Consider the following 55,842-nt stretch of genomic DNA (forward strand, 5'->3'; position numbering starts at 1 on the left):
GCCTCCCCGTCCGCGGTCGCCGGCGGGAAGTCGCCCCGGCAGCCGAACGCGGTCGGCTCGCCGGCCACGTCCATGTCGTCCTTGACCGCCACCGGTACCCCGAGCAGCGGGCGGCGCGCTCCGGCGGCCAACTCCCGGTCGGCGGCCTCCGCTTCGGCGAGCGCGGCCTCGGCCCGCACGATCCGGAAGGCGTTCAGCGTCGGCTGGGTGGCGTCGATCCGGGCCAGCGCCTGCTCCACCAGCGCGCGCGAGGTCACCACCCCGTCGGCGAGGGCACGTCGGGTCTGCGCGAGACCTGCGGCACGGTCGGGTGTCATGGGGTGAGCACCTCCGGGAGGCTCCGGGCACGATGTCTACCGAACGGTAACGTCATGTCGGCGGCGCGCCTACGGTTTACGCGAGGGTGTCTCCGGTGGAGGAGCGGGGCGTGGAGGGCCGCCGTCACGTGGTCCCGCCGAGCAGCCGTCGCAGCCACGCCACGCGCGCGGTGCGGGCGGCCCGGGACAGGGCCGCCTCGGGGACCAGGCCGTCGAAGCCGTGGAAGCCGCCCGGCCAGACGTGCAGCTCCGCCGCGCCGCCGGCCTGCCAGATACCGGAGGCGTAGGCGACCACCTCGTCCCGGAAGGTCTCCGCGGAGCCGACGTCGAGGAAGGCCGGGGGCAGGCCGGACAGGTCGGCGGCGCGGGCGGGTGCCGCGTACGGGGAGACCTCGGGGCCGCCGCGGCGATCGCCGAGCAGCGCCGTCCAGCCGGTCTCGTTGGCGCCGCGGTCCCAGGTGCCGAGCCCCGCCATCTGGTGGCCGGAGGCGGTGTCGTTGCGGTCGTCCAGCATCGGGTACATCAGCACCTGGCCGAGCGGCCGCGGACCGCGCCGGTCCCGGGTGAGCAGGGCGAGCGCCGCGGTGAGGCCACCGCCGGCGCTGGCGCCCGCCACGACCATCCGGTCCGGGTCGCCGCCGATCTCCTCCGCGTGCCCGGCGGTCCACAGCCAGCCGGCGTACACGTCCTCCACGGGCGCGGGGTGGGGGTGTTCGGGGGCCAGCCGGTATTCCACCGACACCACGACCGCGCCCAGCTCGCGCGCCCAGCCGAGGGGTTCGGCCACCCCGGCCCGGTTGGTGCCGGTCATCATGCCGCCGCCGTGCACGTGGTAGATGACCGGCAGCGGGGGTGTGAACGCCGTTGAGGTGGGGCGGCAGACGAGGAGGGAGACGTCGGGGGCGCCCTCGGGACCGGGAACCGCGCGGTCCTCCACCTCGAAGGCGCCGTCCAGGGTGACGTCCAGCAGGCCGAGCAGCTCGGCGGCCTGTCGGGCGTCGGCCAGGTCGTCCAGGGTGAAGCCGGGGGTGGTCACGTCCTCGACCAGTTCCAGCGCGGCGGCGAGTTCCGCATCGAACGGCGGCGGGACCAAGGGCATGGCGTCTCCTCAGGGTGACTCCGAGTCCGCCGCGGCGAGTGCCGTGACGGATGTGAGCGGTCAGCAGTCGCCTACCCCGATGCGGGTGATCGCGGCGCCGTCCGGTGCGGCGGATGTGACGGACGCGCCTGTCCGGATCCATCGCGCCGAGTCGGCGGAGCGGACCCGCGCGGCCCGGCGTCCGGGGTGCCGCGGCGGAGGGCCGGCCGGTCCCCGGGGCCCGGGTGACCGACCGGTCCGGGAGACGCGGACGGGGCCGGAGCCGCGGACTGCGGCTCCGGCCCCGTGCGGGGGTGCTCCGGCTCAGGCGGCGACGATCTCGGACACGTTGCCGTGCAGACGGGTGACGACCTCCGTCAGCTGGGCGGCGACCTCGGCGTCGTCGACCGGGTGGGTCTCGGCGAAGCGGGTCACCGAGCCGGGGATGGACAGCTTGATCTCCTCGATCACCTTGCCGCCGGCGATGCCCACGGCCTTGCGGGCCTCGTCCTGCGCCCACACGCCGCCGTACTGGCCGAAGGCGGTGCCGACCACGGCCACCGGCTTCCCGCCGAAGGCGCCGGCACCGTACGGGCGGGACAGCCAGTCGATGGCGTTCTTCAGCACGGCCGGGATGGTGCCGTTGTACTCGGGGGAGAAGAGCAGGAACGCGTCGGCGGCCTGCGCGGCAGCGCGCAGCTTCGCGGCGGGGGCCGGGACGTCGCCCTCGAGGTCGATGTCCTCGTTGTAGAACGGGATGTCGGCAAGGCCCTCGAACAGCTCGACCTCGGCGCCCTCGGGCGCGAGCTTCACGGCCGCCTCGGCGAGCTGGCGGTTGTGCGAACCGGCGCGGAGGCTGCCGACGAGCGCGAGGATACGGACGGACATGGGAACTCCAAGGGGCTGAAACATCGCGGTTACGATCCGGACCAAGGTCCGTTTAAACGTGTACCACTCTAACCGGACCGGGGTCCAGTTTTCTTCCCCGTGCTTTACGCTGACTTCATGTCCAGCGCCCTGCCGCCCTTCCCGGAGTCCCAGGAGCCTGTCGAATCCTCTCGCTTGCTGGAGGTCGGGCCGGTTCCCGAAGAGCCGTGCCTGCGGGCGGACGCGGCCCGCAACCGGGCCCGGCTGCTGGAGGCCGCCGCCCGCCTGATCGCCGAGCACGGCGTGGGCGGGGTGACGATGGAGGCGGTGGCCGCGGCGGCCCAGGTCGGCAAGGGCACGGTCTTCCGCCGTTTCGGCGACCGCACGGGGCTGCTGATGGCCCTGCTCGATCACTCGGCCAGGCAGCTGCAGGCCGACTTCCTGAGCGGACCCCCGCCCCTCGGGCCCGGGGCGCCGCCGCTCGACCGGCTGCGGGCGTTCGGCGTGGCGGTGCTGTACCGCTCCGCGGAGCAGCTGGATCTGCAGCTGGCCGCCCAGCCGGAGCCGGACCGCAGGTTCACCCATCCCGCCTTCGGCGCCCTGCGCACACAGGTCACGATGCTGCTGCGGCAGATCGTGCCGGACGCCGACTGCGATCTGCTGGCCCAGACGCTGCTGGCGTCGCTCGACCCGGCCCTGATCCACCATCTGACCCGGCAGTGCGCCATGCCCATGGAACGCCTGGAGGCCGGCTGGATCGACCTGGTCGCCCGGGTGACCCGCACGGACCCGCCCCGCTGAGACCGCTCGTTCGGACGCCCCGTACCGGACCGCGTTCCGGTACGGCGTCCGTCGTGACGGCCCCTTCGCCGGGCCTCCTTCCCGGAACCGCTGTAACGAACGCATTCGTCCCTAATAAGTTTGTTACGAACATGCTCGCGACGGGATTCGCCGGACCCGCCAGTGTCGTCCAAAGGCGAACCACGTTCCCCCGGGTGCTCCCGGCCGCCGTACCTCTGCCAGGATGCGGTCTGTCATGGTGCAGATACCGAACACGCCCACGAGTGCCGACGTCGCCCGCCTGGCCGGCGTCTCCCGCGCGACCGTGTCCTACGTCCTCAACAACACCAGCGCCGTCCGGATCAGCGAACCGACGCGCCGGCGCGTCCACGAGGCCGCGCGGGAACTGGGATACGTGCCCCACGCCGCCGCCCGCAGCCTGCGCGCCGGGCACAGCCGGATGGTTCTGATGCCGGCCCCGGCCATCCCGGTGGGCCCGCTCTACAGCAGGTTCCTCAACGAACTCCAGTGGGCGCTCGGCCGGCTCGACTACACCGTCGTGCAGTACGGCAGCGTCGGCCTGGAGGGCGACGAAGCCGCGCGCGCCTGGGCCGAGTTGCGGCCGGTGGCGGTGCTGGTGCCGGGTGCGGAGCTCGGCCCCGAGGGGGTGCAGGTCCTCAAGCGGTCCGGCGCCCGGGCCGTCGTCACCCTCGGCCCCGGGCGGGTCGAGGGCGCGCACGCCCTGCTGATGGACCAGGCCACGGTGGGCCACTGCGCGGGCGCCCATCTGTACGAGCGCGGCCGGCGCCGGATCGGCGTCGTCGTCCCCGGGGAGGCGGGACTGGAGGCGTTCTCCCGGCCCCGGCTCGCGGGTGTACGCCAGGCCCTGCACGGTACGGACGCGACCGTGACGGAGCTGCCGCTCGACTACACGGAGGAGGCGGCCGCCCGGCTCGTCGCAGCCCGGCTCGTCGCAGCCCGGCTCGGCGCCGGCCGGCGGGAGTGGGACCTGGACGCGGTGTTCGCCTACAACGACGAGTACGCGATGCTGCTCCTGCGCGCCCTGCAGGACGAGGGCCTACGCGTCCCCGACGACGTGGCCCTCATCGGCGCCGACGACCTGATGCTCGGCCGGCTGCTGCGGCCCCGGCTCAGCACGGTCCACATCGAGCTGCCCTCGGGCCGCGACCTCGCCGAGCTGGTCGACCGCGTGGTGCGCGATCCGGGGGGCGAGCCGGAGGTGCACAAGGTGCTGGGCGCCTCGGTGGTCCGGCGCGAGTCGAGCTGACCCGTATCCACCGGGCAGCCGTGCCGCGCCGGACCACCGGCGGACGAAGCCGGATCTTCCGCCGCGCCTACTGGGGCGCGTCGCCCTCCTGGGCGGCGATGCTCTTGCGGACCTCGTCCATGTCGAGATTGCGGGCCTGGCCGATGAGGTCGGTGAGAGCGGCCTCGGGCAGGGCGCCAGGCTGGGCGAAGACGGCGACGTTCTCCCGCACGATCATCAGCGTCGGGATCGACTGGATGTCGAAGGCCGCGGCCAGTTCCGGCTGCGCCTCGGTGTCCACCTTGGCGAAGACCAGGTCGGGGTTCTCCGAGGCGGCCTTCTCGTACACCGGCGCGAACTGCCGGCAGGGCCCGCACCAGGACGCCCAGAAGTCGATGAGGACGAAGTCGTTCTCGCTGACCGTCTGGTCGAAGTTCTCCTTGGTCAGCTCCACGGTGCTGCTCATGGCGTGATTCCCTCTTCCTGGTGTGGGGGTGTGCCGACGGCAGGAACACGGCCGCCGGGCAGCCTATTCCACACGTGCACGCTCGTGTTCCGACCGCGTACCCATGCGCTCTCCGCCTGCCTACCCATGTGGCCACGGCGCACACCACCCACCAGACTGGCCCCATGACGGAAACGGAAACCATCGAGTACGACGTCGTGGTCATCGGGGGCGGACCGGTGGGGGAGAACATCGCCGACCGCACCCGTGCGGCCGGTCTGACCACCGCGGTCGTGGAGAGCGAACTGCTCGGCGGCGAGTGCTCGTACTGGGCGTGCATGCCCAGCAAGGCCCTGCTCAGGCCGGTCATCGTCCAGGCCGACGCACGCCGTCTGCCCGGCCTCGCCGCGGCCGTGCAGGGCCCCCTCGACACTCCGGCGGTCCTCGCCCGGCGCGACGAGTTCACCTCGCACTGGAAGGACGACGGCCAGGTCGCCTGGCTGGAGGGCATCGGCGCCCGCCTGTACCGCGGCCACGGCCGCCTCGCCGGACCGCGCACGGTCACCGTGACCGGCCCCGGCGGCAAGGTCACCACGCTCACCGCCCGGCACGCCGTCGCGGTCTCCACCGGCACCCGCGCCCATCTGCCCGACCTGCCCGGTCTCGCCGACGTGCGGCCCTGGACCAGCCGTGAGGCGACCAGCGCCAAGGCGGCCCCCGGCCGGCTGATCGTCGTCGGCGGCGGTGTCGTCGCCGCCGAGATGGCCACCGCCTGGCAGGCGCTCGGCTCGCGGGTCACGCTGCTGGTGCGCGGCAAGGGGCTGCTGAACCGCATGGAGCCGTTCGCCGGCGAACTGGTCGCGGAATCGCTCACCGAGGCGGGCGTCGACGTCCGCACCGGCACCTCCGTCGAGTCCGTCACCCGCGACAACGGCACCGTCGTCGCCGTCACCGGCACCGGCGACCGGATCGAGGGCGACGAGATCCTCTTCGCCACCGGCCGCGTGCCGCGCACCGACGACATCGGCCTGGACACCGTCGGCCTGGAACCCGGCTCCTGGCTGGACGTCGACGACACCCTGCGGGTCACCGGCACGGACTGGCTGTACGCGGTCGGCGACGTCAACCACCGTGCCCTGCTGACCCACCAGGGCAAGTACCAGGCCCGCATCGCCGGCGCCGTCATCGCCGCCCGCGCCGCCGGCAGCCCCCTGCTGGACGAGGAGTGGGGCCCGCACGTGGCCACCGCCGACCACCACGCCGTACCGCAGGTCGTCTTCACCGAACCCGAGGCCGCCGCGGTCGGTCTCTCCCTCGCGGAGGCGGAGCAGGCCGGGCACCGCGTCCGCGCCGTCGACGTCGAGTTCTCCTCGGTCGCCGGGGCGGGCCTGTACGGCGACGGCTACAAGGGCCGCGCCCGCATGGTCGTGGACCTGGAGGACGAGATCCTGCGCGGTGTCACCTTCGTCGGCCCGGGCGTCGGCGAGCTCATCCACTCGGCCACGATCGCCGTCGCCGGCCGCGTCCCCGTCAGCCGTCTGTGGCACGCGGTCCCGTCCTACCCGACGCTGAGTGAGATCTGGCTGCGGCTGCTGGAGTCCTACCGGGACAGCTGAGCGCCGTCCGGCGGCAGCGGGAAGCCGAGGGCCCGCGCCGCCGCATGGGGCGTCGGCTGGGCCCAGAGCGCCGCCACCGCCTCGTTCGTCGCCAGGGAGCGCGGCTCCGCGCGGTCCAGGTAGAGGGTGCCGTCGAGATGGTCCGTCTCGTGCTGGACGATGCGGGCCGGCCAGCCGGTGAACACCTCGTCCAGTGTGCGGCCCCGCTCGTCCGCGCCGCGCAGCCGTACCTCGGCGTGCCGGGCCACGACCGCCTGCCAGCCCGGCACGCTCAGGCAGCCCTCGAAGAACGCGGCACGGTCGCCGCCGACCGGTTCGTACACCGGGTTGACCAGGACGCGGAAGGGCTGCGGGACCCGGCCCCGGGCCACGGCGACCTGCTCGGGCACCGGCGCCGGGTCCTCGATGACCGCGATCCGCAGCGGCACGCCGACCTGCGGGGCGGCCAGGCCCACGCCCGGAGCGGCGTGCATGGTGGCGCGCAGGGCCTCGACGAAGCGGCTCAGCAGGGCGGGGCCGAGCTGACCGTCGTACGGCTCGGTGCCTTGGCGCAGCACCGGCTGTCCGGCGGCGACGATGGGCAGGGGGCCGCCGGCGGCGAGGAGTTCCTCGACCCGCTCGGCGAGCGGCGCGTGCTCAGGAGGAGATGCCATCGCGTCAGAATGCCACGCCGGCGCGCCTTCCCCGGTGACACCTTCACCAACGACCCGGGCGACCCGGTCCGTTCACGGCCCGAGGTCCGCCCCCCCCCGCCGCTCCGGCCGTCGGCTGTGACCGCGGGCCCGGGGCGGGGCCCGCGGTACGGCCCCCGCCCCGGGCCCCGCCCGGCTGGTGCGGGCGCGCGAGCGGAGACCGGGCGACGCCCCCACGGCCTACGGCTCACTTACGGCGCAGGGCACAGTCACCGCGTACGGCTCACCGACGACGTACGGCCACTGACGACGTACGGCCCACTCACGCTCACTCGCGGCCTACGGGTTCTCACCGTCTACGGGTTCTCACGGCCTACGGCTCACTCCTGCGGGAAGTCACCCGCGAGTGCCGAGGCGAGCCGCAGATGCCGTTCCGCCTCCTCGTGCCGGGCCTGCCGCTGGAGGGTGCGGCCCAGCATCAACCGGGCGTAGTGCTCCACCGGGTCACGCTCCACGATGATCCGCAACTGGGCCTCGGCACGGCGCAGTTGGGCCGAGTGGTAGTAGGCGCGGGTCAGCAGCAGCCGGGGACCGGTCTGGTCCGGCACCTCCTCGACCAGCCCGGCCAGCACGCGCGCCGCCGCCGCGTAGTCCTTCGCGTCGAAGAACATCCGCGCGCGCTCCCAGCGCTCGGCGGGTGTTCCGTGGTCGTAGTACGAGATCTGCCCTTGCGTCTCCACCTGTGACCTCCTTCGGCGGGCACAACGGAACGCAGTTGTTCAATATTCCACTACCTGGGTGCCGGTGACCGCTTAGGGTGTACGGCCCGGCCCACGAGCAAGCCGGCCGAGCGCGGCATCGAGGTCGGGCACGGCCACGGCGGCGCGTACGGCACCTCGCTCGGCATGGCCGTCACCCCCCGTGACGGGGGTGACGGCCGTGCGCGTCTCGGAGCGGTGCCGTCAGTAGACGTCGCGGACGTAGCGCTGGTCCGCGGCCAGCTGCCTGACGTAGGCGCCGGCCTCTTCGGCGCCCATGCCGCCGTGTGTGGCGGTGATGTCCCTCAGGGCCCGGTCGACGTCCTTGGCCATGCGGGCCGCGTCGCCGCAGACGTAGAGGTGGGCCCCGTCCTGGAGCCACCGCCACAGGCGGGAACCGTGTTCGCGCATGCGGTCCTGCACGTAGACCTTGTTGCGCTGGTCACGGGAGAAGGCGAGGTCGAGCCGGTCGAGGTGGCCCGCCGCCCGGTGCGCCTCCAGGTCCTCGCGGTGGTAGAAGTCGGTGGCCCTGCGCTGTTCGCCGAAGAAGAGCCAGTTGGGGCCGGTGTGGCCGCGGGCCAGGCGGTCCTCGAGGAACCCGATGAAGGGCGCGACACCGGTTCCGGGGCCGACCATGATCATGGGGGTGGCGGGGTCGGCGGGCGGGCGGAAGTGCGGTGAGCGCCGGACGAAGACCTGGACTGGGCCGTCGTCCGCGCAGTCGGCGAGATAGCTGGAGCACACGCCCTTGCGGTCCCGGCCGAGGCCATTGGTGTAGCGGACGACGGAGACCGTGAGGCGGACCTCGCCGGGGTGGGCGAGCGGGCTGGAGGATATGGAGTACAGGCGGGGCTGAAGGGGTTTGAGGACGCCCGCCCACTCCGCCGCCGGCGCACGGACCGGGAATTCGGCGATGACGTCGGCGGCCTGCCGGCCCCAGCTCCACTGCGCGAGCGCGTCCTTGTTGTCGGATTTGTCGGAGCGCAGCAGTCGCTTCAGGTCGTGGTCGCCCGTGCGATCCGCGAGGAACCTCAGCAGGCCGGTGGTGATGCGGGAGATGTCCAGGCGGGTGCGCAGCGCTTCCTCGAAGGGGAGGGGCGCGCCGTCGCCGAGGCGGACGGTGTCCTCGGGGTCGGCGCCGGTGAGGGCGAGCCATTCGGCGACGAGCGGGGCGCCGTTGGCCGGCCAGACGCCGAGCGCGTCCCCGGCGTCGTAGGAGAGTTCGCCGTCGCGCGTGTCGAAGGCGAACTGCCGTACCTCCTTCCGTGAGCCGGGCAGACTCAGCAGCCTGTTGCCGATGAGCAGGGTGGCGAAAGGGGATGCCCTGGTGTAGCCCACCGGCGCGGGCGCCGGCGGCGAGCTGACGGCCGGTGTGACCGCGGCGGCTGTGCCGGGGGCCGGGGCGCTCGGCCCGGCGGGCACCGGCTGCCGGTCGCCGGCGGTGGCCAGGGCGGTGACGACCCGGTCGAGCCACTGCTCCGCGGCCTCCTCGAAGTCGGGCTCGCAGTCGGTGCGGGGAAGGAGCCGGGTCGCGCCGAGCGCTTCGAGGCGTTCGTCGAGGCGGCGACCGTGGCCGCAGAAGTCGTCGTAGGCGGAGTCGCCGAACCCGAGGACCGCGTACCGGACCGTCTCCAGCCGGCCGGCGTCCGGGGCGGACAGCGCCTGCCAGAAACCGGCGCCGTTGTCGGGGGCGTCGCCGTCGCCGAACGTGCTCGTGACGAGCAGCACGTCGGTGTCCGGGGTGAGGTGCGCCGGGGAGACGTCGGCCATGGCCAGCAGCTCCGCGGGACGGCCGGACGCGGTGAGGCGCGCGGCGGCGGTGCCGGCGAACTCCTCGGCGCATCCTGTCTGGGAGGCCCACAGGACGACCAGGCGGCGGGCCGGTACCGGGGTGCCGGCCGCCGGCGGGCCGGTACGCGCGGGCTCGGCGGCGGGCGCGGCGGCGGGCGCGGCGGGGGTGCGGGAGTAGATGCCGGCGAGGACGCCGTCGACCCACAGGGCGGTGCCGGGGCTGAGGGGCGCGCCCGGCGGCAGGACGGGTACGCGTCCACCGGGCGGGGCGAGGGCGAGGCCGGAGAGGAAGCCGGACAGGTAGCGGCGTTCCGGCTCGGCCAGGGGCGCGGCGGCGGGGCCTGTGATGCCGAACAGCGTGGCGAGGGCGTGGACGGGGGAGTCGGCCGGGGCGGGGGCGGCGCCGGCCGGGGCCGGGTCGGCCACGAGTGGTCCGCGGGCTCGCGGCCGGCCGCCCGGCCGGTCCGCGGCGGCGGCCGTCCTGGTGAGGGCGACGGCGCAGGCCTTGAAACCGGGCTGGAAGGAGACCGGGTCGACGGCGTCGTGGGTGACGGCGTTGATGCTGAGGTGCTCTCCGAACAGGTCGTTCCAGTGGAACGGCGCGAAGCAGGTGCCCGGCCGCACCCGGTCGGTGACCACGGCGGGCAGTACGGCGCGCCCGCGCCGGGAGGCGATCTCCACCTGGTCGCCCTCCGTGATCCCGAGCGCGTCGGCGTCCTCGGGGTGGACCTCCACGAACGGGCCGGGGTCGAGCCTGGTGAGCCGCGCGACCTTGCCGGTCCGGGTCATCGTGTGCCACTGGTGCTGCACGCGGCCGGTGTTGAGGACGAAGGGGTGGTCGTCGTCGGGGAGTTCGGCCGGCGGCAGGTACGGCCGGGCGAAGAACCGTGCGCGTCCGCTCGGGGTGGGGAAGGCCAGGCGGGGGCGGGTGCCGTCCTCGCGTTCCAGGAGCCTCTGGCTCACGCCGTCGTTGAGGTAGCGGATCGGGTTGCGGTCCGGGCCGCCGGCGGTGGGCGCCGGCCACTGGACGGGCGTGGTGCGCAGGCGCTCGTAGGTGACGCCGCGCAGGTCCCAGCCCGTCGTGGGGTTCCACGCCTGCCTGAGCTCCTCGAACACCTCCTCGGCCGAGGCGTACGTGAACGCCTCGGCGAAGCCCATCTCGCAGGCGACCCGGGCGATCAACCGCCAGTCGGGCAGCGCCTGCCCGGGCGGATCGACGACTCCCCGGACCAGGGTGAGCGTGCGCTCGGAGTTGACCAGGACCCCGTCGGACTCCGCCCACAGCGTCGCGGGCAGCGAGACGTCGGCGTACGCGTTGGTCTCGGTCTCGGCGAACACGTCCTGCGTGACGACGAGTTCGGCGGCCCGCAGGCCGGCGACGACGTTCTCGCGGTTGGCGACCGAGGCGACCGGATTGGTGCAGATGATCCAGCACGCCTTGATGTGACCGGCGGCCATCCGCTCGAACATCTCGACCGTCCCGTGCCCGACCTCGGTACGCAGCGAGCCCTCGGGGATGTTCCACAGGTGCTCGACGAAGGCGCGTTCGGCGTCGACCAGGACGGAGCGCTGTCCGGGCAGGCCGGGACCCAGGTAGCCCATCTCGCGGCCGCCCATGGCGTTGGGCTGGCCGGTCAGCGAGAAGGGACCGGATCCCGGGCGGCAGATGGCACCGGTGGCCAGGTGCAGGTCGACCAGGGCGTTGGTGTTCCAGGTGCCGTGGGTGGACTGGTTCAGGCCCATGGTCCAGCAGCTCATCCACGCGCCGGCCTCGCCGATCCACCGTGCGGCCCGCCGGATGTCGTCCTCCGGGATGCCGGTGACCTCCGCGACCTTCTCGGGCGGATACTCCGCGAGGAAGGCGGGCATCTCGTCCCAGCCCTCGGTGAACTCGGCGATGAACTCCTCGTCCGTGTGCCCGTCCGCCACCAGCAGGTGCAGCAGGCCGTTCAGCAGAGCGAGGTCGGTGCCGGGCCTGATCTGCAGGAAGAGGTCGGCCTTGGCGGCGGTGGCGGTGCGGCGCGGGTCGACGACGATGAGCCGGGCGCCCGCCGACCTGACCCGGTCCATCATGCGCAGGAACAGGATCGGGTGGCAGTCGGCCATGTTGGCGCCGATGACGAGGAACACGTCCGCGTGATCGAAGTCCTGGTACGAGCCGGGCGGGCCGTCGGCCCCCAGCGACAGCTTGTAGCCAGAGCCCGCCGACGCCATGCACAGCCGCGAGTTGGACTCGATCTGGTTGGTGCGCACGAAGCCCTTCGCCAGCTTGTTCGCCAGGTACTGCGCCTCCAGGGACATCTGCCCCGAGACGTAGAAGGACAGGGCGTCCGGCCCGTGCTCGTCCAGGATCGCGCGCAGCCGGGCGGCGACGGCCGTGATCGCCGCGTCCACGTCGGTCTCCGCCGGCTCGGCGCCCCGTTCGGCACGCACCAGCGCCGTGTGCATGCGGCCGGGCGCCGCCATCATGTCCGCGCTGGTGGCCCCCTTGGTGCAGAGGCGGCCGGAGTTGGCGGGGTGCGCCCGGTCCCCGGACGCCTTCACGGCACGGCGCCGGCCGTCCCCGGCGTCCCGCCTGACGTCGAGCACGATGCCGCAGCCGACCCCGCAGTACGAGCAGACAGTGCGGACACCGCCGTCCTTCGAGCCAGCTGTCACTGAATGCCACCCCGCGTGTGTGTGTTCCCGGCCGGGGGGCTCTCGCCGCCGGCGGGAGCCCCAGGGCCAGTACCGTAGGAAGAGCGAATTTCCGGCTCGTCACACCCCGGGCGCGGGTGTCGTTACGCGCCCCGCACGCGCCACCGGCAGGCCCTGTGAGGCGGGGCGCCGGGCGACCGGGGGGCGAGGGTGTCCGGCTGAAGGCGACACGGATGCGCTTCGGCCCTCCCCCGGGAGGACGGGCGACCAGGTCCCGTGTGGCCCGCACCGGGTGCGCCACCAGACGTGTTGGTCTCGTGCGGTCCGCACCGGGTGCGCCACTAGAGGCGTTGGTTGCGTGCGGTCCGCACCGGGTGCGCCGCCTGACGTGTTGGTCCCGTGTGGCCCGCACCGGGTGCGCCACCTGACGTGTTGGTTGCGTGCGGTCCGCACCGGGCGCACCGCCAGACGCGTCGGTCCCGTGCCGCCCGCGCCGGGACCCGCCACCACACGCGTTGCACGCGGGGGCGGGTCCCGGCGCGGGCCATCGCCCGGCCTACGGCCGGACTGCCCGACGGCCGTGGGCCCGGCCTACGGCCCGACGGCCGTGGGGGACGGCTCTGGGGTGAGCGGGCCGGCCTGACGGGGGGCCGGCGACGGCGTGGGGACCGCCGGGCGCGGTGCGCGCGCCGGCTCGGCCGGGCCGGTGTGTCCGCCGCGCACGGTGAAGAACACCAGCGCCGCCACGGCGGCCAGCACCAGCGCGCCCGCCACGGCCCGGCGCAGCCGCACCCGGGCGGGCCGTAGCTCCCCGGTGGGCGGACGCAGGGGCCGCAGGTCGGCCGGGCCGACGGAGTACGCCCGCGCGGCCAGGGCGGCCCGCAGCCGTTCCTCGAGCGGTGTGGGCACGGTCCCGGTGCCGGGATCGTTCATCGCAGCCCCTCCAGACGCCGGCCCAGCGCGTCCAGCGCCCGGCTGGCCGTGGACTTGACGGTACCCCGCGACAGTCCCAGCGTGGCCGCGATCTCGGCCTCGGTCAGATGCGACCAGTAGCGCAGCACCAGCACCTCCCGCTGACGCCGGGTCAGTGTGCGCAGCGCCGCCAGCACCTCCCGGTGGTCCTCGTGGAGCAGCACGTCCTCCTCCGGGGCCGGCGCGTGCCCCTCGGGCGGCGGGATGTGTGCCCGTACGGTCCTGCGCCGGCGCAGCACCGAGCGGGCCCCGTTGACCACACTGGTGCGCAGATACGCCTCCGGGTCGTCCAGGGAGCCGAGCCGGTGCCCGTGCCGGCGGAACAGCGCGGTGAACGCGTCCTGTACGACGTCCTCCGCCGTGGGCAGGTCGTCCACCAGCAGCACCGCCAGGCGCACCAGGGAGAGCCGGCGGTGGTGGTACAACTCCTCGATGCCCGCCGGTGCTTCGGTCCCGGCGAGGGGGTGTGCGCCGGTACCGAACCCGTCGCCCGGCGCCGCCGCTGTCGTGCCCGTGCGGGCCCGGGCGGGCATCCGCGCCCGCAGCATCCGCGTGAACCTCCGCCAGGGCAGGGGGCGTCGCGGGGTGAGGGACCGGTGCCAGGGCGGGCCGGACACCGGCGGTGTGGCTGTCGTCATGGATCTCCCGGGGCCGGGTGCGGGGGAGCCGCCGCGCGACGGCTCCCCCGCACCCGGCCGTGCCTCAGTGGTGCTGCGGAACCGGCGCCGGGGCGGCGTGGCGGTGATGCGGTACGGGCGCCGGGGCGGCCCGGTGCCCGGAGGCCGGGACGGACGGTACGGGTACGGGGCTCGGGTCGGCCGATCGGGACGGGGCCGGCACGGGCGAGGGGGTGCCCTTCGGGGGCGCCGGCCTCGGGACGGTACTGCGCACGGGGGAGGGCACCGGCGACGGGGCGGCGTGGCCGTCCGCCGGGACCGGGGACGGGGTGGCGTGCTCGCCTGCCGGCGCCGGGGAGGGGGTGGCGTGCTCGCCTGCCGGGGCCGGGGACGGCGTCGCGCGGTCCTTCGCAGGGGCCGGGGCGGGGGCCGCGGTGGTGCCGGAGTGGGCCGGGGCGCGGTGTTCGCCCTGGGCGGCCTGGGCGGTCATGGTGCCGGCGACGGCCAGCGCCGCGCCTACGGCGGAAGCCCCCAGAGCGGCGCGCAGCCTGCGGGCACGGATCGGGCGGGGGACGCGGTGTGCGGACATGTGTTCCTTCGGTCGTGAGCGTTGGACATCCGGTCGGGGTGGAGGCCTCCCCCCCGACAGACGTCCGACCCCGGCCGGGGTTGCGGGTGACGTCCGAGGAATTTTCCGCACCACTCCGGAGAGCCCGCCCGCCGTGGGAGGGCGGGCTCCGGAAAGACCGCCCACCGGGGGAGGGCGGGTCACGGGATCAGTGCGCGCCGCCGGCCCACCGGGCGCCGGCACGGACCACGTCCGCCGGCCCGTTGAACTCGCCCACCGGTCGGCATGGTGGCGTGTTCGGCCGGCCACGTCCGCCGGTCCGTTGAACGCGCCCAAGGGTCGACTAGGGCCTGTGTGATGTCGTGATCAACGGGATGTACCGTCCTCACGCCCGCGTAGGGCATCCCTGTCGACATAACGACCCGGTTCGGTCTACGCACGCACAACCTTGACTGCGTACGAGAGTCGCGCCTGTGCGGGAACCGGGCGTGCCGCCTCAGGCGTGAGTCCGGCGCACACACGCACTCCCCCTGCCGGTTCGGACCGTTCTGGCCGCCGCCGGGGCCGGCGGGGCGCTCCCGGAGCTGGTGGTCGGGGACCACGGTAGGTCTGCGGCGCAGGTCGGCTGGCATTCGGTGCCGTCAGCCTGGCCGATGCGGACGGCCCTGCGCTCCTGCTGGGGGTACAGAGGGCCCACGTCCGTCGTCGTTCCACTTGGCGACGCTGTGCGGTCTGATTACTACCGGCCGCTTACCCGCTACGTACTCAATCGAGCTGTCTGTCACAGTAGGCGGCCGATGGGTGTACCTCTTCCCCACTCGCATCGCCCATCCCTACATTGGGGAGTCAGCATGCAGCGCAAATGACCTGCGGAAACGCAACGGAGAGAGCCACCTCATCGCAGACTCGGACTTCGCGCCGAAGAGTGGCAAACCACCCGTAGCAAGAGGCCGGTGACAGTGTGGACCGGCGACACAGGTACGCCCGGCCGTCGGGAACTTGGCGGGACACGACGGCCGGGTGTGAACGAAAGGACACACATGCCCCTCATGGCCATTGTGGCCCTATCTCTGGTCAGCGTCGCAGCATTCGCGGCCTACCGCAACGAACGAATCGGAGCGGCCATCCTCGTCGGATGCGGAGCACTCGCAGCGTTTTACCTGTTGGTCGGCCCGCAACAAGACAAGCTCACGACGGAAGCTCCTTCCGCGCCGACCGTGTCGGTTACGGCACCAGCCCCCCTCGGAGGTGAGCCGACTCGGAGCGACGGCTAGGAACTGCGAGGTTGTGATCAGTCGGCGACCTTCAGGAGGTCGTCGATCCAGATCATTGCGGCGCGGAGATGGAGGCCGGCGAGGTAGCTTTCGGGCGACTTGTCGTATCGAGTGGCGATCCCTCGCCAGGCCTTTAGCTTGTTGATCAGGCGCTCGACGGTGTTCCGTTCCTTGTAGAGGTCGGCGTCGTAGCTGACGGGTCGGCCGCCTCCGGTGCCCTTCTTCTTGCGGTTGGCGGCTTGGTCCTTCTTCTCCGGGATGACTGCCTTGATGTTGCGTTTGCGCGGGTAGGCGCGGTTTCCGCGGGATGAGTAGGCCTTGTCCGCGGCGACCGCGCGGGGACGGGTGCGGGGGCGGCCGACGGGCAGACGAACCCGTACCTTGCTGAGCACGGGGATGAATTGCGGGCTGTCCGCGGCCTGGCCGACGGTCAGGACCAACGCCAGCGGGCGGCATCTGCGATCCGAGGCGAGATGGATTTCGCTGGTGAGTCCGCCACGGGACCTGCCGAGCAGGGCTTCCTTCAGTCGGAGCCCGCGCCGGCGGCGGATGCGCCGACGCTCGGCCTGTCCGTTCTGTTCCTCCGGCCCGCCCGGGCTTCCTCCTGCTCAAGCGCAGCTTCTTCCAGGGCGTCCATGAGGTCCTTGTCGATCCGCATCCCAGCAGCGTCGTGATGGGCGCGAGCGGTGGTGGAATCCATGCTGATCAGCGATAAGTCCGTTATCCCCGTGCCTGCGGCCTCGGCGATCACGCCTTCCAGCAGAGCAGGGAAGACACGGGCGTCCCGCCAGACCCGGAAGCGCCCGTAGACGGTGGCCCAGGGGCCGAACTGGGCAGGCATCTCCCGCCACTGAGCACTGGACCGGAACCGCCAGACCACCCCCTCGAACTGCTCCCGCAGTTGTTCGGGGTACGGGCCGTAGCTGCCAATCGGCAGATACGGCTCGATGACTTCCACTGCACGTCGGTGAGTTGCCTGCGCCTCCCGACCAATTCCTACCGGGTTCCACCCCGCGAAGGGGGCAGAGCCCAGCAACTGATCACAACCTCACACAGGCCCTAGTGCTGTGGCCGGGGAGGTTCACCAGGGTTCTTGATCACACGGCGAGTATTGTCGGCCGCGCCTCAGGAGGCTCGTAACCACACGGGCTCAGTGACCTCGTGCCGGCGTCCTCCCCATTCGGTGCAGCAGTCGCATTTGTGGGGAGGAGTTGTCAGCGAGCACGCCGTCGGGAGCGGCAAAGAACCGATGAGTTGTCTCTACAGCGGTGGGCGTTTCCGGCAACCCGGCGTAGATGTCGTCAAGATGTTCTTCGATCCACGCCACGAGGCTGCCATCGATGGTGTCGTCCAGGTGGAGAGCCCGTGCGAGATCCCAGGTGTGGACAGCGCTGTCCGTGACTCTCAGGGCAAGTGCCTGCCGGCCGGACACCGGGCCCAAGGGATAGTCCAGAACCCGCTGAAGAGCACCGGTCTCCCCGAACGCTTGGGCACACTCTCGTACGGACAGGGCGTACGCGCCAACCGGGTCCGTGCCCAGCGCGTCGGCGTCCCGCAGCCGCAGGAAATCGGCGGCGCTGCCGCCATGCAGCAGACTCACGTAGTTGAGGTTTCCGCGAGTCATGTGGTTGACCAACTGCCGCACGTTCCACTCGGTGCAGGGAGTTGGCCAGGACCACTGCTCGGATCGCACTGCTCGCAGCTTCTGTTCGAACTCGGCGCTGGACCCGAGAAACCGATCGATGAGCCCCTCAAACGCGTTGACCATGTGACCCAGCATGCTCGCCGCGGGCAGCCGGGTCCGGCGGGTATCGGACGTCAAGGTGGAGCTCTCGGTACACCCGCCACCTCGGCGCCTACCAGGGCACCGCCACCTGGAAGGCCGGCCGAGCTTGGTGGGGCGGGTGGTGGCCGTCTTCCTCCAGCAGTCGGAACGGACCTCACCGCCCGTCCAACCGCCACGACCACCGTCCCGGAACCTATGAGGCCAGAGCACCAGGTCGCGTGGTGGGCCCGCCACGTCCGCCGCCCCGTTGAACTCGCCCACCGCCCGGCAAGGTCGCGCGTTCGGCCCGCCACGTCCGCTCGCCCCGCCTCACACCGGCAGCAGCCGGGCGATCAGTGCGCTCAGTTGGCGGGCCGTGCGGCACTCGTGCATCTCGACGATCCCGGCGTAGGAGGGCGCGGCGGAGTCGCCGGTGCCCCACTGGGAGCGCGGCTCGGGATTCAGCCAGTACACGCGGCGGGCACGCCCGGCGATCTCGCGTACGGCGGCCAGGTTCGGGTCGCTCATGTTCGTCCGGGCGTCCCCGAGGACGAACACCGTCGTGCGCGGCCCGACCGCGTCGCCGTAGCGCTCGGCGAACTCGCCCAGCGCCACCCCGTAGTCGCTGCTGCCGTGCCAGCCGGTGAGCGTGGCCTGGGCGCGGATGCGGGCGCTGAGCCCGTCGGGGTCGGCGCGGCCGTGGTCGAGCAGGCCGGTCACCTCGTCGAGCCGGTTGACGAAGGCGAACACGCGGACCTTGCCGAACTGGTCGTGCAGCGCCTGCACCAGCAGCATGGTGAAGTCGGAGAAGCCCGACACCGAGCCGGAGACGTCGCACAGCAGCACGAGTTCGGGGCGGACCGGGCGGCGTCTGCGCAGCACCGGCCGCATCGGCACCCCGCCCGTGGACAGCGAGGAGCGCAGGGTGCGGCGCAGATCGATCGTGCCGCGCGCGGCTCGCCGCCGGCGGGCGGCCAGCCGGGTGGCCAGCTTGCGCGCGAGCGGCTGGACCGCCCTGCGCAGCTCGGCCAGCTGGTCCCGGCCCGCGAGCAGGAAGTCCACGCGGTCGGCGGTCGGGCGTACGCCCCGCCGGGCGATCTCCTCCCGTCCGCGCCGCTCTGCGACCCGGCGCCGCGCCTCCGCCCCGACCATCCGCCGGAACTCCTCGATCCGGCCCCTGATCTCGTCGTCCAGTAGCCGGTCCGCGAAGCCGGCGCCGCTCCCGTCCCGGCCCCGGACGTCGGCCCGCACGCGGGCCAGCAGGGTCTGCGGGCGCAGCCGGTCGAGGGTCTGGTACGCCGACCAGCCGTCGGAGCCGGGTGTGCTCCCGTATCCGCCGAGGCCGTCGACCGCCTCCGCCGCCAGTCGGGCCAGCAGTGCGCGGTCGTCGGCCGCCAGTGCCGCGGTCAGCCGGTCGCGCAGGGCCTCGCGGTCCGCGGGACCGCCGTCCGGGCCGCCGATCCCGCTCGGGAAGTACAGGTCGAAGACCGGGTCGAACACCGCCCGCTGGCCGGGGCCGTGCAGCAGCGTCGCGGCCAGCCCCTCGCGCAGCCGCTCCCGGTCGGCGAACCCGAGCGCCTCCGCCGCGTGGGCCGCGTCCACGCTCTCCCCGGTGCCGATCCGCACCCCGTGCGCGCGCAGCGCCCCGACCAGGCCGGTGATCCGCTCGGCGGCATCGGTCACAGCGCGTCCAGGTCGAGCTTCGCGGCCGCCTTCTGGATGTCGTCCTGATGCTTGAGGATCACCCCGAGGCTGTCCCGTACGACCGTCTCGTCCAGGGTGTCCGCGCCCAGCGCCAGCAGGGTGCGCGCCCAGTCGACGGTCTCGGCGACGGACGGCGCCTTGCGCAGGTCCATCGCGCGCAGTGCCCCGACGACCCGCACCACCGACTCGGTCAGCGCCTCGCCGAGGCCGGGCACCTTCAGCCGTACGATCCGCCGCTCCAGCTCCTCCTCCGGGAAGCCGATGTGCAGGAACAGGCAGCGGCGGCGCAGCGCCTCGGACAGCTCACGGCCGGCGTTGGAGGTGAGGACGACGAAGGGGCGCCGGGTCGCGGTGACCGTGCCCAGCTCCGGGACCGTGATCTGGAAGTCGCTGAGCACCTCCAGCAGCAGGCCCTCCATCTCGACGTCGGCCTTGTCGGTCTCGTCGATCAGCAGCACGGTCGGCTCGTCGCCGCGGATGGCGGTGAGCAGCGGACGGGGGAGCAGGAACTCCTCGCTGAAGATGTCGGTGCGGGTCTCGTCCCAGTCCTCGTCGCGGCCCGCGCTGATCCGCAGCAGCTGCTTGGCGTGGTTCCACTCGTAGAGGGCTCGGGACTCGTCCACGCCCTCGTAGCACTGGAGCCGGACCAGCCGGGCTCCGGCCACCTGGGCGACGGCCTTGGCCAGCTCGGTCTTGCCCACGCCGGCGGGGCCCTCCACCAGCAGCGGCTTGCCCAGCCGGGCGGCGAGGAAGACCGTCGTGGCGACGGCGGGCGAGGCGAGGTAGCCGGTCTCGGCGAGGCGGGCGGAGACGTCGTCGACGGACGTGAACAACGGGGCCTCCGGCGGGGTCGGGGAACAGGACTTCCGACGACTATCTAAGCGCTTGTTCACCTGCCGTGTCACGTGGTTCCGGCGGACGCGGCAGGGCGCCCGGACCTATACACCGATCGGTTTCTTCTCGTCCGGGCACGCGGTAACCTCGGCCCATGGCCTCCACACCCAAGGCGTCCCCACGCGACCGGCTGCTCGACGCGACGGCGCGGCTCTCCTACCGTGACGGGGTCTCCGTCGGCATCGAGGCGCTGTGCCGGGAGGCGGGGGTCTCCAAGCGGTCGATGTACCAGCTCTTCTCGGGCAAGGACGAGATGCTCGCCGCCAGCCTGGAGCGGCGGATCCCGGGGTACGAGGCCCGGCTCGCGCACCCCGAGCCGGAGACCGCCACCCCGCGCGAGCGGATCCTGTACGTCTTCGCCCGGCTGGAGAAGGACTCCGCGGACGCCGGTTTCCACGGCTGCCCCTATCTGGCCGCGCTGGTCGAGCTGAAGGATCCCGGGCATCCGGCGAACGCGATCGCCCGGGCGGTCAAGGAAGGCCTGGCGAAGGCCTTCCGCGCCGAGGCGGAACGCGGCGGGGCCCGCGACCCGGAGCTGCTCGCCCGCCAGCTGCTGCTCGTCTTCGACGGCGCCAGCGCCCGGGCCGGCGCCGGGGTCGAACACCTGGACGACGGACTCGCCACGGCCACGGTGACCACCCTGCTGGACGCGGCCGGCATGAAGTAGCACCCCCGCACACCCCCAGCCCCGTACGGGTCACCACAACGCGCCGCCCCCTCGTCCGCCCGGTGCAATGGACCCGTGACCGCGCCCCCGGACGACTGCCTCGCGCGCAACGAGTGGATCTGCGGCGCCTACCTGAGCTCCCGTCACCAGATCCTGCTCGACGCGGTGGTCCAGCACGTCCGGCTGACCGCCCTGTCGGTCCTCGTCGGCCTGGTCATCGCCCTCCCGCTCGCGGTGCTCGCGCGCCGCTGGGGCTGGGCGGCCGGCCCGGTCCTCGCCGTGACGACGATCCTCTACACCATCCCGTCCCTGGCGATGTTCTCCCTGCTCCTGCCCCTCTACGGCCTGTCGGCGACCCTCGTCGTCGCCGGGCTCGTGCTGTACTCCCTCACCCTGCTGGTCCGGAACATCCTCGCCGGCCTGCGCGCCGTCCCCGAGGAGACCCGGCAGGCCGCGCGCGGCCTCGGCTACGGCCCCGTCCGCCTCCTCCTCGCCGTCGAACTGCCGCTGGCCCTGCCCGCCGCGATGGCCGGACTGCGCATCGCGACCGTCTCGGCGGTCTCCCTGGTCACGGTCGGGGCGATCGTCGGCTTCGGCGGCCTGGGCAACCTCATCTACGCCGGCATGAACACCTACTTCAAGGCCCAGGTGCTCACCGCGTCCGTGCTGTGCGTCCTGATCGCGATCGCCGCCGACCTGATTCTGCTGGGAGTGCAGTGGCTGATCACCCCCTGGACGAGGGCGAGCCGCGCATGAACACCCTCGCCGCCACCTGGGACTGGCTCACCGACCCCGCGCACTGGTCGGGCGACGACGGCGTCCGGCACCGGCTGCTGCAGCATCTGCTGCTCACCGTGGTCTGCCTGGTGATCAGCTGCCTGATCGCGCTGCCCGTCGCCCTCGTCCTCGGCCATCTCGGCAAGGGCGGCGCACTCGCCGTCAACATCTCCAACGTCGGCCGCGCCGTCCCCACCTTCGCCGTCCTGGTGCTGCTGCTCCTCACCCCGGTCGGGAGGTGGGGGGAGGGGCCCACGGTCGTCGCCCTGGTGCTGTTCGCCGTACCGCCGCTGCTCACCAACGCCTACGTCGGCATGCGCGAGGTCGACCGCGGCATCGTGCAGGCGGCCCGGGGCATGGGCATGACCGGGCGGCAGATGCTGCTGCGCGTGGAGCTGCCGCTCGCGCTCCCGATGGTGATGAACGGGGTGCGCATCGCCGCCGTCCAGCTCGTCGCCACCGCCACCATCGCCGCGCTCGCGGGCGGCGGCGGCCTCGGCCGGATCATCACGGCTGGCTTCAACCTCGCCAGCACACCCCAGGTGGTCGCCGGCGCCGTCCTCGTCGCGGTGTTCGCGCTGTGCGTCGAGGGCGTCTTCGAACTCGCCGAGCGACTGGCACCGGTGTGGGCCAGGGGCGGCCGGTGAACCGCCGCAGCGCCCTGGCGGCCGTCGTCCTCGCCACCCTCACCGCCTGCTCCGGCGGCCCCGCCCTGGAGAACCGCGGTCAGGTCACCGCACCGCCCGGGGACAGCCGCCACCTGACCGTCGGCTCGGCCGGCTTCACCGAAAGCGACCTGCTCGCCCAGATGTACGCCCAGCTGCTCGACCGGGCCGGCTACAAGACGTCCATCCTCACGGTCGCCAACCGGGAACTGTACGAACCGGCGCTGGAGTCCGGCCAGATCGACGTCGTGCCCGAGTACGCGGCCACCTTCGCCGACTGGCTGAACGCCAAGACCCACGGCGCCGGCGCGAGACCGGTCGGCTCGCCCGACCTGGACGCCACGATGAAGGCCCTGCGCGCCCTCGCCGCCCCCCGCGGCCTGACGGTCCTCCCGCCGGGCCGGGCCGTCGACCAGAACGCGTTCGCGGTGAGCGCGGCCTACGCCCGGCGGCACCACCTCGGGACCCTCAGCGACCTCGGCGCCTCGAAGCTTCCGGTACGGCTCGCGGCCGGCGACGAGTGCGTGCAACGCCCGTACTGCGAGCCGGGCCTGAGGAAGGTGTACGGCATCGACATCACCGCGGTCGACCCCAAAGGTGTCGGCACCACCCAGGCCAAGCGGGCCGTGCAGGCCGGCCGGGACCAGATGGTGCTGACCACCACCACCGACGCCACGCTCGACCAGTTCGGGCTGGTCCTGCTCGCGGACGACAAGCACCTGCAGAACGCCGACTACGTGGTCCCCGTCGTCAACCGGTCCCGCGCGGGCGCCCCCGGCGTGACCAAGGCGCTCGGCAAGCTCAACGAGGTCCTCACCACCGGCGACCTGGCCGGCCTCGACCGGCAGGTCGACAGCTGGCGCCGGCTGCCCGCCGACGTGGCCCGCACCTACCTGAAGGACAAGGGTTTGTCGAGGTAGCGCCGGCCCCCAGGACGGGCGCCTGCCGAAACAGTCGGTGTCCCAGGGGGGAGGGGGCCGCGGGAACAGTGGGTGTCGCCAGGGGCGTGGGGCCGCGGGAACGGCCGGTGTCCCAGGGGCGAGGGGCCGCAGGGAACGGCCGGTGTCGCAGGGGCGTGGGGCGACGGGAACAGGTGGTGTCGCAGGGGGAGGGGGCGCGGGAACAGCCGGTGTCGCAGGGGCGAGGGGGCGCGGGAACAGCCGGTGTCCCAAGGCCGAGGGGCCGCCGGGACAGGCGGAGGCAGAGGGTGCCTCAGGCGTCCGACACCGAGTCGAAGGGCACCTGCCCGCGGGCCACGCCGCGCGCGTCCGCGTCCACCGAGCGGCGCAGCGCCTCGTGCAGCTTCGCCGGGGTCAGCACACCGAGGAAACGCGCCCCGTCCAGCACCGCGACCCACCCGGCGTCGTACTGGAGCATCACCCCGAAGGCCTGTTTGAGCGGCGTGCCCACCGGCACCCAGGCGGTCATCCGGTGGGCGAGGTCCCCGACGGTGCCGCCCGGCGTCAGCTCGTCGATGCCGACCCAGCCGTGCAGGTCGCCGTGCGCGTCCAGGACCACCGCCCAGCGCGAGCCCTCCGACCGCAGCCGCTCGCGCGCCCGCTCGGCGGCTTCGTCCGGCCGGGCCACCGGGGGCTGCTCCAGGTCGTCCGGCTCGATCGCGGTGACCGACAGCCGCTTCAGCCCCCGGTCGGCGCCCACGAAACCGGCGACGTACGGGGTCGCGGGCGCCCCGAGCACCGCGCCGGGCGTGTCGAACTGCTCGATGCGGCCCTCGCCGTAGACGGCGATGCGGTCGCCGAGCCGGACGGCCTCCTCGATGTCGTGGGTGACCAGCAGCACCGTCTTGCGCACGGCGGCCTGCATCCGCAGGAACTCGTCCTGCAACTGCTCGCGCACCACCGGGTCGACCGCGCCGAACGGCTCGTCCATGAGCAGCACCGGCGGGTCCGCCGCCAGCGCCCGTGCCACGCCGACCCGCTGCCGCTGCCCGCCGGAGAGCTGCTCCGGATAGCGCGGCCCGTACGTCCTCGGGTCGAGGCCCACCAGGTCGAGCAGTTCCGCCGCGCGGTCGCGGGCCTTCGCCCGCTTCCAGCCGAGCAGCGCCGGCACGGTCGCGGTGTTGTCCAGGACGGTGCGGTGCGGGAAGAGGCCGACCTGCTGGATCACGTAGCCGATGCGGCGGCGCAGCCGCACCGGGTCGACGCCCGCGACGTCCTCGCCGTCGACGAAGATCCGGCCCGAGGTCGGCTCGATGAGCCGGTTCACCATCATCATGGTCGTCGTCTTGCCGCACCCGGACGGCCCGACGAGGGTGACCAGTTCGCCCTCGCGCACGTCGAAGGAGAGGTCGTCCACGGCCGTCGTACCGTCCGGATACCGCTTGGTGACCTGCTCGAACCGGATCATCCCCTCACGCTACGGCCGGCCGCACCGGCCGTCATCCGGCCGTGGCCCGACCGGCGGACGGCCGGGGCCGTCAGCCGAGCAGGACCACTTCCAGCCTGCGCGGCCCGTGCACGCCCTCCACCCGGTCCAGCTCGATGTCGCTGGTGGCCGACGGACCGGAGATCCAGGTCGACGGACGGGCCGGGTCGAGACGTTCGAGGGCCTGCGGGACGGAGGCGACGACCTGCTCCGGCACCCGTACGACGCAGATGTGGTGGTCCGGGACGAGCGAGATACGGCGCCGGCCCTGGTCGGGGGAGCCGTCCAGGACGAGCGTGCCGGTCTCGGCGATCGCCACGGCGCACCCGGTGACCACACTGTCCACCCGGTCCAGCCGGTGCGGCGTGTCGGCCGCCCGGTCGAGGACGCGCACGGGGCCGGCCGCGGACATCCACTCCGGCGGCAGCCCCGGCGGCACCAGCACCTCCCGGGAGCCGTGCTCGGCCAGCAGGCGCATGACGAGCCCGGACACCTCCCGCGCGGCGCAGCGGTGGACGATCGCCCGGTAGTCCGCCAGGTTCTCCGCCAGCAGTTCCACCGTCCGCTCGGTGGTCCGCTCCCCGTGCTCGCGCAGATAGTCCCGCTGCACGGCCGCCTCGTAGGGCGGGTCGTCCGGGGGGACGTCGGCGAGCGCCCGCCGCACCCGGCCCAGGATCCGATCCCTGCTGCTCATTCGGCACCGTCCTGTCCGCCGCGTGTGCGCTGCCACCAGTCCCGGAAGGGTTCCGCCGGCACGGCCGGCAGGTCCCGGGTGCCGCTCCACGCCCGGCCCGGGCCCGGCAGGGTACGGGGGTGCAGCCGGCGGGTGCGGGACGCGAGCCGCTGCCCGGCGCGCAGGGCGCCGGGGTGGGCGAAGGCCCAGCGCGCGGCCCGCATGGCGGCCCGCTCGGCCGCGTGCCCCCGGGCGGGCCGCAGGACGACCCGGTTGCCCTCGCGCACCGCGGGGCCGCCCTCCACCACCCGCTCCCGCAGGTGCACCAGCACCTCGGGGATGTCGATGGCGACGGGGCACACCTCGTAGCAGGCCCCGCACAGGGACGAGGCGTACGGCAGGGAGGCGTCGATCTCGCTGGCGGTGCCCCGGAGCTGGGGGCTGAGGATGGCGCCGATCGGGCCGGGGTAGACCGAGCCGTAGGCGTGTCCTCCCGCGCGCTCGTAGACGGGGCACACGTTCAGGCAGGCCGAGCAGCGGATGCAGCGCAGGGCCTGCCGGCCGACCTCGTCGGCGAGCGTGTCGGTGCGGCCGTTGTCGAGGAGCACCAGGTGGAAGGTCCGCGGGCCGTCGCCGTCGGTGGTGCCGGTCCACATGCTCGTGTACGGGTTCATCCGCTCGGCGGTGGAGGAGCGGGGCAGGGTCTGCAGGAAGACCTCCAGGTCCCGCCAGGTGGGCACCACCTTCTCGATGCCGACGACGGAGATCAGCGTCCGGGGCAGGGTCAGGCACATCCGGCCGTTGCCCTCGGACTCCACGACGACGAGCGTGCCGGTCTCGGCGACCATGAAGTTGGCGCCGGAGATGCCGACCTTCGCGCGCAGGAACTTCTCCCGCAGGTGCAGCCGGGCCGCCTCGGCGAGATCGGCGGGAGAGTCGGTCAGGCCCTCGGGGGCCGGGCGCCCCCACTCGCCCATCTCGCGCGCGAAGATGTCCCTGATCTCGGCGCGGTTGCGGTGGATGGCCGGAACCAGGATGTGCGAGGGCCGGTCCTTGCCCAACTGCACGATCAGCTCGGCGAGATCGGTCTCGTAGGCGCGGATGCCCTCGGCCTCGAGCGCCTCGTTGAGCCCGATCTCCTGCGTGGCCATCGACTTGACCTTGACGACCTCGGACTCGCCGGTCTCCTTGACCAGTTGGGCCACGATCCGGTTGGCCTCGTCGGCGTCCACGGCCCAGTGGACCGTGCCGCCCGCCGCGGTGACCGCCTCCTCCAACTTCACCAGATAGCGGTCCAGATGACGCAGTGTGTGGTCCTTGATCCGGCGGCCCGCCTCCCGCAGCTCCGCCCAGTCGGACAACTCGCCGACCGCCAGCGCGCGTTTGGCCCGGATGGTGTGCGTGGCGTGCCGCAGATTGCCGCGCAGCGTGGGGTTGTGCACAGCGTCGTGCGCCGCCTTCGGGAAGGCGGGCATGCCGACGAACGTCCCGCTCACAGCGCCGGTTCCTCCTCCGTGCTCGCCAGGATCTCCGCGATGTGCACCGGCCGCATGCGCGTGCGCAGCCGGCTCATGGTGCCGCCGATGTGCATCAGGCAGGAGTTGTCCGCCGCGCACAGCACCTCGGCGCCCGTCGACTCCGCGTTGCGCACCTTGTCCGTGCCCATCGCCGCCGACACCTCGGCGTTCTTCAGCGCGAACGTGCCGCCGAACCCGCAGCACTCCTCGGCGCCCGGCAGCTCGACCAGCTCCAGCCCCTTCACCGCTGCCAGCAGCCGCCGGGGCCGGTCCCCGAGCCCGAGGGAGCGCAGACCGTGACAGGTGGGGTGGTAGGTGACGGTGTGCGGGTACCAGGCACCGACGTCCGTCACGCCCAGCACGTCCACCAGGAACTCGGTGAGCTCGTACGTCCTGGGCACCACCGGCGCCACGGTGGCCGCGAGCGAGCCGCCCCGGCCCTCGGCACGGGCCCGTTCCCCCATGCGCGGGTACAGTTCCCGCACCATCGCCCCGCACGAGCCGGACGGGGTCACGATCGCCTCGTACCCGCCGAAGACGTCGCAGAAGTGCCGGGCGAGCGGCTCCGCCTCGTGCCGGTAGCCGGTGTTGTAGTGGGCCTGCCCGCAGCAGCTCTGGCCCATCGGGAAGTCGACCTCCACACCCAGCCTGGTCAGCAGTCTCACGACGGCACGGCCGGTGTCCGGATAGAGCGTGTCGTTGACACAGGTCAGGAACAGGGCGACACGCATCGCGGCTCCTCGCTGTCGGTCGTCGGACGAGTGCAGGGTAGTGGGCGCATCCCGGCGCGGGGGACCGCCGCTCACCGTGCGGCGAGCCGGGCCGCCGCCGGCGGCTCCGGCGGGTGCCGCAGCTGCCGCCTCCTCCCCGAGCCGACGCTGCCGCCCCTCCCCACGTCAACGGTGCACCGCTCGAGCGCCGCCGCCCGCTGACTCGAAGTTCAGTAACAATCCATGATCCCGGAGGTCGGCCCGTACCCGCTCGTGTGCTGAACTGGAACGCGTCCATCCCATCCGTCCCGGGAGCCCCGTTGAGCCTCAGCTACCGCCAGCCCGGTGTCGTCCTCACCGACCGCCGCTTCACCGTGCCCCTCGACCACGCCGACCCGGGCGGCGAGACCATCGAGCTGTACGCCCGTGAGGCGGTCGCGAGCGACAAGACGGGACAGGACCTGCCCTGGCTGCTGTACCTGCAGGGCGGCCCCGGCTTCGGGGCGAATCGTTTCGTCGGACGGCAGGCCTGGCTCGACCGGGCTCTGCGGGATCACCGCGTCCTGCTGCTGGACCAGCGCGGCACCGGCAGCTCCACGCCCGCCACCCGCCAGACCCTCCCGCTGCGCGGCGGCCCCGCCGAACAGGCCGACTACCTCGCCCGCTTCCGTGCCGACTCCATCGTCCGCGACTGCGAGGCCATCCGCCCGCAGGTCACCGGGGGCGCCCCGTGGACCGTGCTCGGGCAGAGCTTCGGCGGCTTCTGCACGGTGTCGTACCTCTCCCTCGCCCCCGAGGGCCTGCACACCGCCGTGATCACCGGGGGCCTGCCCGCCCTGCGCGCGCACGCCGACGACGTCTACCGCTCCGCCTACCCGCGCATCGAGCGCAAGGTCGCCGCGCACTACGCCCGCTATCCGCAGGACGTCGAACGAGCCCGTCGGATCGCCGACCACCTCCTCACCGGCGACGTGGTCCTGCCCAACGGCTACCGGTTCACGGTGGAGGCCTTCCAGTCCCTCGGCCTGATGCTCGGCACCGGCGACGGCAGCCACCGCCTGCACCATCTGCTGGAGGACGCCTTCGTGCGCACCCCCGGCGGCCTCGACCTCTCCGACGCCTTCCAGGAACAGGCGCAGAACCTGCTGTCGTACGCCTCGCACCCGCTCTACGCGCTCGTCCACGAGACGATCTACGCCCAGGACGCCCGCCCCACCGCCTGGGCGGCCGAACGCGTCCGCGCCGAGTTCCCGCAGTTCGACGCGGCCAAGGCGCTCGCGGACGACACCCCGGTGCTCTTCACCGGTGAGACCGTCCATCCCTGGATGTTCGACGCCGACCCGGCCCTGCGCCCGCTGCGCGAGACGGCCGACCTGCTCGCCGCCCGCACCGACTGGGGTCCGCTGTACGACCCCGCCCGGCTGGCCGCCAACGAGGTCCCGGTCGCCGCCGCCGTCTACCACGACGACATGTACGTCGACACCGCCCACGCGCTGCAGACGGCGCGCGCCGTCCGCGGCCTGCGCACCTGGGTCACCGACGAGTACGAGCACGACGGCCTGCGCACGGGCGCCCCCCGGGTACTGGACCGGCTCCTGGCCCTCGCCCGCGACGAGGCCTGACCCGCGGGCCGCGGGACGGGACGGCACCGGCTCCCGCGGCGGCCGGTGGTGAGCGGTCCGGCCCCGCGGCGGCGGACGGTGAACGTCCGGGTCCGCCGCGGAGCCGGGCGGCGAACCGGTCCGGCTCCGCGGCGGCCGGACCGAACAGGGCGGCTGCGCAGGTCAGTAGGCTGGGTCTCATGCCGGACCAGATAGTCGACCCCTCCGAACTGCGCGGTGACTGCGCCCAGTGCTTCGGGCTGTGCTGTGTCGCCCTGCCCTTCGCCCGCTCCACCGACTTCGCGCTGAACAAGCCCGCGGGCACGCCGTGCCCGAACCTGGGCGGTGACCACCGCTGCGGCATCCACGCCGGCCTGCGCGAGAAGGGCTTCACCGGCTGCACGGTCTACGACTGCTTCGGCGCCGGTCAGAAGGTCTCGCGAGTCACCTTCGCCGGGCAGGACTGGCGTACCGCGTCGAAGGAGCACGCGCGCCTGATGTTCGAGGTGTTCCCGGTCGTCCGGCAGCTGCAGGAGCTTCTGCGGTACCTGACGGAAGCACTGGGTCTGCCCGCCGCGCGCCCCGTCCACGCCGATCTGCGGCGGGCGCTGGAGCGTACCGAACGGCTCACCCGGCAGACCCCCGAGGAGCTGGCCGCGCTGGACGTGGCCGCGTACCGGCAGGAGGTCAACGTGCATCTGCTGCGCACCAGCGACCTGGTCCGGGCCGGTGCCGGCGGCAAGGGAAAGGGCAAGGACCGCCGGGGCGCGGACCTCGTGGGGGCCCGGCTGAGGGGCGCCGACCTGCGCGGGGCGAGCCTGCGCGGGGCCTACCTGATCGCCGCCGACCTCACCGGTGCCGACCTGCGCGGGGCCGACATGATCGGTGCCGACCTGCGGGACACGGACCTGACCGGCGCGGATCTCACCGGTGCCTTCTTCCTCACCCAGCCGCAGCTCGACGCGGCCCGGGGGAGCGCCGGTACCCGGCTGCCCGAGTCAGTCACCCGTCCCGGGCACTGGACAGCGGCCGGCTGACCGGTCGGCGCCGCGCCGGACGGGGACCGAGGCGGTCCCGCCCTGGGCCGGGCAGCGATCCGCGGGCCGCGCCCCCTCCCGCGGCACCGGTACGGCATCCGCCGCCGGTACGGCAGCCGGCAGGGGCCCGGTACTCCGCACGGGTCCGGCGTCCGCCACGGGTCCGGTGTCCGGCGCCGCTTCGGTGGCCGGCTCCGAGCCGTCGGCGCGCGCGGGCCGCGGTCGCAGCCGCAGCCGCAGTCCCTCCGGCATCAGGGTGAGGCGTTCGGTGACGGTCAGCCGGTAGCCGGGGACCAGGCTCAGGTCGTAGCGGCGCAGCAGCAGGCCGAGGACGAGGGTCGCCTCGTGGATCGCGAACTGGCGGCCGATGCAGGCCCGGGCCCCGGTGCCGAACGGCTTGAAGCTGTGCGGCGGCCGGGCCCGCACGGCACCCGTGTCGAACCGGTCGGGGTCGAACCGCTCGGCGTCCTCTCCCCACACCTCCGGGTCGCGGTGCAGCATGGGCGTCAGCACCAACGCCCAGGCGCCCCGGCGCATCGGATGCGTGCCGGCGAGCACCGTGTCGTGCCGGGCCTCCCGGGCGAAGGCCGGCGCGGTCGGCCACAGCCGCAGTGACTCGTCGAGCACGCGGCGGACGTAGCGCAGCTTGGCCACCCGGTCGTACCCGGGCCGCGGGGTGTCGCCCCAGACGCGGTCCACCTCGGCGCGGGCCCGGGCGGCGATCTCCGGGTGCCTGGCCAGGTAGTACAGCGCGAAGGAGAGCGCACCCGACGTGGTCTCGTGGCCCGCCACCAGGAACGTGATCACCTGCTTGCGGACGTTCTCGGCGGACAGCCGCTCACCCGTCCGCGGGTGCGCGGTCTCCAGCATGCGGTCCAGCAGGTCACCCTCGCTCCCACCGCCGGACCGGCGCCGGGCCGCCACCAGGTCGTCGACCGTGCGGTCGAGGTGCGCCATGTCGGCGGCATTGCGCCGGGCGGCGGCGCGCAGCAGCAGCGGGGCCAGCGGCCCGGGCACGCTGTTCAGCCGCTGGGCGTACGTCAGGGTGCCGACCATCGCCGTGACGAAGGGGTGCGGCCGGTCCCGCTCGAACGAGCCGAAGTCGTGCCCGAACCCGGTGCGCGCGATCGTCTCCAGGGTCAGCTTGGTCATGTCGCCGGGCACGTCCACCGTGTCCCCGGCCGCGGCCCGGCGGTCCCAGTGGTCGGTCAGCCGGCCGGCGACCGACAGCATCATCGCGTGGTAGCCCTCCATGGCCTCCCGGCTGAACCCGGGCGCCAGGACGTCGTGCGCCAGCTGCCAGTTCGGCTCGTGGTTGTAGGCGGTGAACAGGCCGTCCCCGGCGACCGGCCGCAGATTGGCCACCCCCAGCCCGACGTGCTTGGCGAACCGGGACTCGTCCGCGAGGTCCGCGACGAACGGCGCCCCCCACACGAACACGAACTCCTTGCCGAACGCCCGGCGCCGGAAGACCGGCCCCAGCTCGCGCCCCAGGCGCACGGTGTCCTGCAGCGGGCGGCGCCGGTCGGCGCCGAGCACATCGCCGAGCAGGGGCAGCCTGCGTGGCGGGTGCGGGATGCGGTGCAACTCGGGCCAGCCCTGCTCCGCGCTCCGGAACCCTTTCGGCAGCCCGGTCTGTGTCGCCTCCGCCATGACGACCTCCCTCGAGCCGGCGGACCGGTGGACCTGCGGGACGCACGTGTTGTACGTGAGTTCAATAACGGTTCCAGTGTGTTCCGGCTGTTGAACCGGCGTCAAGTAAAGTGTCGTCATGCCGGCCAACCAGGGGGAACGCGCCCGGCGCAGACTCAGCACCGAGGAGCGCCGCGAGCAGCTGCTGTCGGTCGGCGCGAAGCTGTTCTCCGAGAGCCCCTACGACGAGGTGCGGATCGAACGGGTCGCCGAGATCGCCGGGGTCTCCCGCGGGCTGCTGTACCACTACTTCCCGAACAAGCGGGACTTCTTCGCCGCGGTCGTGGAGCGGGAGAGCGAGCGGATGCTGCGCATGACGGCGGCCGTGCCCGGGATGCCGGTCCGCGAGCAGCTCACCGCCGGTCTCGAGACCTACCTCGGCTACGTGCGCGCGCACGCCCACGGCTTCCGCGCCTTCCACCGCGCCGACGCGGCCGGCGACCAGGCCGTACGCCGCGTCTACCAGCAGGCCCTGGCCGCGCAGGAGCGGCAGATCCTGGCGGCCCTCGCGGCCGACCCCGAGTTCGGGCCGGCCTTCGGCGGCGATCCGCGGGTGCGTCTGGCCGTGCGGGGCTGGCTCGCCTTCACCACGGCCGTGTGCCTGGAGTGGCTGCGTGACGGCGAGTCGACCCTGCAGCAGGTGCGGGACCTGTGCGCCCGGGCTCTGCTGGGCGTCATCGCCTGACCTCCCGACCGCCGAAACCGTCGCACCGGTCGGCGCGCCCGGTTGGCGCACACCCCGATCTTCGGTAAGTTAGGCAAGGCTTACCTAAGGAGGTCTCGGGATGGGTGATACGCAGGACTGGACGGCCGCACCCGGCGCGGCGGCACGGGCGCGATCGGCGCTGGCCGCCGCGTGGTCGTGCGCGGTGACCGCGGACGGCGTACGCGAGGAGTACGTCGGCGCGCACGTCGTGACCGACGACGGCGAGGTGCGGCTGGCGGTGCCCGACGACAGCACCCTGGCCACGGCGGCCGTCTGCGCACCGCGCCAGGAGCCCTCCGCCGTACTGGAGTTCGCCGACGTGGCACCTGTGCCGGTGCGCGACCGGATCCGGGCCCGGGTCCGGCTCGCCGGCTGGTTCGCACCGTCCGGCGGCTCCCTGCTCTTCCGGCCCACCCGGGTCGTGCTGCGGCAGTCCTCCGGGGCCGTGGTCGTCGACCTCGGCGAATTCGCCGCCGCCCGGCCGGACCCGCTCGCCGGTGCCGAGTCCCGGCTGCTCACCCATCTCGCCGACGCCCACCCGGACGCGGTCGAGCGGCTCACCCGCCTGGTGCGGCCGGAGTGCCTGCACGCCGCGATCCGGGTGGTGCCCCTCGCCGTCGACCGGCACGGACTCACGCTGCGCATCGAGCGCGGCCGCGCCCACGGCGACGTACGGCTGCCCTTCCACGCGCCGGCCGACGACGTCACCCAGCTCACCGAGCGCATGCACGTCCTGCTGGCGCAGGCCGGTGCCGCCGCCTGCCCCCGAGCCCTACAGCGGCAGCGCGCAGACGGCGACGGGTGAGGCGAACGGCTCACCGGCCGGGCGCAGTCCTCCGCTGCCGGGCTCCACGTGGAAGACGCTGACCGTCCCGGAGCGCTGGTTCGCCGCGAACAGCAGCCGGCCGTCGGGCGAGAAGGCGATCTGCCGCGGGAAGTCCCCGCCCACCGGCACCGTCCCGAGCAGCCGCAGCCGGGCTCCGTCGGCCTCGATCGCGTACCGCGCGAGGCTGTTGTGGCCGCGGTTGGCCAGGAAGGCGTACGCGCCGTCCGGAGTCACCAGGATCTGCGCAGGGTAGTTGGTGCCGCCGCCCGAGCCCGTCGGCTGCGGCTCCCCGATCCGCACGCGACCGGTCCAGGGGTCGTAGGCGCAGACGGTGACGGTGTCGTCCACCTCGTTGGCCAGGTACGCGTACCGGCCGTCCGGATGGAAGGTCAGGTGGCGCGGTCCGGCGCCCGGCCGGGTGCGGGCCCGGGCCACCTCCGTGAGCCTGCCCGCGCCCTGGTCGAGCCGGTAGGTGTACACGGTGTCGGTGCCGAGGTCGACGGCGAGGACGTGACCGCCGTCCGGGCCGGTGACGATCTGGTGGGCGTGCGGCCCCTGCTGGCCCGGGCCGGGCGGCGGCGAGGAGTGCGTGACCCGGTCGGTGCGCTCGCCCAGGGCGCCCGAGGCGTCGATCGGGTGCACCACGACACTGCCCGAGCCGTACTCGGCGCTGAGCAGCCAGCGCCCGTTGGGATGCACCGACAGGTGACAGGGGCCCGCGCCGCCCGTGCTCCGGGTGCCCAGCACCCGGCGGTCCGCGAGGCGCACCGCCGTCACACCGCCGGCCTGTCGCTCGTCCACCGCGTACAGCGTCCGGCCGTCCGGGTGCACGGTGAGGTACGAGGGGTCCGGAACCCCGGTGATCGTGCCCGAACCGGTGATCCGGCCCGTCGCCGAGTCGTACGAGGCCAGGCAGATGCCGGTGCCGCCGCCGTCGGCGGAGGTGTAGGTGCCCACGTACAGCGGGCGGGGCCCGGAGCGCTTCCAGAGCGGTGCGACGGCCCGGGGCTCGCTCCGCTCGGCCGGAGGGTCGGCCGACAGGGTGGCCAGGGACGGCACCGCCGCGACCGCCGCCGTGCCCGCCACGGCCCCGGCGAACCGGCGTCTGGTCCAGCCGCGCCCGCCCTCGCGGTCCCGCTCGCCCCGCGGCCTCCCGTCCGCCACCCCTGTCTCCGTGTCCATGCCGCACCTCAGGTCGTCCGTTGCCCCGGTCGTGACAGTCACCTTGGCCGCCACCCCCGGCAGGGGCAAGCCGGCCAAGACCGTTGTACCCGGTGAGAGCCCCGGGTGCGCTACCAGTCCCCGTCCTCGACCGGCCGGCCGGGCGCCTCCTTCAGCGGGGTCACCCGCCCGTCGGCCGGCACCACATCGCCTCGCGGAGATACACCGGGAGCAGCACGCCGCCGCGGGTCAGCCACTCCTCCGGGACCGTGCCGGCGTAGTCGGCCCCCCGCCGGACCGGGAACACGCCCAGCCCCGGAAGCGGACGGGTGCCCTTCTCGGGCAGCCGCAGCGTGCGGACGAACCGCACCGCCACTCCTCGGGGACCGTGCCGGCGTAGTCGGCCCCCCCCGCCGGACCGGGAACTCGCCCAGCCCCGGCGGCAGCGGACGGGTGCCCTGCTCGGGCAGCCGCAGCGTGCGGACGAACCGCACCGCCACTCCGCCCGGCAGCCGCAGGGTGGTCCCGTCGATCCGAGCCGCCGCGCCGGTCATCCGGCCCCCTCGCAGCCGGTGCCCAGCCGTCCCGGCACTTCTTCAGCGTGAACGCCCGCCGACGCCGGCACGGTTCCGCCACTGCTCCTCCTTGACGCCGATGCGCTCGCGCAGCCGGGTCATCCGCGGCAGCCTCGCCCGCTGCTCCCGGGACACCCGGTCCAGCTCCTCCAGCAGGCGGCGGGTGCGGTGTTCGGTGTTCAGCTCGTCGATGATCCGGGTCGTCTCGGTCAGCACCGCGCCCATCAGCTGCCAGTTCGACCGGTCCTTGGCGATCTCCTCGCGCATCAGTTCGTCCAGCCGGTCGCGGGTGCCGGCCGCCGTGTGCAGCTCGGCCGTGAGCCGGGCCTCGGCCGACTCCGCGTTCTCGCTCAGATCGGTGGTCACGAGGACGGCGAAGCTGACCACCGCGTCGGCGATCTCCGACAGCAACTGCGCCACGGTCGCCCCGATCTTCGGCGGGAACAGCTCCTCGGACCCGCGAGCCTTCGCCAGGTCCGTGAACGAGCGGGCCAGTACCCGGAGGACCACCGTGCAGATCTCCAGCGTGTCCAGGCCGGTCCGCAGCACCACGCGGTGCAGCAGGCCCTCCTTGACCCGCGGATTGAGCCGCAGGCTGTCCTCCGCCTGCCGCAGCGCCGCGTCCACCTGGACGATGTCGTGGTCCAGCCGGCGTGCCTCGTGCAGCCGCTCGGCCGCCTGCTCCCAGGGGATGCGGCTCGCGGCCTCCTCACCCATCCGCAGCATCAGCTGCCGTACCCGGCGTGCCAGGTCCTCGATCGACCGGCCGGCCGCGTCCACCCACACCGGGGGTGGGAGCAGCAGGTTGCAGGCCGTTCCGACGACCGCGCCGATCAGCGTCTCCACGATTCTCGCCCACGCGGTGAACCCGACGGTGGTCACCCCGAGCACCAGCATGGCGCTGATCGCCACCTCGGCCACGTACTCGTCGACCCGCACCAGATGCCCGACGGCCAGCGCCGCCACGATGAGCAGCGCAAGGCTCCACCAGGTCAGGCCCACCAGCACGCTGAAGGCGATGGCGACCACTACGCCTGCCACGACGGAGTTCACCCGGCGGATGCCGTTGGTGAGTGTGGCGTAGAAGGTCACCTGGACGACCAGCAGAGCGGTCAGGGGCGCGGTGAGCGGGGCCGGCTCGGGGCTCAGCCGGAGAGCGATGACGTAGGCGACGGTCGCGGCCGCGGCGGAGCGCAGCGTCTGGACGACCACCGGCTCCCGGCGGCGCCCCACCAGACGCCGCAGTACCGTGGTCCACTTTCGTAGGTCGAGCATCCCTTGGCCTGTTCCCGTTCCTCGGGTGCGTCGAACGTGCCTGTTTGCGGACGATTTCTGTCCGTAAGTGTTCGCGCGGTGGGCGAGGGATCGTGGTTACGCCGTCTGGACCAGGGGTTCATCACCCTCGTGGGCCGGGGCGGGGGTGATAACCGGCCACCTTCGAGAGGTCGCCGCGACGCCGAGGCACTCGCGCTGCCGGGCGTGGACCTGGCGGCACTCACGCCGCCGGGCGCGGGCTGACGGCACACACGCTGTCCAGTGGACCCGACGGCGTTCACGCTGCCGGGCGCGGACCTGACGGCGTCACGCTGCCGGGCGTGGGCCCGGGGCGGTCACGCGTACAGCTTGTCCAGGAAGGCGGACAGATTGCCCCGCGCGCGGTCGATCTGGTCGTCCAGGGTCAGGCTCTCCTCGATCCGGACGCCGGATTCGGGCGCCTTCCTGCCGCGCAGATACAGCGAACACGCCAGGTCGGTGCACATGTACAGCCCGACCGAGTTGCCCTCGCGGCCCGCCGTTCCCGCCTTCCGCGCGGTCATCAGCGACACCCCGCCCCCGGTATGGGTGGTCAGGCACACCGAGCACATGCTGCGGTGCAGGAAGCCGCGCTGCACGGCCGGGAAGCGCAGGGTGACCCCGACGAGTTCGCCCTCCCGTTCGGTGACCAGGTAGCTGCGGTCGGGGGCCCCGGGATCGCGCCAGCCGAGGAAGTCCAGGTGGTCCCACGGCCGCTCGGCGAGATCACGTGGGACCGCGAGCCGCTTGGCCTCGCCCTTGGAACAGTTGACGAACGAGTTGCGGATGTCCTGCTCGGTGAGCGATCTCATGGGGGGGGCCTTCCGGGTCCGGCCGGTCAACCTAGGGTCCCTAGGTTCTGGACTATCTTAATTAGCCGGATCAGGGTGATCCAATGCTTTTCCGGTGCGGAGGACAGCGCCTGCCGCGGGTCCGCAGGTGGCGCGGCCGGACGGCCGCGAGACGACGCGCACGCGCCGGCGGGGCCGGCTGATGTACGCCGTCGCCGACCGGCTGACCCCGACACCTCCCACGCACTCGCCCGCGCGGTGCACGCCGAGATGGCGCCGGCCGGCGTCGTGGATCGCATGCCGATGGCCCACGCGGCGGTGGGCTCCAGCGACACGTTCCGGCGCGGTGCGGCGGAACTCGGGCGGGTGACCGCGGGCCGGGGGAACCGCCCGGAGCAGCCGGCTGCCCGGTGAAGGGGCTCCACCAGTCGGACGCCCCGCGCCGCAGGCGCTCACGCCCACCGGGAGGGCACGCGTGGTACTGCGTCCCGGCCCGCTCCCGGACGGGTGGTACGGCCACTCGGTCCCGTTTCCCGGGCGGGCGGTATGGCCTCCCGGTCCGCTCCCCGGACGTGCGGTACGGCGTCCCGGTCCGCTCCCGGACGCTGCGTGCCGCGTCTCAGTCCGCTCCCCGCGCGCTCGTCTCCGGCGGCCACACCCCGGTGACGAGGACGCCCAACGCGTAGGCACGCGCGACGAGTTCGGTGCGGTTGGCCGCGCTCCAGCGGGCCGACAGGCGGCGCAGGTGGTAGTTCACGCCGTCCACGGTGAGCCCCAGCTCCCGGGCGGCCCGGGCCGTGGTGGCGCCCCCGGCCAGCAGAGCCAGCACCCGCCCCTCCACCGGCGTGACCGGCGCCGGTCCGGGCTCCCGCGGCTCGGCGCGCTCGCCCAGCACGCGCAACATCACGAGCAGCGCCGGCGTCTCCGCCACGGTGTCGCTGACCGGATCCGCCGTCAGCTCGCCGTACCGCTCGGTGCCACCGGGTGCCCGCCAGCACACCGACACCCGGTAGCGGGACCGGCGTCGCAGCCGGAGCGCCTCGGCGATCCGCTCCACCTGTGTGGCCTCCTGCGGGCGGAACAGCTCCAGCACGTTCTCGCCCCGCAGCCGTCCCGGCGCCGTACCGACCTCCGCGGCCATCGCGGGATTGGCCAGCACCACCAGGCCGTACACATCGCACACCGCGACCGGCACCGACACCCGGTCGAACAGGGTCATCGCGCGGTTGCGCCAGAGCACGGCGTCCTGCCGCCCCACGTCCACGCGCACCTCCCCAGACCGCCGGGCCGTCCCCCTCATCCAAGACGAACACCCAGGTCAGCGACAACTCCACCGGCACCGGCGGAGGACTGGGACGCCGGGGCGCAAGCCCCGCACACCGGTTTCGACTGCACGATCGTGTAGTGCGGCGGCCCTCGGTGCCCCCGGCACCGGACCACCCTGGAACGGAGTACTCCGTTACCGCGAAAGGCAGTTGTCGCGTCATGCCCCCCACCGCACCGCACCGCGATCCGGCCGGAACCCTGCCCGCCGTCCCCGTCGTGGACATCACCGCCACGGGACCGGGCCGTACCCCCATCCAGCAGGTCATGGACCTGATGCGGATCCATGGGCCGGTGCTGGTGCGCCGACTGCACGGCCGGGACGTGCTGTTCGTCGCCGACGCGGACCTGGTCGCCGACCTGGCCGACGAGGAGCGGTTCGCCAAGCACGTCGGGCCCGCGCTGGAGAACGTGCGCGCCTTCACCGCCGACGGTCTGTTCACCGCGTACAACGACGAGCCGAACTGGGCGAAGGCGCACGACATCCTGATGCCCGCCTTCGCGCTGGGATCGATGCGCACCTACCACCCGGTGATGCTGAGGGTGGCGCGGCGGCTGATCGGGTCCTGGGACCGCGCGGCCCGCGCCGGACGGCCCGTGGACGTGCCCGACGACATGACCCGGATGACCCTCGACACCATCGGACTGGCCGGATTCGGCTATGACTTCGGCTCCTTCGAGCGGGCCGAAGCGCACCTCTTCGTGGAGTCGATGGTGCGCTGCCTGGAATGGAGCATGACCCGCCTGGCCCACACCCCGGGTACGGACCACACGGCCGCCGACGAGGCCTTCCGGCGGGACGCCGACCACCTCGCCGGGGTCGTGGACGACGTCATCGCCGCCCGCGCCGGCACCGACCAGAGCGGCGCCGGCGATCTGCTCGGGCTGATGCTCAGCGCGCGGCACCACGCCGACGGCACCACCCTGGACCCGGCCAACATCCGCAACCAGGTCATCACCTTCCTGATCGCCGGCCACGAGACGACCTCGGGCGCGATGTCCTTCGCCCTGTACCACCTCGCCAAGCATCCGAGCGCCCTGAGGCTGGTGCAGCGGGAGACCGACGCGCTGTGGGGCGACACGCCCGATCCCGAACCGACGTACGACGACATCGGGCGGCTCACCTACACCCGCCAGGTCCTGAACGAGGCGCTGCGGCTGTGGCCGACGGCCGCCGCATTCAGCCGGCACGCGCGTGCCGACACCCTGCTCGGCGGCCGGATCCCGCTGCGCGCCGGACAGCCCGTCACCGTGCTCGCCCCGATGCTGCACCGGCAGCCCGTGTGGGGCGACAACCCGGAGCTGTTCGATCCCGAGCGGTTCACCGCCGAGGCGGAGGCGGCCCGCCCGGTGCACGCCTTCAAGCCCTTCGGCACCGGTGAACGCGCCTGCATCGGACGGCAGTTCGCCCTGCACGAGGCGACCATGCTGCTCGCCATGCTGGTCCACCGCTACCGGCTGCACGACCACGCCGGCTACCGGCTCACCGTGAAGGAGACCCTCACCCTGAAGCCCGAGGGCTTCACCCTGACGCTCACGCCGCGCACCCCGGCCGACCGCCGCCACGCCCCACTGCCCGGCGCCGCCCCCGCCCAGGCAGCGCGGAACCCGGCCCCCGGCACCCTGTCGGCCCGGGTCCGCCCCGGCACGCACGCCCTCTTCCTGCACGGCAGCAACTACGGCACCTGCCGCGCCTTCGCCGCCCAACTCGCCGACGAGGCCGCCGCCCTGGGCTGCGCCACCGAGGTCGCCGCCCTGGACGCCCACGCCGGCGCACTGCCCACCGACCGTCCCGTCGTCATCACCGCCGCCTCCTACAACGGCCGCCCCACCGACGACGCCACCGCCTTCAGCGCCTGGCTCGACGGCACCCCCGACCTGACCGGCGTGACCTACGCCGTCCTCGGCGTCGGCGACCGCAACTGGACCGCCACCTACCAGCAGGTCCCCACCCGCCTCGACGCCCGCCTCGCCGAACTCGGCGCCACACGCCTGACCGAGCGCGCCGCCGCCGACGCCTCTGGTGATCTCGCCGGAACCGTCAGGGAGTTCACGGCCCGCCTGCGCACCGCCCTCCTCCAGGAGCACGGCGACCCCGACGCCACGGCCGACGGGCCGGCCGAGCCCGGCCACGCCTACGAGGTCCGCACGCTGACCGGAGGCCCGCTGGACGCCCTCGCGGAGCGGCACGGACTCGTCCCCATGAAGGTGACCGAGGCGTACGACCTCACCGCGCCGGATCACAGCCGTACCAAGCGGTTCCTGCGCATCGCCCTGCCCGAGGGCGTGGGCTACCGCACCGCCGACCACCTCACCGTGCTGCCCGTCAACGCCCCGGAGGTGGTGGACCGCGCCGTCGCCGCGTTCGGTCTCGACCCCGAGACCGTCCTGGACATCCGGGCCACCCGCCCGCGCCGCGACGGCCTCGCCGTCGACCGGCCACTGACCGTACGTCACCTCCTGACCCACCACGTCGAGTTGCAGGAGCGGCCGACGGCCCGGCAGCGGTCCCTGCTCGCCGAGGCCGACCCGTGCCCGCCCGAGCGTGCCGCCCTCGCGGCCCTGCCGGAGGACGATCCGCGCACCCTGCTGGAGCTCACCGAGGACCACCCCGCCCTGCGCGGCGCCCTCGCCCCGCCGCTCCTGCTCGACCTGCTGACCCCGCTGCGGCCCCGCCACTACTCCCTCTCCTCCTCACCGGCCGTCGATCCGCGCCACGCGGACCTGATGGTGTCGGTGCTCGACGCCCCCGCCCGCTCCGGCCGGGGCCGCTACCTGGGCACAGGCTCGGGCCACCTCGCCTCCCTGCGGCCCGGCGACACCGTGTACGCCCGGGTCCAGCCCTGCCGCGAGGCCTTCCGGGTCGACGGCTCGGCACCGGCCGTGATGGTCGCCGCCGGTACCGGACTCGCCCCGTTCCGCGCGGTCGTGGCCGACCGCGCCGCCGCCCGCGCGCGGGGGGCCGAACTCCCGCCCGCGCTCCTCTACTTCGGCTGCGACGCCCCGGACGCGGACTTCCTGCACGCCCGCGAACTCCGCGCCGCCGACGCGGCCGGCGCGGTGGCGCTGCGCCCGGCCTTCAGCGCCGCACCCGAGAACGGTCAGGTGTTCGTGCAGCACCGCATCGCCGCCGAGGCCGACGAGGTCTGGGAACTGCTGAACGCCGGTGCCCGGGTGTACGTCTGCGGCGACGGCGCCCGGATGGCCCCCGGGGTCCGCGCGGCGTTCCGTACCCTGTACCGGGAACGCACCCCCGGCACCGACGAGGACGCGGCCCGCGGCTGGCTCGACGCGCTGGTGGCGGACGGGCGTTACGTCGAGGACGTGTACGCGGCGGGCTGAGCCGCAGGAAAGGGGGGGCGCGGTGCGGGACACGGGGGCACGGGCCCGGTGGGCCGGGTCCGCAGGGCCGGGTGTGACCGGTCCACCGCGCCGGGCCCTGGGTGAGGCAGGTCTGCCACGCCCGGCCCTGGGACGGTCGGGCGAGTGGGCGGGGCAGGTCGGGGCGCCGGGCGGGGGAGACCGGCCGTCCGACTCGTCGCCGCTGGACGAGATCACGCGTCCCCGTCTTAGCTCATAGCGTGAACTAAGGGTTGTGAGAATCTCGCGTCCCCGCTGTCCGAAGGGGTATGTTGCAGGTCGGGCAGGGTTTGTGAAGGGAGCCACATGGCGGGGCGCAGCGGACGCACGGTACGCGACCTGAGACGGGGCAACCGCATGGCGGTGCTGCAGCGGCTGTACTTCGACGGCCCGCTCAGCCGGTTCGAGCTGGGTCCGGCGACCGGGCTGAGTTCCGGATCGGTCAGCAACGTGGTCGCCGACCTGATCGCCGACGGCCTGGTGGAGGAGGCCGGCAGCGTCGACTCCGACGGCGGCCGGCCCCGCACCCTGCTGCGTGTCGCCCCGCACAGCGGCCAGATGATCGGCGTGGACGTCGGCGAGACCCGGGTCCGGGTGGAGCTGTTCGACCTGGCTCTCACGGAACTCGCGCGCGTCGAACGCCCGTTGACCCTCCAGGGCTACGACGTGGACGTCATCGCCGGTCACATCCGCGAGGGCATCGCCGAGGTCCTCACCGCCGAACAGGCCGAGCCCGGGCGGCTGCTCGGTGTCGGTGTGGGCGTCCCCGGCATCGTCGAACACACCCCGGACCACGGGGCGGTCGTGCACGGGCAGACCATCGGCTGGACCGCCGTACCGCTGGAGCGGCTGCTCCGGTCCACCTCCCAGCTGCCCGACGAGGTGCCGTACTTCATCGACAACGGCGCCAAGACCCTCGGGCAGGCGGAGATGTGGTTCGGTGCCGGACGCGGAGCCCGCAACGCGGTCGTCGTGCTCTTCGGCTCCGGCGTCGGCGCCTGCCTCGTCACCCCCGAGGTGGAGCACGGACGGGCGGTGGAGTGGGGCCACCTGACGGTCCGGGTCCGCGGCCGCCGCTGCCGCTGCGGTGCGCCCGGCTGCCTGGAGGCCTACGCCGGCGCCGAGTCGCTGCTCGCACGCTGGCGCGAGGAGGGCGGGCGGCCTCCCGAGGGGACGGACGAGGAGACCGCGCTCACCGCGATGCTCGCCGCCGCCTATCCGGCCGAGGGCGGCGAGGCCGACCCGGTGGCTCTCGGCGTCCTGGAGGAGACCGCCGAGTACCTCGGCGCCGGCCTGTCCGACCTGATCAACCTCTTCCAGCCGGAGCGGATCCTCATCGGCGGCTGGGCCGGGCTCCAGCTCGGCATCCGCTTCCTGCCCGCCGTACGCCGGCACGCGGCGACGTACGCCCTGCGCCACCCGGCGGACAAGGTGACCATCGAACTCGGCCGGCTCGGTCCCGACGCGGTCACCGTCGGAGCGGCGATCCTGCCGCTGGCCGACTTCTTCGCCAGCGGCGGCCGCCGCCCCGAACCGGTCGGCGAGGACCGGCTCCCGGCCTGGCGGGCCGCCCTGGAGGAGCGGTCCCCGCGCTGAGACGACAGGTGACGGCCACGGCTCCCGCGGCGCCGGTGCTCGGGCCGCACCGTGCGGCAGAGACGACCGGCGATGCCGAGAGCTGCTGCGGCGCCGGGTGTGCGGGTGGTGGCGTGTCCCGTTGAGACGACGGGCTGTGCCGAGGGTTCCGGTGGTGCCGGGTGTGCGGGTGGTGGCGTGTCCCGTTGAGACGACGGGCTGTGCCGAGGGTTCCGGTGGCGTCGGGTGTGCGGGTGGTGGCGTGTCCCGTTGAGACGACGGGCTATGCCGAGGGCTCCTGTGGCGTCGGGTGCTCCGGATGCACCGTGCCGGAGCGCGGTGCGCCCTTGGGTCCGCTGCCGGCCTCGTCGGTGTCCGGGACGTCCTCGTTCTCCTGTTCGCCGGTGTCACGTCCCGGGGGGACCTCCCACGGGTCGTCGTTCGGCTGTGCCTGCTGATCGGGCAGGTCCCTGGGCACCGGCCGCTCGTTCTCGCCGCTCTCGCGTCCGGGCTGCTGCCGCTGTGCGGCCATGACGATCTCCTCTGCCTCGTGGCGCGTCCGACGACCGGCCCTGCGCCCTCGTATCGACGTCGTCCGGTCGGCCGTGCGCCCTCGTATCGACTTCGTTCCGGTCGGCCCGCGCCGTCGCACCGGCTCCGTTCCGGTCGGCCTCGCGCCGTCGCACACTTCGTGTCAGCCGACCTTGCGTCCCCGCATCGGCTCCGTCTGCATGCCGCCGCCCTTCTGCAGGCCGTCCAGGAACTCCTGGACGACCTCGGTCGCCGTCCGCGTCGGCTGCCAGCCCAGCTCGGTGCGGGCCCGCGTGCAGTCCATCAGGGGCAGGCGCAGCACCGCGTCGAACAGGTGCGGGGAGGCCGGGAGCAGGTGCAGCCCCCAGGCGGCGGCGATCGCGGACCGGGCCGCCGCGCGCGGCAGCCGCACGGGGCGGGTGCCGAGCAGTTCGGCCAGCACCCCGGCGTCCAGCGGCGGATCCGCGGCCAGGTTGAAGGCGCCGCGGGCGGTGCCGGAGTGCACCGCGAGCCGGTAGGCCTCGGCGGCGTCGTCCGTGTGCAGGGCCTGCACCCGCAGGCCGGGGATGTCCGGCAGGAACGGCAGCAGGTCGGGCCGGGCCAGCGGACCGGGCAGGAAACGCCCGCCGAAGATCCGCCGCTGCTCGCTCGCCGACTCCCACTTGAAGAGGAACGCCGGGCGCATGCGGACCACCCGCACCTCGGGGTGGTCCCGCTCGAACACGTCCAGCGTGCGCTCCAGGTAGGCCTTCTCCCGGCAGTACGCGGCGTCCGGCCAGCCGTGCGTCGGCCAGGACTCGTCCACCGGGTGGTCCTTCGGCCCGGGCGAGTACGCGCCCACCGAGGAGGCGTGCACCAGCGCCGGCACCCGGGCGGCGGCGACCGCCTCGAACACCTTGATGGAGCCGAGCACGTTGGTGCGCCAGGTGGTGGCCGGATCGTGGGTCGGCTGGAAGGCCCAGGCCAGGTGGACGACGGCGTCGGCACCCTCGAACCGCTCCGCGAGGTGCGCCTGGTCCGAGGTCAGGTCGACCGCGGACCACTCGGTCTTCGGCGGCGACCACCCGGGCGTCCGCCGGGCCAGCCCTCGTACCGACTTGATCCGGGGGTCCTCCGAGAGCAGACGCACCACGCTCGTCCCGACATTGCCGGTGGCGCCGGTCACGACCACCCTGCTGCCCGCTGAGCTGCTCACCTTCGGCTCCTTCCGGCCTTGCGGCGGAGGCCGCTGCGACGACCGCCCGGGTACCCGGGCGCCGTCCGCGCACACGGGGCGATCAGGAGAGAGCGGAGCGGGCCGTACGGGGAGTGCTCACGCGTACGGGGGAGTGCTCGTGGAAAGCCCCGACCGTGACGGGGGAATCACGGCCGGGGCGGTCTGGTGGTGGGCACGGATGGCGGTCGCCTCTCGGCGAAAGGCTCCACAGGGCTTCAGCCGAACGATCGTCCCTGTGGGCAATAGGTGAGGCCCGGGGACACTGTCCCATCCATACCCACGGTTGGTTCAACGGGCAATTACCCCGCGATGTTCCGTGGCCCCACGTGACCTGCGTCACGCTCGGTGAGGCTCGGTCCCATGCCCCCGCCCAGCCGGTTCGGCGGAGTCGCATCCCGAGGGGCTCTCGCCGAGCCGGTCCGGCCGGTCGGTGAGGTTCGGCCCGGCGGACTGCCTTCGGGCCGGTCCGGCGGAGTCGGCGCGGTTCGCCCCGAGGGGCTCCCGCCGAGCCGGTCCGGCGGGTGAGGCTCCGGCGGACCGCCTTCGGGCCCGTCGAGCGGAGTCGGCGCGGTTCACCCGAACGGGCTCTCGCCGAGCCGGTCCAGCAGGTCGGCCGGGTCGGCGTACACCGCCTCCGCCCCGGCCTCCTCCAGGTCGGCGCGGGGGATCCCGCCGCACAGCACGCCCACGCAGCGCACCCCGGCCTTGCCGCCGGCCCGCATGTCCCACACGGTGTCCCCGACGAGCACCGCCCGCGAGGCCGGGACCCCGGCCAGCTCCAGCGCGTGTTCCACCGGGTCCGGGGCCGGCTTGCCCCGCTCGACGTCCTCCGCGCTCGCCGTGCCCGCGATGGCGTCGTCGGCGTCGATCGCCCGGCGCAGCGCACCCAGCTCGGCGCCGCTCGCCGAGGTGGCGAGGACCACCGTCCAGCCGTCCCGGTGCAGCCGCCGCAGCAGCTCGCCCGCCTTCGGCAGGGCCGGGAGCCGTTCGAAGTACTGTCCGTAGAGGGCTTTGTGCGCCGCGCTCAGCGCCGCGTCCTGGTCCTTGTCCCGCTCGTCGCCGAGCAGATGGGCGACGAGGTCGTCCGAGCCAAGTCCGATGGCCCGGTGGACGGCGTGCATGGGCACCTCGTGGCCCGCCTGCCGGAAAGCCTCCCACCAGGTCACGACGTGCAGGTGATTGGTGTCGACGAGGGTTCCGTCGACGTCGAAGACGGCGGCGCGGTCCATCCGGGGTCCTTTCTCTCACTCAGGGGACCGGGTACCACGTCCGGCACCCGCCACGCGTGCCGGCACGCGGCCCGCGCGCGTCCAGTCGAGCAGCTCGTCCGCCGACCAGGTCGTCACCACCCGCTCCGCCGGCACCCCGCACTCCTCGGCCCGGGCGCACCCGAGGATCTGCCAGTCCAGCTGGCCGGGCGCGTGCGCGTCGGTGTCGATCGCGAACAGCACCCCCGCCTCGACCGCCTTGCGCAGCAGCCGGCGGGGCGGGTCCAGCCGCTCCGGCCGGCTGTTGATCTCCACGGCCGTCCGCGACCGGGCGCAGGCGGCGAACACCTCGTCGGCGTCGAACTCCGACTCCGGACGCCCCTTGCCGGTCACCAGGCGTCCGGTGCAGTGTCCGAGGACGTCGGCGTGCGGATCGCTGACCGCGGCCACCATCCGGCGGGTCATGGACCGGGCGTCCATCCGCAGCTTGGAGTGCACCGACACCACCACCACGTCCAGTTGCTCCAGCAGCTCCGGCTCCTGGTCCAGCGAGCCGTCCTCGAGGATGTCGCACTCGATGCCGGTGAGCAGCCGGAACGGCGCCCATCGCGTGTTCAGCGCAGCCACCACCGCCAGCTGTTCGCGCAGCCGCTCCGGTGACAGACCGCGGGCCACGGTCAGCCGCGGGGAGTGGTCGGTCAGGACGGTCCACTCATGGCCGAGGCCCGCCGCGGCCCGCCCCATCTCCTCGATCGGGCTGCCCCCGTCGGACCAGTCCGAGTGCGTGTGGCAGTCCCCGCGCAGCAGCGCCCGCAACCCGGCGCCCGGTCCGTCCGGGTCGGCCGGCGCACCGGCCTCCTCCTCCAGCCTGCGCAGGTATCCGGGCACCTCACCGGCCAGCGCCTCGCGCACCACCTGCGCGGTCCTGGGGCCGACCCCCTTCAGCGCCTCCAGGCTTCCCTCCGCCACGCGCCGGCGGATCTCCTCCTCGGGCATACCGGCCAGCACCCGGGCGGCGGTACGGAAGGCACGCACCCGGTACGTGGGCGCCAGCGCCCGCTCCAGCAGAAAGGCGATCCGGTCGAGCGCCGCGACGGGGTCCATGCTTACCAAGACTGCACCCGGCGCCCTCGCCGGGCGCGGGGAACCACGCGCGCGGTCATGGCGGACCGGTGTCCAGGGACACCCGGGACACGGGCAACGGCGTGAGCGGCCACCGCGGGCCCGGCGACCGCAGCCCGTGCCCGTCCGCCCCGGACGCCCCCGTTTGCCCGTCCACACCCCGGGTACTGCGAAGTCCCGTCCCTGTGACCCCCTGTGACCCCCTGAGGAGGCCCGCCATGTCCACCCCGGTCGCGCGGCGAACGGCGTTGATCACCGGCGCGGACAGCGGCATCGGCCGCGCCACCGCCGTACGTCTCGCGGAGGCGGGCCTGGACATCGGCATCACCTGGCACTCCGACGAGAAGGGTGCCGAGGAGACGGCCGAGGAGGTCCGCGCGCACGGCCGCCGGGCCGCCGTCGCCCGGATGGACCTGACCCGGCTGCCCGGGGCCGCCGACACCGTGGACGAGCTGTCCGCCGAACTCGGCCGCCTCGACGTCCTGGTCAACAACGCCGGTACGGGCACGATGACCCCCTACCTCGACCTGACCCTGGCGGACCTGCGGCGGGTCCTCGATGTCGATCTCGCCGGCCCCTTCCTGTGCGGCCAGCGGGCGGCGCGGCGGATGATCGAGCAGGGCGACGGCGGCCGGATCGTCAACATCACCTCCGTGCACGAGCACCAGCCCCGGGTCGGCGCCGCGCCGTACTGCGCCGCCAAGGCCGGGCTCGGTCTGCTCACCCAGACGATGGCCCTGGAGCTGGCCCAGTACGGCATCACCGTGAACGCGGTCGCGCCGGGTGAGATCGCCACTCCCATGACCGGCCAGGAGGACATCGACGTGCACACCGTGCGCCGCCCGGGCATCCCCCTCGGGCGGCCCGGCGACGCCCGCGAGGTGGCCGCCGTCATCGCCTTCCTGGCCGGCCCCGACGCCTCCTACGTCACCGGTGCCTCCTGGAGCGTCGACGGCGGCATGCTCCGCATGGGCCCGCATGCGGGTTCGCACCTGACCGGCGACGAGTGGCGCCGTCCCTGAGGCCGTGCGGCACCCCGGGGACGGGGGAGGGCCACCGCCCCCGGTCTCCCGGACGGCTCCCGCTGGCAGGTCGTCGGCCCGCCTCGCGTTCTAGGCTGAATCGCATGACCGAACAAGCAGTCCCTCACATCTCCCGGCCGCGGGTCCTGGTGCTCGGCGTGTGCCCGGGCCGGCACGGCGAGCCGCCGTTCCGGATCGTTGAGATCGACGGTCAGGTGGTCGGCGAGGCCAGGACCGTCACGGACGTGCTGGAGATGGCCGCCGCCCACGGCATCGTCATCCATGATCTGGACGACCCGGACGTGGTCCGGTTCGTGGGCGGCGACAAGTACACCTGGACGCTGCACTGAGCCGGTGGCTCAGCCCACTGTCCACTTCTGGTTGGCGCCGCCGGTGCAGGTCCAGATCTGCAGCCGCGTGCCGTTGGCCGAGTTGTTCCCGGTCACGTCGAGGCACTTGTTCGCCTGGGGGTTGACGATGTCGTGGGCGCCGGTGACGGTCCACTTCTGGTTGGGGCCACCGGTGCAGTCCCACAGCTGGACGGCCGAGCCGTCCGCGGTGCCGTTGTTCGCGACGTCCAGGCACTTGCCGAGCGCCCGCAGCGTGCCGTCCGAGCCGACGGTCCAGGCCTGCGCCGCGGTGCCGTTGCAGTCGTAGAGCTGGACCGCGGTGCCGTTCGCGGAGTTCGCGGCGGCCACGTCCATGCACTTGCCCGTGAGGCCCCTGACCGGCACCCCGGCGGCGCTGCCGCTGGTCGTCACCGACACCGAGTCCACCACCAGCTGTTGCGGGAACTGCGTGGAGCCGTCGGGGTCGCCGGGCCAGTAGCCGCCGACGGCGAGGTTCAGGATGAGGAAGAAGGGCTTGTTGAACACCCAGGTCTTCCCGCCCAGGTCGGCGGGCGTGCGCCGCTGGTAGACGTTGCCGTCCACCGACCAGGTGATGGAGTCGGGCGCCCAGTCGACGGCGAAGGTGTGGAAGGCGTCGGCGAAGGCCTGCCCGCCCGGCAGCGAGTAGCCCGCGCCTATGCCGCCCGAGCCGGAGTAGCCGGGGCCGTGGATGGTGCCGTGCACGGTGGAGGGCTCGAAGCCGACGTTCTCCATCACGTCGATCTCCCCGGAGTCCGGCCAGTTGACCGGCGTGCCCAGCATCCAGAACGCCGGCCACATGCCCTGCCCGCGCGGGATCTTCATCCGGGCCTCGACATGGCCGTACTGCGCGTTGAACTTGCCCGAGGTGTTCAGCCGGGCGGAGGTGTACTGGCAGCTGCCGTACCAGCACTGGTAGCCCGCCGGGTTCTCCTTCCGGGCGGTGATCACCAGGTGGCCCTGGCCGTCCAGGGCCGCGTTCTTCGTGCCCGAGGTGTAGTACTGACGCTCGTGGTTGTTGACGTTGTCACCGGTCTCCAGCGTCCACTTCGAGCCGTCGACCGCCGATCCGGCGGGCCCGTCGAAGTTGTCGGTGAAGGTGGCGGCGGCCGCTGCCGCGGGAGCGGCGCCCTGGGCCCGCGCCGGACCGACGGCGGCGGACCCGATGAGCGCGGCGGACAGGGCGGCGAGGAGACATCTGCGGAGCAGGCGTGGGCGGCCCATGGCTCTCCGTTCGGAGTGGGGGGTGAGATGCCTCTTGATTTAAGAAGTGAGATAAGGGGACGTCAAGACTCTGGTACGTACCAGTCGTCGACGCTCACGAGGCCCGCGGTGCGCGGACGCGGGCGTGCACCGCCCGCCCGAGCCGCCGGCCCAGCACCAGCCAACCGAGCAGCGCACCGGAAGTGTTGAGGATGACGTCGTCGATGTCGAAGGCCCGCCCGGTGACCAGCGCACCCTGCGCCAGCTCCACCATCAGCATCACGAGCGCCGTGAGGGCCAGCACCTGCAGCATCCCCCGGGCGCGCGGGGCGAGGACCGGCACCAGCACCCCGAACGGGACGCCGAGGAGCACGTTGCCGCCGAGCTGCTTCACCGCGTCCCGCCACGGGGCCTGCTCCAGATAGGCGTGCAGGGACCGGCCCGGATGCAGATTGCTGTGGGTCAACGGCACCGACGCGGGTGACGGCTGAAGCGTCAGCCGGGCCAGTACGACGGCGAAGGCCACCATGACCGCGAAGGCGGCCAGCATCGCCAGCACCCGCAGGGGCAGCGCGAGCGTGTGCCGGGCGACCGGCGGCCGGTCCGGCTCGGCCCGCTCCCGCTTCCGGAAGCCGCGTAGGGAAGCGGGCAGGCGCCGGCCGGTGCGGGGCGGCGCGGCCTTCTCCCGGCTCCTCGGGGCGCGCATGACCGCGGGCAGACGCAAGGCGGTACGGGCCATTCGGTCCTCCAGTGCTCAACTTGCCGGTCTGGGGAGGCGCTTACCCGGCATGCGCCCGGGGATGCCCGCGACCCGGCGGACGGCGGGCGCGCACCGCCGGTTTCCGTTCACGCTCCCGGGGCACTCCGGGTACCGACCCGCGTGCCGCCGCCCCGTCGCGGGCCCGGCGGTGCTTGGATGCTCCGAGCGGCGAAGGGGACACAGCGCCGCGCACCTGCGCAGAACGGACCGAGGAGGTGCCGGATGACCCGGGCCGCATCCCCGCGCACGGTCCTCCTCGCCGTCGGTGAACTCCTGGCCTGGTGGGTGGCTCTGGCGCTGCTGTGGCTGGTGCTCATCACCACGGTCGACACCCTGGAGCGGATCGTCGGCGCGGGCTGCGCCGCGCTGGGCGCGCTCCTGGCCCGGGCCGGCCGGCGGGCGGTGAGCTGGCGGTGAACGGCTGGATCCTCGCGGCCGCCGTCGAGTTGGGCGGGGCAGGGGCGGCCGTCCTGTGGGGCGTGGCCACCGGCCAGCCCGCCCGCCGGGTGACCGCCCAGAACCTGGCGACCTCGGCGGTCTGCCCGGCCCTGCTGCTCCTCGCCCAGGGCTACGGCCGCCCGGCCTACATCGACCTGGCGCTGCTGCTCGCCCTGCTCGGCCCCGTCGGCACGCTCGTCTTCGCCCGGCTCCTCACCGAGGATCTGGAAGAGGAACGGCCGGGCGCCTGGGGGCTGACCTGGACGGCCGCCGGAGTGGGCCTGGCGGTCGTGGTCGCGCTGTGCGTGGCCACCGGGCCGGGCCGGGCGCTGGTGAAACTGCTGGTGATCGGCGCCCTGCTGACCGGCGGCAACGTGATCGCCGCACGGGCGCTGTCGGGCGGCATCCAGGGGGTGCGCGGTGGCTGACCCGGTGCCGGGCGGTCGTGGGGGAGGGGTGCCATGGCCGACGCCGTGATCGTCGTCGCCCTGCTGCTGGTCGCCGGGTGCGCCACCGCGGCCGTGGCCCAGCGCGACCCCGCCCGCCAGGCCCTCGTGCTGTCCGTGCTCGGAGTCGTCCTGGCCGCCCTGTTCACCGTGCTCCAGGCCCCGGACGTCGGCCTGTCCCAGCTGGCCGTCGGCTCCGCGCTGACCCCGCTGCTGATCATGCTCTCGGTGCGCAAGATCAGGCGCCGCGGGCGCCCGAAGGAGGACGCGAAGTGAACCGGCTGCGGCTGTGGCTGCTGGCCGTCGGAGGCGCGGGCGTGGCCGCCCTGCTCGTCGCCGCCTGCCTCGACCTGCCGGACTTCGGCGGCCGATGGCACCCGTACGGCGCCCGCGCCGTCCACGCCTCCGTCGACCGGCACACCGCCAACACCATCGCCTCCGTCAACTTCGACCAGCGCGCCTACGACACCCTCGGCGAGATGAGCATCCTGTTCGCCGCCGTCCTCGGCTGCGTGGTGCTGCTGCGCCAGACGCGCGACGAGCGCCGGGCCACGCCCGAACCCGCGGGCGTGGCCCGCCCGGTCCGCCGCTACGCCCTGATCGCGCTCCCGGTCGCCCTGGTCACCGGCCTGTACGTGATCGCCCACGGCCAGCTCAGTCCAGGCGGCGGCTTCCAGGGCGGTGTCGTCGCCGCGACCGCCCTGCACCTGCTCTACCTCGGCGCCGACTACACCGCGCTGGAACGCGTCCGCCCGCTCGGCGTGTTCGAGACCGCGGACGCGCTCGCCGTCTCCTCCTACGTGGTGCTCGGCCTTGCCTCGGTGCTCGCGGGCACCGCGTTCCTGGCCAACACGCTGCTGCCGTACGGCACCTTCAACACCCTGTCCTCCGGTGGCTCGGTGCCCCTGCTGAACGCCGCCGTCGGCATGGAGGTGGCGAGCGCGGTCGTCGTCCTGCTCGCCAACTTCCTCGAGCAGGCGGTCGAGATCGAGGAGGAGTCGGCGAGTTGACGTCCGTGACGCACGTCCTTCCCTACCTGGTCGCCGCCTACGTCTTCCTGACGGGCGCTTACGGCCTCGCCACCAGCCGCAACCTCATCCACGCCGTCGGCTGCCTCGCCGTCTGCCAGTCCGCCACCTACGTCCTGCTGCTGGCCGTCGGCTACCGCGACGGCGCGACCGCCCCGGTCTTCAGCGACATCAAGCCCGGCTCCCGGCCGGTGGTCGACCCGGTGGTGCAGGCCCTGACCCTCACCGACATCGTCGTCGGCGCCACCGTCACCGCGCTGCTGCTCGCCCTCGTCCTGCAGATCGCCAAACGGCACGGCACCATCGACCCCGACGAACTGCGGGAGTTGCGCGGCTGATGCACCATCTGCTCCCGCTGCTCGTCGCGGTCCCGCTGCTCGGGGCCGCCCTGCTGGTGGCCGCGGGCCGCCGGCTGCCCAGGATCGCCGTCGAGATCGCCGGCTTCGTGATCTCCGGCGGCACGGCCGCCCTCGCCGTCGTCCTGCTGCTGAACTCCTCGCCGCCGATGGTGGAATGGGTCGGCGGCTGGCTGCCCGTCGGCGGTGAGAGCGTCGGCATCGTCGTGGTCGGCGACGGTCCGGCGCTCGGCATGGCCACCGCCGTCTCGCTGCTGACCCTCGCCGCGCTCGCCTACTCCTGGCGCTACTTCGACGAACCGCCACCCGGCCGCAGCAGCGCGTTCACCGCGCTGCTGCTGGTGTTCCAGGGCGCGATGTGCGGATTCGCCATCGCCGGCGACCTGTTCAACGCCTTCGTGTTCTTCGAGCTGATGAGTGTCACCGCCTACGCCCTCACCGGCTACCGCATCGACGAGGCCAAGGCCGTCCAGGGCGCCCTGACCTTCGGCGTCGTCAACTCCCTGGGCGCCTACGCCATGCTGATGGGCATCGGCCTGCTGTACGCCCGAACCGGCGAACTCGCCATGACGAAGATCGGACGCGGTCTGGACGCGGCCGCCGGCAGCGGCGGACCGGACGCGCTGGTCCTCGCCTCCTTCGTGCTGGTCATGACCGGACTGCTGGTGAAGGCGGCCGCCGTGCCCTTCCACTTCTGGCTCCCGGACGCGCACGCCGTCGCCCCCACCCCGGTCTGCATGCTGCTCTCCGGGGTGATGGTCGAGCTGGGCGCGTACGGCGTCTGGCGCGTGTACGGCACCGTCTTCGCCGGCCCCGGCGGCATCCCGGCCGCCGACCTGACCCGGGCGCTGGTGACGCTCGGCGCCCTCACGGCCGCGATCGGCGCCGTCATGTGCTGGTACCAGCGGCACATCAAACGGCTGCTGGCCTACTCGACCGTCGCCCACACCGGCCTCTTCCTCGTCGGCCTCGGCGTCCTCACCCCCGAGGGCGACGACGGCGTCGCCCTGTACCTGCTCGGGCACGCCGGGGTGAAGGCCGCGCTGTTCGCCTGTGCCGGCGTCCTGCTCGACAGGTTCGGCAGCGTGGACGAGCACGCGCTGCACGGCCGCGCCCGTCAGTTGCGCGCGACCGGGGTGATGTTCGCGCTGGGCGGCCTCGGCCTGGCCGGACTGCCGCCGTTCGGCACCGCGCTCGGCAAGGCGGTCATCGAGGAGGCGGTCGGCGGCCCGCTCACCGTGGTCTACGTGGCCGCCTCCGCGATCACCGCCGGCGCCGTCCTGCGGGTCGCCGCCCGGGTGTTCCTGGGACTCGGACCGCGCCCGCAGGACGCCGAGTACGAGACGAGCGGCACCGACGAGGAGCCCGAGACCGGGACTCTGCTGAGCCGGATCCCGGACACCATGACGACGGTGCCCGCCCTGCTGCTCGCCGCCGCCCTCGCCGTGGGCCTGGTCCCCGGCTTCGGGGACGTGGTGGCCCGCTCCGTCAACGAGGCGGGCTCGGGCGGCGCCGACGCCTCGGCGCACTGGACGCTGTACGGCGCCCTGCTGGGGGTGGTCTCCGCCGCGCTGGCCGCGGTCCTCGCCGGTCTCGCCGTGACCCGCCCGCGCTGGGTGGCCGCCCCCGACCGGGCCGCACCCCTGCGCCGCCTGCAGTCCGGCCACGTCGGGGACTACGTGGCCTGGCTGCTGGTCGGCGCGACGGTGCTGGGGGCGCTGGCCCTGCCGGGGGTGCTGGGCGGCTGATCGGCCGGCAGACGCCCACGGAGTCCGGGAGCGCCGGCGGCCGGTCAGCCCGAAGAGTCCGGGAGGGCCGGCCCGCCGGTCAGCCCGAAGAGTCCGGGAGGGCCGGCCCGCCGGTCAGCCCGAAGAGGCCGGGAGTGCCGGCCCGCCGGTCAGCCCGAAGAGGTGCCGTAGGTGATGCGCACCTCCTCGAAGCCGAGCGAGTGCAGCAGTCCCTGCAGCATGGACGTGGTGTTGGTCTCGGCACGGGCGGTCAGCCCGCTGCTGCGCGCCGCGTCGCCGATGTGCCGTACGGCGACCTTCTGCACGGCCTGCTCGCTGTTGGGGTTGTCCGAGAACAGGTCGCCGAGCCGGTCGAGCAGCCCGCGCTGCTTGGACACGGCGTAGGAGTGGTCGGGGTCGAGGGCGGGCCTGCCGAGTCGCGCGTGCGGCAGCCGGAGCGTGGCGGACGTGCGGCCGGCGTCGACGGACACGTCCCTGGCGCCGAGCTGTCCGAGGTCGACATAGGCGTCCACGGTTCCCGCGCCGACGTACAGGGTGCGGGTGCCGCGGACCGCGTCGGGCAGGAACTTCGCGTCCTTCTCCAGGTCCACCACGACCTGGAAGTTGCCCGAGGCCGCGTCGTAACGGCTCATGTCCTGGATGGACTTCAGCAGTGCGGGTCCGGAACGGTCCTTCGTCTCGGTACCGAACAGGTCCTTGATGCCCGGCAGCACGGCCAGCCGGATTCCGGCGAACAGTACGGCGAGCACCAGGACGAGGGCTGCGACGGCCTTGGCCCAGCCGGGCAGGCGTCTGACGGAAGTCGTCATCGGGACTTCCTCCTTCCTGGAGTCCGCATGCCCCGCGAACCGCCGCGGCAGACCGCCCACGCCGACCTGTTCGGCGCGGTCCGGAGCCGGGTGAGCGGTGTGCCGCCGGTGGCAGGCCCGCGGTACCGGAAGGGCGAGGTGCCGGGCAACGCGGGCAGCGGATCACAGGGTGCCGGACGCCGCCTCGGCGAGCGCCGCGTCCGGGGTCGGATGCGGCGGCAGCAGCCGGGCCAGGCCGGTCACCCGGAAGACGCGCAGGGTCAGCGGGTGC

The 55,842-nt window shown here is 73.7% G+C and carries 52 protein-coding genes and 1 pseudogene (2 of these 53 cut by a window edge); 22 read left to right on the plus strand and 31 right to left on the minus strand.

The annotated features are described in order from the left end of the window. The 3 genes from ABVB68_RS08020 to ABVB68_RS08030 form a co-directional block, all read right to left on the minus strand. On the minus strand, positions 1-317 hold the 5' end (the start) of the coding sequence (locus ABVB68_RS08020) for an amidase (protein ID WP_353600182.1). The gene continues 1,108 nt to the left of window position 1, outside the view; only the first 317 of its 1,425 coding nucleotides appear in the window; it begins with the start codon at positions 315-317; its stop codon lies off the left edge, out of view. Between the two features lie 124 nt (positions 318-441). Further along, complete coding sequence (locus ABVB68_RS08025; RefSeq protein WP_353600183.1) at positions 442-1,416, minus strand: alpha/beta hydrolase; 975 nt, start codon at positions 1,414-1,416, stop codon at positions 442-444. A 303-nt stretch (positions 1,417-1,719) separates the two neighbouring features. Then, positions 1,720-2,283, minus strand: coding sequence for an NADPH-dependent FMN reductase (locus tag ABVB68_RS08030; protein WP_353600184.1), 564 nt, complete (start codon positions 2,281-2,283; stop codon positions 1,720-1,722). A gap of 99 nt (positions 2,284-2,382) precedes the next feature. Here ABVB68_RS08030 and ABVB68_RS08035 point away from each other — a divergent pair, with 99 nt between their 5' ends. Then, positions 2,383-3,063 carry a TetR/AcrR family transcriptional regulator gene (locus tag ABVB68_RS08035; RefSeq protein WP_353600185.1) on the plus strand — a complete coding sequence of 227 codons (681 nt, stop codon included), beginning with the start codon at positions 2,383-2,385 and terminating at the stop codon, positions 3,061-3,063. Positions 3,064-3,298: 235 nt separating this feature from the next. Continuing rightward, on the plus strand, positions 3,299-4,330 hold the full coding sequence (locus ABVB68_RS08040; protein ID WP_503006034.1) for a LacI family DNA-binding transcriptional regulator: 1,032 nt from the start codon (positions 3,299-3,301) through the stop codon (positions 4,328-4,330). Positions 4,331-4,397: 67 nt separating this feature from the next. Here ABVB68_RS08040 and trxA read toward each other — a convergent pair whose 3' ends face one another. Further along, a complete protein-coding gene (gene trxA, locus ABVB68_RS08045; RefSeq protein ID WP_353600187.1) occupies positions 4,398-4,775 on the minus strand; it encodes a thioredoxin in 378 nt (125 codons plus the stop codon). A gap of 164 nt (positions 4,776-4,939) precedes the next feature. On the opposite strand from trxA, the gene ABVB68_RS08050 reads away from it, so the two are divergent. After that, complete coding sequence (locus ABVB68_RS08050) at positions 4,940-6,370, plus strand: dihydrolipoyl dehydrogenase family protein (RefSeq protein WP_353600188.1); 1,431 nt, start codon at positions 4,940-4,942, stop codon at positions 6,368-6,370. On the opposite strand, the gene ABVB68_RS08055 is transcribed toward ABVB68_RS08050, so the two are convergent. The 5 genes from ABVB68_RS08055 to ABVB68_RS08075 form a co-directional block, all read right to left on the minus strand. Continuing rightward, a complete protein-coding gene (locus ABVB68_RS08055; RefSeq protein ID WP_353600189.1) occupies positions 6,355-7,023 on the minus strand; it encodes a peptide deformylase in 669 nt (222 codons plus the stop codon). The genes ABVB68_RS08050 and ABVB68_RS08055 overlap by 16 nt on opposite strands. Before the next feature lie 359 nt (positions 7,024-7,382). After that, a complete protein-coding gene (locus tag ABVB68_RS08060) occupies positions 7,383-7,673 on the minus strand; it encodes a tetratricopeptide repeat protein (RefSeq protein WP_353600266.1) in 291 nt (96 codons plus the stop codon). 291 nt (positions 7,674-7,964) lie between these two features. Next, positions 7,965-12,209, minus strand: a complete 4,245-nt coding sequence (locus tag ABVB68_RS08065) for a bifunctional nitrate reductase/sulfite reductase flavoprotein subunit alpha (RefSeq protein ID WP_353600190.1) — start codon at positions 12,207-12,209, stop codon at positions 7,965-7,967. A 570-nt stretch (positions 12,210-12,779) separates the two neighbouring features. Next, the gene (locus ABVB68_RS08070; RefSeq protein WP_353600191.1) at positions 12,780-13,121 is read right to left on the minus strand and encodes a hypothetical protein; all 342 of its coding nucleotides are present in this window, start codon (positions 13,119-13,121) and stop codon (positions 12,780-12,782) included. Further along, entirely contained in the window at positions 13,118-13,798 is a 681-nt protein-coding gene (locus ABVB68_RS08075; RefSeq protein ID WP_353600192.1) for an RNA polymerase sigma factor, read from the minus strand. Before ABVB68_RS08075 ends, ABVB68_RS08070 begins: the two co-directional genes overlap by 4 nt. Before the next feature lie 1,095 nt (positions 13,799-14,893). On the opposite strand from ABVB68_RS08075, the gene ABVB68_RS08080 reads away from it, so the two are divergent. Continuing rightward, the gene (locus ABVB68_RS08080; RefSeq protein WP_353600267.1) at positions 14,894-15,211 is read left to right on the plus strand and encodes a phosphatase; all 318 of its coding nucleotides are present in this window, start codon (positions 14,894-14,896) and stop codon (positions 15,209-15,211) included. Between the two features lie 425 nt (positions 15,212-15,636). Here ABVB68_RS08080 and ABVB68_RS08085 read toward each other — a convergent pair. From ABVB68_RS08085 to ABVB68_RS08100, 4 genes and pseudogenes are all read right to left on the minus strand, one after another. Then, positions 15,637-16,612 (minus strand): annotated as a pseudogene (locus tag ABVB68_RS08085) (IS5 family transposase). Positions 16,613-16,769: 157 nt separating this feature from the next. Beyond that, positions 16,770-17,387 (minus strand): TIGR03086 family metal-binding protein, encoded by a 618-nt coding sequence (locus ABVB68_RS08090; protein WP_353600193.1) that lies wholly within the window; start codon positions 17,385-17,387, stop codon positions 16,770-16,772. 327 nt (positions 17,388-17,714) lie between these two features. Beyond that, positions 17,715-19,067, minus strand: coding sequence for a vWA domain-containing protein (locus ABVB68_RS08095; protein WP_353600194.1), 1,353 nt, complete (start codon positions 19,065-19,067; stop codon positions 17,715-17,717). Beyond that, the gene (locus ABVB68_RS08100; RefSeq protein ID WP_353600195.1) at positions 19,064-19,921 is read right to left on the minus strand and encodes an AAA family ATPase; all 858 of its coding nucleotides are present in this window, start codon (positions 19,919-19,921) and stop codon (positions 19,064-19,066) included. Before ABVB68_RS08100 ends, ABVB68_RS08095 begins: the two co-directional genes overlap by 4 nt. 155 nt (positions 19,922-20,076) lie before the next feature. On the opposite strand from ABVB68_RS08100, the gene ABVB68_RS08105 reads away from it, so the two are divergent. The 4 genes from ABVB68_RS08105 (at position 20,077) to ABVB68_RS08120 (ending at position 23,011) form a co-directional block, all read left to right on the plus strand. Continuing rightward, positions 20,077-20,649, plus strand: a complete 573-nt coding sequence (locus tag ABVB68_RS08105; RefSeq protein ID WP_353600196.1) for a TetR/AcrR family transcriptional regulator — start codon at positions 20,077-20,079, stop codon at positions 20,647-20,649. Between the two features lie 75 nt (positions 20,650-20,724). Then, the gene (locus ABVB68_RS08110) at positions 20,725-21,405 is read left to right on the plus strand and encodes an ABC transporter permease (protein WP_353600197.1); all 681 of its coding nucleotides are present in this window, start codon (positions 20,725-20,727) and stop codon (positions 21,403-21,405) included. Next, positions 21,402-22,073: an ABC transporter permease gene (locus ABVB68_RS08115; protein ID WP_353600268.1), complete on the plus strand. Its 672-nt coding sequence runs from the start codon at positions 21,402-21,404 to the stop codon at positions 22,071-22,073. Before ABVB68_RS08110 ends, ABVB68_RS08115 begins: the two co-directional genes overlap by 4 nt. After that, entirely contained in the window at positions 22,070-23,011 is a 942-nt protein-coding gene (locus ABVB68_RS08120; RefSeq protein ID WP_353600198.1) for an ABC transporter substrate-binding protein, read from the plus strand. Before ABVB68_RS08115 ends, ABVB68_RS08120 begins: the two co-directional genes overlap by 4 nt. Positions 23,012-23,303: 292 nt before the next feature. Here ABVB68_RS08120 and ABVB68_RS08125 read toward each other — a convergent pair whose 3' ends face one another. The 4 genes from ABVB68_RS08125 to ABVB68_RS08140 all read right to left on the minus strand — a co-directional run bounded on the left by ABVB68_RS08125 (position 23,304) and on the right by ABVB68_RS08140 (position 27,397). After that, complete coding sequence (locus tag ABVB68_RS08125) at positions 23,304-24,458, minus strand: ABC transporter ATP-binding protein (protein ID WP_353600199.1); 1,155 nt, start codon at positions 24,456-24,458, stop codon at positions 23,304-23,306. A 70-nt stretch (positions 24,459-24,528) separates the two neighbouring features. Beyond that, positions 24,529-25,170 (minus strand): LutC/YkgG family protein, encoded by a 642-nt coding sequence (locus ABVB68_RS08130; RefSeq protein WP_353600200.1) that lies wholly within the window; start codon positions 25,168-25,170, stop codon positions 24,529-24,531. Further along, positions 25,167-26,645 carry a LutB/LldF family L-lactate oxidation iron-sulfur protein gene (locus ABVB68_RS08135; RefSeq protein WP_353600201.1) on the minus strand — a complete coding sequence of 493 codons (1,479 nt, stop codon included), beginning with the start codon at positions 26,643-26,645 and terminating at the stop codon, positions 25,167-25,169. The genes ABVB68_RS08130 and ABVB68_RS08135 overlap by 4 nt, the downstream gene beginning before the upstream one ends. Beyond that, complete coding sequence (locus ABVB68_RS08140; protein WP_353600202.1) at positions 26,642-27,397, minus strand: (Fe-S)-binding protein; 756 nt, start codon at positions 27,395-27,397, stop codon at positions 26,642-26,644. Before ABVB68_RS08140 ends, ABVB68_RS08135 begins: the two co-directional genes overlap by 4 nt. Positions 27,398-27,696: 299 nt before the next feature. Here ABVB68_RS08140 and ABVB68_RS08145 point away from each other — a divergent pair, with 299 nt between their 5' ends. Both ABVB68_RS08145 and ABVB68_RS08150 read left to right on the plus strand, forming a co-directional pair. Next, positions 27,697-28,998, plus strand: a complete 1,302-nt coding sequence (locus tag ABVB68_RS08145) for an alpha/beta fold hydrolase (RefSeq protein WP_353600203.1) — start codon at positions 27,697-27,699, stop codon at positions 28,996-28,998. A 179-nt stretch (positions 28,999-29,177) separates the two neighbouring features. Continuing rightward, positions 29,178-30,014, plus strand: a complete 837-nt coding sequence (locus tag ABVB68_RS08150; RefSeq protein ID WP_353600204.1) for a pentapeptide repeat-containing protein — start codon at positions 29,178-29,180, stop codon at positions 30,012-30,014. Here ABVB68_RS08150 and ABVB68_RS08155 read toward each other — a convergent pair. After that, positions 29,976-31,667, minus strand: coding sequence for a cytochrome P450 (locus tag ABVB68_RS08155; protein ID WP_353600205.1), 1,692 nt, complete (start codon positions 31,665-31,667; stop codon positions 29,976-29,978). The genes ABVB68_RS08150 and ABVB68_RS08155 overlap by 39 nt on opposite strands. 118 nt (positions 31,668-31,785) lie before the next feature. Between ABVB68_RS08155 and ABVB68_RS08160 the strand changes: the two genes are divergently transcribed. Together ABVB68_RS08160 and ABVB68_RS08165 are read left to right on the plus strand one after the other, a co-directional pair. Further along, positions 31,786-32,391: a TetR/AcrR family transcriptional regulator gene (locus ABVB68_RS08160; RefSeq protein ID WP_353600206.1), complete on the plus strand. Its 606-nt coding sequence runs from the start codon at positions 31,786-31,788 to the stop codon at positions 32,389-32,391. A 100-nt stretch (positions 32,392-32,491) separates the two neighbouring features. After that, a complete protein-coding gene (locus ABVB68_RS08165) occupies positions 32,492-33,217 on the plus strand; it encodes a DUF2470 domain-containing protein (protein WP_353600207.1) in 726 nt (241 codons plus the stop codon). On the opposite strand, the gene ABVB68_RS08170 is transcribed toward ABVB68_RS08165, so the two are convergent. The 5 genes from ABVB68_RS08170 to ABVB68_RS08195 all read right to left on the minus strand — a co-directional run bounded on the left by ABVB68_RS08170 (position 33,185) and on the right by ABVB68_RS08195 (position 38,358). Then, a complete protein-coding gene (locus tag ABVB68_RS08170) occupies positions 33,185-34,420 on the minus strand; it encodes a lactonase family protein (RefSeq protein ID WP_503006035.1) in 1,236 nt (411 codons plus the stop codon). The genes ABVB68_RS08165 and ABVB68_RS08170 overlap by 33 nt on opposite strands. A 160-nt stretch (positions 34,421-34,580) precedes the next feature. Continuing rightward, on the minus strand, positions 34,581-34,769 hold the full coding sequence (locus ABVB68_RS08175) for a hypothetical protein (protein ID WP_353600276.1): 189 nt from the start codon (positions 34,767-34,769) through the stop codon (positions 34,581-34,583). Positions 34,770-34,995: 226 nt separating this feature from the next. Continuing rightward, positions 34,996-36,249: an FUSC family protein gene (locus tag ABVB68_RS08185; protein ID WP_353600208.1), complete on the minus strand. Its 1,254-nt coding sequence runs from the start codon at positions 36,247-36,249 to the stop codon at positions 34,996-34,998. A gap of 335 nt (positions 36,250-36,584) precedes the next feature. Continuing rightward, on the minus strand, positions 36,585-37,079 hold the full coding sequence (locus tag ABVB68_RS08190; RefSeq protein WP_353600209.1) for an FBP domain-containing protein: 495 nt from the start codon (positions 37,077-37,079) through the stop codon (positions 36,585-36,587). A 598-nt stretch (positions 37,080-37,677) separates the two neighbouring features. Next, positions 37,678-38,358: a PAS domain-containing protein gene (locus tag ABVB68_RS08195; RefSeq protein WP_503006036.1), complete on the minus strand. Its 681-nt coding sequence runs from the start codon at positions 38,356-38,358 to the stop codon at positions 37,678-37,680. A gap of 185 nt (positions 38,359-38,543) precedes the next feature. Between ABVB68_RS08195 and ABVB68_RS08200 the strand changes: the two genes are divergently transcribed. Together ABVB68_RS08200 and ABVB68_RS08205 are read left to right on the plus strand one after the other, a co-directional pair. Beyond that, positions 38,544-41,723 (plus strand): cytochrome P450, encoded by a 3,180-nt coding sequence (locus tag ABVB68_RS08200; RefSeq protein WP_353600211.1) that lies wholly within the window; start codon positions 38,544-38,546, stop codon positions 41,721-41,723. A 324-nt stretch (positions 41,724-42,047) separates the two neighbouring features. Beyond that, positions 42,048-43,337, plus strand: a complete 1,290-nt coding sequence (locus ABVB68_RS08205; RefSeq protein WP_353600212.1) for an ROK family transcriptional regulator — start codon at positions 42,048-42,050, stop codon at positions 43,335-43,337. 262 nt (positions 43,338-43,599) lie between these two features. Here ABVB68_RS08205 and ABVB68_RS08210 read toward each other — a convergent pair whose 3' ends face one another. The 4 genes from ABVB68_RS08210 to ABVB68_RS08225 form a co-directional block, all read right to left on the minus strand. Continuing rightward, entirely contained in the window at positions 43,600-43,848 is a 249-nt protein-coding gene (locus tag ABVB68_RS08210) for a hypothetical protein (RefSeq protein ID WP_353600213.1), read from the minus strand. A 162-nt stretch (positions 43,849-44,010) separates the two neighbouring features. Beyond that, entirely contained in the window at positions 44,011-45,042 is a 1,032-nt protein-coding gene (locus ABVB68_RS08215) for an SDR family oxidoreductase (protein ID WP_353600214.1), read from the minus strand. A gap of 593 nt (positions 45,043-45,635) precedes the next feature. After that, positions 45,636-46,292 carry an HAD family hydrolase gene (locus ABVB68_RS08220; protein ID WP_353600215.1) on the minus strand — a complete coding sequence of 219 codons (657 nt, stop codon included), beginning with the start codon at positions 46,290-46,292 and terminating at the stop codon, positions 45,636-45,638. Positions 46,293-46,307: 15 nt separating this feature from the next. Further along, the gene (locus ABVB68_RS08225) at positions 46,308-47,375 is read right to left on the minus strand and encodes a PHP domain-containing protein (protein ID WP_353600216.1); all 1,068 of its coding nucleotides are present in this window, start codon (positions 47,373-47,375) and stop codon (positions 46,308-46,310) included. A 236-nt stretch (positions 47,376-47,611) separates the two neighbouring features. Between ABVB68_RS08225 and ABVB68_RS08230 the strand changes: the two genes are divergently transcribed. Both ABVB68_RS08230 and ABVB68_RS08235 read left to right on the plus strand, forming a co-directional pair. Then, positions 47,612-48,415 carry an SDR family oxidoreductase gene (locus tag ABVB68_RS08230; protein WP_353600217.1) on the plus strand — a complete coding sequence of 268 codons (804 nt, stop codon included), beginning with the start codon at positions 47,612-47,614 and terminating at the stop codon, positions 48,413-48,415. 104 nt (positions 48,416-48,519) lie between these two features. Continuing rightward, positions 48,520-48,765: a hypothetical protein gene (locus ABVB68_RS08235; protein WP_353600218.1), complete on the plus strand. Its 246-nt coding sequence runs from the start codon at positions 48,520-48,522 to the stop codon at positions 48,763-48,765. A gap of 9 nt (positions 48,766-48,774) precedes the next feature. On the opposite strand, the gene ABVB68_RS08240 is transcribed toward ABVB68_RS08235, so the two are convergent. Together ABVB68_RS08240 and ABVB68_RS08245 are read right to left on the minus strand one after the other, a co-directional pair. Continuing rightward, the gene (locus ABVB68_RS08240; protein ID WP_353600219.1) at positions 48,775-50,007 is read right to left on the minus strand and encodes a lectin; all 1,233 of its coding nucleotides are present in this window, start codon (positions 50,005-50,007) and stop codon (positions 48,775-48,777) included. Between the two features lie 94 nt (positions 50,008-50,101). Then, positions 50,102-50,725, minus strand: coding sequence for a VanZ family protein (locus ABVB68_RS08245; protein WP_353600220.1), 624 nt, complete (start codon positions 50,723-50,725; stop codon positions 50,102-50,104). Between the two features lie 243 nt (positions 50,726-50,968). On the opposite strand from ABVB68_RS08245, the gene ABVB68_RS08250 reads away from it, so the two are divergent. The 6 genes from ABVB68_RS08250 to ABVB68_RS08275 are packed head-to-tail and all read left to right on the plus strand — an operon-like array spanning position 50,969 to position 54,762. Then, positions 50,969-51,163 (plus strand): hypothetical protein, encoded by a 195-nt coding sequence (locus ABVB68_RS08250; protein WP_353600221.1) that lies wholly within the window; start codon positions 50,969-50,971, stop codon positions 51,161-51,163. Beyond that, entirely contained in the window at positions 51,160-51,612 is a 453-nt protein-coding gene (locus tag ABVB68_RS08255; RefSeq protein ID WP_353600222.1) for a monovalent cation/H+ antiporter complex subunit F, read from the plus strand. Before ABVB68_RS08250 ends, ABVB68_RS08255 begins: the two co-directional genes overlap by 4 nt. 33 nt (positions 51,613-51,645) lie before the next feature. Continuing rightward, positions 51,646-51,906, plus strand: coding sequence for a Na(+)/H(+) antiporter subunit B (locus ABVB68_RS08260; RefSeq protein WP_353600223.1), 261 nt, complete (start codon positions 51,646-51,648; stop codon positions 51,904-51,906). After that, positions 51,903-52,640 (plus strand): MnhB domain-containing protein, encoded by a 738-nt coding sequence (locus ABVB68_RS08265; RefSeq protein WP_353600224.1) that lies wholly within the window; start codon positions 51,903-51,905, stop codon positions 52,638-52,640. Before ABVB68_RS08260 ends, ABVB68_RS08265 begins: the two co-directional genes overlap by 4 nt. A gap of 5 nt (positions 52,641-52,645) precedes the next feature. Continuing rightward, entirely contained in the window at positions 52,646-52,996 is a 351-nt protein-coding gene (locus ABVB68_RS08270; protein WP_353600270.1) for a sodium:proton antiporter, read from the plus strand. Next, positions 52,996-54,762 (plus strand): complex I subunit 5 family protein, encoded by a 1,767-nt coding sequence (locus ABVB68_RS08275; protein WP_353600225.1) that lies wholly within the window; start codon positions 52,996-52,998, stop codon positions 54,760-54,762. Before ABVB68_RS08270 ends, ABVB68_RS08275 begins: the two co-directional genes overlap by 1 nt. A 149-nt stretch (positions 54,763-54,911) precedes the next feature. Here ABVB68_RS08275 and ABVB68_RS08280 read toward each other — a convergent pair whose 3' ends face one another. Together ABVB68_RS08280 and ABVB68_RS08285 are read right to left on the minus strand one after the other, a co-directional pair. Further along, complete coding sequence (locus tag ABVB68_RS08280) at positions 54,912-55,571, minus strand: DUF4230 domain-containing protein (RefSeq protein ID WP_353600226.1); 660 nt, start codon at positions 55,569-55,571, stop codon at positions 54,912-54,914. 162 nt (positions 55,572-55,733) lie between these two features. Continuing rightward, positions 55,734-55,842, minus strand: partial view of an anti-sigma factor antagonist gene (locus tag ABVB68_RS08285; protein WP_353600227.1) — the 3' portion only. It continues 266 nt past the right edge of the window; the window shows 109 of its 375 coding nt (coding positions 267-375); the start codon falls outside the window, past its right edge; its stop codon occupies positions 55,734-55,736.

Origin of the sequence: Streptomyces sp. NPDC096012, assembly GCF_040426375.1 — a bacterium.
GTDB lineage: Bacteria > Actinomycetota > Actinomycetes > Streptomycetales > Streptomycetaceae > Streptomyces.

Excerpts from the sequence above, each read along its gene's own strand:
- ABVB68_RS08195 (WP_503006036.1), bottom strand. The coding sequence starts at position 38,358 with ATGAGGGGGACGGCCCGGCGGTCTGGGGAGGTGCGCGTGGACGTGGGG.
- trxA (WP_353600187.1), bottom strand. The coding sequence starts at position 4,775 with ATGAGCAGCACCGTGGAGCTGACCAAGGAGAACTTCGACCAGACGGTC.
- ABVB68_RS08060 (WP_353600266.1), bottom strand. The coding sequence starts at position 7,673 with ATGTTCTTCGACGCGAAGGACTACGCGGCGGCGGCGCGCGTGCTGGCC.
- ABVB68_RS08040 (WP_503006034.1), top strand. The coding sequence starts at position 3,299 with ATGGTGCAGATACCGAACACGCCCACGAGTGCCGACGTCGCCCGCCTG.
- ABVB68_RS08280 (WP_353600226.1), bottom strand. The coding sequence starts at position 55,571 with ATGACGACTTCCGTCAGACGCCTGCCCGGCTGGGCCAAGGCCGTCGCA.
- ABVB68_RS08200 (WP_353600211.1), top strand. The coding sequence starts at position 38,544 with ATGCCCCCCACCGCACCGCACCGCGATCCGGCCGGAACCCTGCCCGCC.
- ABVB68_RS08140 (WP_353600202.1), bottom strand. The coding sequence starts at position 27,397 with ATGCGTGTCGCCCTGTTCCTGACCTGTGTCAACGACACGCTCTATCCG.
- ABVB68_RS08105 (WP_353600196.1), top strand. The coding sequence starts at position 20,077 with ATGGCCTCCACACCCAAGGCGTCCCCACGCGACCGGCTGCTCGACGCG.
- ABVB68_RS08245 (WP_353600220.1), bottom strand. The coding sequence starts at position 50,725 with ATGGCCCGTACCGCCTTGCGTCTGCCCGCGGTCATGCGCGCCCCGAGG.
- ABVB68_RS08205 (WP_353600212.1), top strand. The coding sequence starts at position 42,048 with ATGGCGGGGCGCAGCGGACGCACGGTACGCGACCTGAGACGGGGCAAC.
- ABVB68_RS08275 (WP_353600225.1), top strand. The coding sequence starts at position 52,996 with ATGCACCATCTGCTCCCGCTGCTCGTCGCGGTCCCGCTGCTCGGGGCC.
- ABVB68_RS08050 (WP_353600188.1), top strand. The coding sequence starts at position 4,940 with ATGACGGAAACGGAAACCATCGAGTACGACGTCGTGGTCATCGGGGGC.
- ABVB68_RS08025 (WP_353600183.1), bottom strand. The coding sequence starts at position 1,416 with ATGCCCTTGGTCCCGCCGCCGTTCGATGCGGAACTCGCCGCCGCGCTG.
- ABVB68_RS08170 (WP_503006035.1), bottom strand. The coding sequence starts at position 34,420 with ATGGACACGGAGACAGGGGTGGCGGACGGGAGGCCGCGGGGCGAGCGG.
- ABVB68_RS08090 (WP_353600193.1), bottom strand. The coding sequence starts at position 17,387 with ATGGTCAACGCGTTTGAGGGGCTCATCGATCGGTTTCTCGGGTCCAGC.
- ABVB68_RS08240 (WP_353600219.1), bottom strand. The coding sequence starts at position 50,007 with ATGGGCCGCCCACGCCTGCTCCGCAGATGTCTCCTCGCCGCCCTGTCC.
- ABVB68_RS08130 (WP_353600200.1), bottom strand. The coding sequence starts at position 25,170 with ATGAGCAGCAGGGATCGGATCCTGGGCCGGGTGCGGCGGGCGCTCGCC.
- ABVB68_RS08160 (WP_353600206.1), top strand. The coding sequence starts at position 31,786 with ATGCCGGCCAACCAGGGGGAACGCGCCCGGCGCAGACTCAGCACCGAG.
- ABVB68_RS08235 (WP_353600218.1), top strand. The coding sequence starts at position 48,520 with ATGACCGAACAAGCAGTCCCTCACATCTCCCGGCCGCGGGTCCTGGTG.
- ABVB68_RS08220 (WP_353600215.1), bottom strand. The coding sequence starts at position 46,292 with ATGGACCGCGCCGCCGTCTTCGACGTCGACGGAACCCTCGTCGACACC.
- ABVB68_RS08070 (WP_353600191.1), bottom strand. The coding sequence starts at position 13,121 with ATGAACGATCCCGGCACCGGGACCGTGCCCACACCGCTCGAGGAACGG.
- ABVB68_RS08075 (WP_353600192.1), bottom strand. The coding sequence starts at position 13,798 with ATGACGACAGCCACACCGCCGGTGTCCGGCCCGCCCTGGCACCGGTCC.
- ABVB68_RS08210 (WP_353600213.1), bottom strand. The coding sequence starts at position 43,848 with ATGGCCGCACAGCGGCAGCAGCCCGGACGCGAGAGCGGCGAGAACGAG.
- ABVB68_RS08030 (WP_353600184.1), bottom strand. The coding sequence starts at position 2,283 with ATGTCCGTCCGTATCCTCGCGCTCGTCGGCAGCCTCCGCGCCGGTTCG.
- ABVB68_RS08225 (WP_353600216.1), bottom strand. The coding sequence starts at position 47,375 with ATGGACCCCGTCGCGGCGCTCGACCGGATCGCCTTTCTGCTGGAGCGG.
- ABVB68_RS08115 (WP_353600268.1), top strand. The coding sequence starts at position 21,402 with ATGAACACCCTCGCCGCCACCTGGGACTGGCTCACCGACCCCGCGCAC.
- ABVB68_RS08190 (WP_353600209.1), bottom strand. The coding sequence starts at position 37,079 with ATGAGATCGCTCACCGAGCAGGACATCCGCAACTCGTTCGTCAACTGT.
- ABVB68_RS08125 (WP_353600199.1), bottom strand. The coding sequence starts at position 24,458 with ATGATCCGGTTCGAGCAGGTCACCAAGCGGTATCCGGACGGTACGACG.
- ABVB68_RS08185 (WP_353600208.1), bottom strand. The coding sequence starts at position 36,249 with ATGCTCGACCTACGAAAGTGGACCACGGTACTGCGGCGTCTGGTGGGG.
- ABVB68_RS08155 (WP_353600205.1), bottom strand. The coding sequence starts at position 31,667 with ATGGCGGAGGCGACACAGACCGGGCTGCCGAAAGGGTTCCGGAGCGCG.
- ABVB68_RS08055 (WP_353600189.1), bottom strand. The coding sequence starts at position 7,023 with ATGGCATCTCCTCCTGAGCACGCGCCGCTCGCCGAGCGGGTCGAGGAA.
- ABVB68_RS08260 (WP_353600223.1), top strand. The coding sequence starts at position 51,646 with ATGGCCGACGCCGTGATCGTCGTCGCCCTGCTGCTGGTCGCCGGGTGC.
- ABVB68_RS08230 (WP_353600217.1), top strand. The coding sequence starts at position 47,612 with ATGTCCACCCCGGTCGCGCGGCGAACGGCGTTGATCACCGGCGCGGAC.
- ABVB68_RS08250 (WP_353600221.1), top strand. The coding sequence starts at position 50,969 with ATGACCCGGGCCGCATCCCCGCGCACGGTCCTCCTCGCCGTCGGTGAA.
- ABVB68_RS08150 (WP_353600204.1), top strand. The coding sequence starts at position 29,178 with ATGCCGGACCAGATAGTCGACCCCTCCGAACTGCGCGGTGACTGCGCC.
- ABVB68_RS08165 (WP_353600207.1), top strand. The coding sequence starts at position 32,492 with ATGGGTGATACGCAGGACTGGACGGCCGCACCCGGCGCGGCGGCACGG.